Origin of the sequence: Arthrobacter sp. TS-15, from assembly GCF_006964045.1 — a bacterium.
Classification (GTDB): Bacteria; Actinomycetota; Actinomycetes; order Actinomycetales; family Micrococcaceae; genus Arthrobacter.
In genome coordinates this window covers 1-55,578 of record NZ_SDXQ01000015.1, presented here as the reverse complement: position 1 = coordinate 55,578, position 55,578 = coordinate 1, and the positions used below count along the sequence as shown (strand labels likewise).

General features: G+C 62.6%; 57 protein-coding genes (1 of these 57 only partly in view). 23 read left to right on the top strand and 34 right to left on the bottom strand.

Going from position 1 to position 55,578, the window contains the following annotated elements:
- Together EU811_RS06505 and EU811_RS06500 are read right to left on the bottom strand one after the other, a co-directional pair.
- Positions 1-362: the beginning of an SGNH/GDSL hydrolase family protein gene (locus EU811_RS06505; RefSeq protein WP_142937672.1), read on the bottom strand. 403 nt of this gene lie to the left of the window's left edge; the window shows 362 of its 765 coding nt (coding positions 1-362); it begins with the start codon at positions 360-362; the stop codon falls past the left edge of the window.
- A 53-nt stretch (positions 363-415) separates the two neighbouring features.
- Positions 416-895, bottom strand: a complete 480-nt coding sequence (locus EU811_RS06500; protein WP_017198795.1) for a MarR family winged helix-turn-helix transcriptional regulator — start codon at positions 893-895, stop codon at positions 416-418.
- A 67-nt stretch (positions 896-962) separates the two neighbouring features.
- Between EU811_RS06500 and EU811_RS06495 the strand changes: the two genes are divergently transcribed.
- A complete protein-coding gene (locus tag EU811_RS06495) occupies positions 963-1,250 on the top strand; it encodes a YciI family protein (protein WP_011776364.1) in 288 nt (95 codons plus the stop codon).
- 50 nt (positions 1,251-1,300) lie between these two features.
- Here EU811_RS06495 and EU811_RS06490 read toward each other — a convergent pair whose 3' ends face one another.
- The 6 genes from EU811_RS06490 to EU811_RS06465 all read right to left on the bottom strand — a co-directional run bounded on the left by EU811_RS06490 (position 1,301) and on the right by EU811_RS06465 (position 7,605).
- Positions 1,301-2,167, bottom strand: coding sequence for an SGNH/GDSL hydrolase family protein (locus tag EU811_RS06490; protein WP_142937671.1), 867 nt, complete (start codon positions 2,165-2,167; stop codon positions 1,301-1,303).
- Between the two features lie 271 nt (positions 2,168-2,438).
- A complete protein-coding gene (locus EU811_RS06485; protein ID WP_142937670.1) occupies positions 2,439-3,494 on the bottom strand; it encodes a siderophore-interacting protein in 1,056 nt (351 codons plus the stop codon).
- Positions 3,491-4,315 carry an ABC transporter ATP-binding protein gene (locus EU811_RS06480; RefSeq protein WP_142937669.1) on the bottom strand — a complete coding sequence of 275 codons (825 nt, stop codon included), beginning with the start codon at positions 4,313-4,315 and terminating at the stop codon, positions 3,491-3,493. Before EU811_RS06480 ends, EU811_RS06485 begins: the two co-directional genes overlap by 4 nt.
- A gap of 1 nt (position 4,316) precedes the next feature.
- Complete coding sequence (locus EU811_RS06475) at positions 4,317-5,300, bottom strand: FecCD family ABC transporter permease (protein WP_142937678.1); 984 nt, start codon at positions 5,298-5,300, stop codon at positions 4,317-4,319.
- A 98-nt stretch (positions 5,301-5,398) separates the two neighbouring features.
- Entirely contained in the window at positions 5,399-6,529 is a 1,131-nt protein-coding gene (locus tag EU811_RS06470; protein WP_142937668.1) for a FecCD family ABC transporter permease, read from the bottom strand.
- A 5-nt stretch (positions 6,530-6,534) separates the two neighbouring features.
- Positions 6,535-7,605 carry an iron-siderophore ABC transporter substrate-binding protein gene (locus EU811_RS06465; RefSeq protein ID WP_142937667.1) on the bottom strand — a complete coding sequence of 357 codons (1,071 nt, stop codon included), beginning with the start codon at positions 7,603-7,605 and terminating at the stop codon, positions 6,535-6,537.
- Positions 7,606-8,098: 493 nt separating this feature from the next.
- On the opposite strand from EU811_RS06465, the gene EU811_RS06460 reads away from it, so the two are divergent.
- Complete coding sequence (locus tag EU811_RS06460) at positions 8,099-8,593, top strand: FBP domain-containing protein (RefSeq protein WP_142937666.1); 495 nt, start codon at positions 8,099-8,101, stop codon at positions 8,591-8,593.
- 99 nt (positions 8,594-8,692) lie between these two features.
- Here EU811_RS06460 and EU811_RS06455 read toward each other — a convergent pair whose 3' ends face one another.
- The 3 genes from EU811_RS06455 to EU811_RS06445 are packed head-to-tail and all read right to left on the bottom strand — an operon-like array spanning position 8,693 to position 14,539.
- Positions 8,693-12,157: an ATP-binding protein gene (locus EU811_RS06455; RefSeq protein WP_142937665.1), complete on the bottom strand. Its 3,465-nt coding sequence runs from the start codon at positions 12,155-12,157 to the stop codon at positions 8,693-8,695.
- Positions 12,154-13,089: a DUF4194 domain-containing protein gene (locus EU811_RS06450; protein WP_142937664.1), complete on the bottom strand. Its 936-nt coding sequence runs from the start codon at positions 13,087-13,089 to the stop codon at positions 12,154-12,156. The genes EU811_RS06455 and EU811_RS06450 overlap by 4 nt, the downstream gene beginning before the upstream one ends.
- Positions 13,082-14,539 (bottom strand): DUF3375 family protein, encoded by a 1,458-nt coding sequence (locus EU811_RS06445; RefSeq protein WP_142937663.1) that lies wholly within the window; start codon positions 14,537-14,539, stop codon positions 13,082-13,084. Before EU811_RS06445 ends, EU811_RS06450 begins: the two co-directional genes overlap by 8 nt.
- A 291-nt stretch (positions 14,540-14,830) precedes the next feature.
- Between EU811_RS06445 and EU811_RS06440 the strand changes: the two genes are divergently transcribed.
- Complete coding sequence (locus EU811_RS06440) at positions 14,831-15,133, top strand: hypothetical protein (RefSeq protein WP_142937662.1); 303 nt, start codon at positions 14,831-14,833, stop codon at positions 15,131-15,133.
- A gap of 62 nt (positions 15,134-15,195) precedes the next feature.
- Positions 15,196-17,160: an acyl-CoA dehydrogenase family protein gene (locus EU811_RS06435; RefSeq protein ID WP_142937661.1), complete on the top strand. Its 1,965-nt coding sequence runs from the start codon at positions 15,196-15,198 to the stop codon at positions 17,158-17,160.
- A 120-nt stretch (positions 17,161-17,280) separates the two neighbouring features.
- Here the strand turns inward: EU811_RS06435 and EU811_RS06430 are convergent, their stop codons facing one another.
- Positions 17,281-17,685 carry a YchJ family protein gene (locus EU811_RS06430; RefSeq protein WP_187697088.1) on the bottom strand — a complete coding sequence of 135 codons (405 nt, stop codon included), beginning with the start codon at positions 17,683-17,685 and terminating at the stop codon, positions 17,281-17,283.
- Positions 17,686-17,872: 187 nt separating this feature from the next.
- On the opposite strand from EU811_RS06430, the gene EU811_RS06425 reads away from it, so the two are divergent.
- Complete coding sequence (locus EU811_RS06425) at positions 17,873-18,721, top strand: hypothetical protein (RefSeq protein ID WP_142937659.1); 849 nt, start codon at positions 17,873-17,875, stop codon at positions 18,719-18,721.
- A gap of 4 nt (positions 18,722-18,725) precedes the next feature.
- Here EU811_RS06425 and EU811_RS06420 read toward each other — a convergent pair whose 3' ends face one another.
- Entirely contained in the window at positions 18,726-19,217 is a 492-nt protein-coding gene (locus EU811_RS06420; RefSeq protein ID WP_142937658.1) for a flavin reductase family protein, read from the bottom strand.
- A gap of 247 nt (positions 19,218-19,464) precedes the next feature.
- Between EU811_RS06420 and EU811_RS06415 the strand changes: the two genes are divergently transcribed.
- Together EU811_RS06415 and EU811_RS06410 are read left to right on the top strand one after the other, a co-directional pair.
- Complete coding sequence (locus tag EU811_RS06415) at positions 19,465-20,499, top strand: aldo/keto reductase (protein ID WP_142937657.1); 1,035 nt, start codon at positions 19,465-19,467, stop codon at positions 20,497-20,499.
- Between the two features lie 164 nt (positions 20,500-20,663).
- Positions 20,664-21,767, top strand: coding sequence for a sulfite oxidase (locus EU811_RS06410; protein WP_142937656.1), 1,104 nt, complete (start codon positions 20,664-20,666; stop codon positions 21,765-21,767).
- A 21-nt stretch (positions 21,768-21,788) separates the two neighbouring features.
- Here EU811_RS06410 and EU811_RS06405 read toward each other — a convergent pair whose 3' ends face one another.
- Positions 21,789-23,180, bottom strand: a complete 1,392-nt coding sequence (locus tag EU811_RS06405) for an MATE family efflux transporter (RefSeq protein WP_142937655.1) — start codon at positions 23,178-23,180, stop codon at positions 21,789-21,791.
- Positions 23,181-23,500: 320 nt separating this feature from the next.
- Between EU811_RS06405 and EU811_RS06400 the strand changes: the two genes are divergently transcribed.
- Entirely contained in the window at positions 23,501-23,881 is a 381-nt protein-coding gene (locus EU811_RS06400) for an RNA-binding S4 domain-containing protein (protein WP_024818458.1), read from the top strand.
- Between the two features lie 145 nt (positions 23,882-24,026).
- Here the strand turns inward: EU811_RS06400 and EU811_RS23495 are convergent, their stop codons facing one another.
- On the bottom strand, positions 24,027-24,329 hold the full coding sequence (locus EU811_RS23495; RefSeq protein ID WP_160147625.1) for a hypothetical protein: 303 nt from the start codon (positions 24,327-24,329) through the stop codon (positions 24,027-24,029).
- On the opposite strand from EU811_RS23495, the gene EU811_RS24095 reads away from it, so the two are divergent.
- Together EU811_RS24095 and EU811_RS06390 are read left to right on the top strand one after the other, a co-directional pair.
- Positions 24,247-24,657 carry a DUF6318 family protein gene (locus tag EU811_RS24095; RefSeq protein ID WP_142937677.1) on the top strand — a complete coding sequence of 137 codons (411 nt, stop codon included), beginning with the start codon at positions 24,247-24,249 and terminating at the stop codon, positions 24,655-24,657. The genes EU811_RS23495 and EU811_RS24095 overlap by 83 nt on opposite strands.
- Positions 24,644-25,603: a PKD domain-containing protein gene (locus tag EU811_RS06390; RefSeq protein WP_238703324.1), complete on the top strand. Its 960-nt coding sequence runs from the start codon at positions 24,644-24,646 to the stop codon at positions 25,601-25,603. The genes EU811_RS24095 and EU811_RS06390 overlap by 14 nt, the downstream gene beginning before the upstream one ends.
- A gap of 189 nt (positions 25,604-25,792) precedes the next feature.
- Here the strand turns inward: EU811_RS06390 and EU811_RS06385 are convergent, their stop codons facing one another.
- The 3 genes from EU811_RS06385 to EU811_RS06375 form a co-directional block, all read right to left on the bottom strand.
- Positions 25,793-26,254 carry a DUF3817 domain-containing protein gene (locus tag EU811_RS06385; protein WP_208096990.1) on the bottom strand — a complete coding sequence of 154 codons (462 nt, stop codon included), beginning with the start codon at positions 26,252-26,254 and terminating at the stop codon, positions 25,793-25,795.
- Between the two features lie 86 nt (positions 26,255-26,340).
- Positions 26,341-26,949, bottom strand: coding sequence for a hypothetical protein (locus EU811_RS06380; protein ID WP_238703323.1), 609 nt, complete (start codon positions 26,947-26,949; stop codon positions 26,341-26,343).
- Between the two features lie 93 nt (positions 26,950-27,042).
- Entirely contained in the window at positions 27,043-27,549 is a 507-nt protein-coding gene (locus EU811_RS06375; RefSeq protein WP_142937652.1) for a hypothetical protein, read from the bottom strand.
- Positions 27,550-27,686: 137 nt separating this feature from the next.
- On the opposite strand from EU811_RS06375, the gene EU811_RS06370 reads away from it, so the two are divergent.
- The 5 genes from EU811_RS06370 (at position 27,687) to EU811_RS06350 (ending at position 33,320) form a co-directional block, all read left to right on the top strand.
- Positions 27,687-28,406: a FadR/GntR family transcriptional regulator gene (locus EU811_RS06370; RefSeq protein WP_142937651.1), complete on the top strand. Its 720-nt coding sequence runs from the start codon at positions 27,687-27,689 to the stop codon at positions 28,404-28,406.
- Positions 28,403-29,431 (top strand): asparaginase, encoded by a 1,029-nt coding sequence (locus EU811_RS06365; protein WP_446698040.1) that lies wholly within the window; start codon positions 28,403-28,405, stop codon positions 29,429-29,431. The genes EU811_RS06370 and EU811_RS06365 overlap by 4 nt, the downstream gene beginning before the upstream one ends.
- A gap of 13 nt (positions 29,432-29,444) precedes the next feature.
- Complete coding sequence (gene aspA, locus EU811_RS06360) at positions 29,445-30,860, top strand: aspartate ammonia-lyase (protein ID WP_142937650.1); 1,416 nt, start codon at positions 29,445-29,447, stop codon at positions 30,858-30,860.
- Between the two features lie 138 nt (positions 30,861-30,998).
- Entirely contained in the window at positions 30,999-32,507 is a 1,509-nt protein-coding gene (locus tag EU811_RS06355; RefSeq protein WP_142937649.1) for an amino acid permease, read from the top strand.
- Between the two features lie 141 nt (positions 32,508-32,648).
- Positions 32,649-33,320 (top strand): FadR/GntR family transcriptional regulator, encoded by a 672-nt coding sequence (locus EU811_RS06350; protein ID WP_142937648.1) that lies wholly within the window; start codon positions 32,649-32,651, stop codon positions 33,318-33,320.
- Here EU811_RS06350 and EU811_RS06345 read toward each other — a convergent pair.
- Genes EU811_RS06345 through EU811_RS06325 form a run of 5 tightly spaced genes read right to left on the bottom strand, consistent with a single transcriptional unit; the run spans position 33,317 to position 38,039 of the window.
- Entirely contained in the window at positions 33,317-34,186 is an 870-nt protein-coding gene (locus tag EU811_RS06345; protein WP_142937647.1) for an amidohydrolase family protein, read from the bottom strand. The genes EU811_RS06350 and EU811_RS06345 overlap by 4 nt on opposite strands.
- Positions 34,183-35,139 carry an aldo/keto reductase gene (locus tag EU811_RS06340; RefSeq protein WP_142937646.1) on the bottom strand — a complete coding sequence of 319 codons (957 nt, stop codon included), beginning with the start codon at positions 35,137-35,139 and terminating at the stop codon, positions 34,183-34,185. The genes EU811_RS06345 and EU811_RS06340 overlap by 4 nt, the downstream gene beginning before the upstream one ends.
- Positions 35,124-35,438, bottom strand: a complete 315-nt coding sequence (locus EU811_RS06335) for an L-rhamnose mutarotase (RefSeq protein ID WP_142937645.1) — start codon at positions 35,436-35,438, stop codon at positions 35,124-35,126. The genes EU811_RS06340 and EU811_RS06335 overlap by 16 nt, the downstream gene beginning before the upstream one ends.
- Positions 35,431-36,738 carry an alpha-L-fucosidase gene (locus EU811_RS06330; protein WP_142937644.1) on the bottom strand — a complete coding sequence of 436 codons (1,308 nt, stop codon included), beginning with the start codon at positions 36,736-36,738 and terminating at the stop codon, positions 35,431-35,433. The genes EU811_RS06335 and EU811_RS06330 overlap by 8 nt, the downstream gene beginning before the upstream one ends.
- On the bottom strand, positions 36,735-38,039 hold the full coding sequence (locus EU811_RS06325; RefSeq protein WP_142937643.1) for an L-fuconate dehydratase: 1,305 nt from the start codon (positions 38,037-38,039) through the stop codon (positions 36,735-36,737). Before EU811_RS06325 ends, EU811_RS06330 begins: the two co-directional genes overlap by 4 nt.
- A 142-nt stretch (positions 38,040-38,181) precedes the next feature.
- Here EU811_RS06325 and EU811_RS06320 point away from each other — a divergent pair, with 142 nt between their 5' ends.
- The 4 genes from EU811_RS06320 (at position 38,182) to EU811_RS06305 (ending at position 42,727) form a co-directional block, all read left to right on the top strand.
- Positions 38,182-39,090 carry a fumarylacetoacetate hydrolase family protein gene (locus tag EU811_RS06320; protein WP_142937642.1) on the top strand — a complete coding sequence of 303 codons (909 nt, stop codon included), beginning with the start codon at positions 38,182-38,184 and terminating at the stop codon, positions 39,088-39,090.
- Between the two features lie 4 nt (positions 39,091-39,094).
- Complete coding sequence (locus EU811_RS06315) at positions 39,095-39,862, top strand: SDR family NAD(P)-dependent oxidoreductase (RefSeq protein WP_142937641.1); 768 nt, start codon at positions 39,095-39,097, stop codon at positions 39,860-39,862.
- A 161-nt stretch (positions 39,863-40,023) separates the two neighbouring features.
- Entirely contained in the window at positions 40,024-41,349 is a 1,326-nt protein-coding gene (locus tag EU811_RS06310) for an ATP-binding protein (RefSeq protein ID WP_142937640.1), read from the top strand.
- 133 nt (positions 41,350-41,482) lie between these two features.
- A complete protein-coding gene (locus EU811_RS06305) occupies positions 41,483-42,727 on the top strand; it encodes a low temperature requirement protein A (protein ID WP_142937639.1) in 1,245 nt (414 codons plus the stop codon).
- Between the two features lie 87 nt (positions 42,728-42,814).
- Here EU811_RS06305 and EU811_RS06300 read toward each other — a convergent pair whose 3' ends face one another.
- Both EU811_RS06300 and EU811_RS06295 read right to left on the bottom strand, forming a co-directional pair.
- Positions 42,815-43,351 (bottom strand): HD domain-containing protein, encoded by a 537-nt coding sequence (locus EU811_RS06300; protein WP_142937638.1) that lies wholly within the window; start codon positions 43,349-43,351, stop codon positions 42,815-42,817.
- Positions 43,352-43,461: 110 nt separating this feature from the next.
- Positions 43,462-44,253 carry an SDR family NAD(P)-dependent oxidoreductase gene (locus EU811_RS06295; RefSeq protein WP_142937637.1) on the bottom strand — a complete coding sequence of 264 codons (792 nt, stop codon included), beginning with the start codon at positions 44,251-44,253 and terminating at the stop codon, positions 43,462-43,464.
- Between the two features lie 103 nt (positions 44,254-44,356).
- Here EU811_RS06295 and EU811_RS06290 point away from each other — a divergent pair, with 103 nt between their 5' ends.
- Positions 44,357-44,968 (top strand): TetR/AcrR family transcriptional regulator, encoded by a 612-nt coding sequence (locus EU811_RS06290; RefSeq protein WP_142937636.1) that lies wholly within the window; start codon positions 44,357-44,359, stop codon positions 44,966-44,968.
- A gap of 14 nt (positions 44,969-44,982) precedes the next feature.
- Here EU811_RS06290 and EU811_RS06285 read toward each other — a convergent pair whose 3' ends face one another.
- A complete protein-coding gene (locus EU811_RS06285; RefSeq protein ID WP_142937635.1) occupies positions 44,983-46,101 on the bottom strand; it encodes a serine hydrolase domain-containing protein in 1,119 nt (372 codons plus the stop codon).
- A 25-nt stretch (positions 46,102-46,126) separates the two neighbouring features.
- Positions 46,127-47,014, bottom strand: a complete 888-nt coding sequence (gluQRS, locus tag EU811_RS06280) for a tRNA glutamyl-Q(34) synthetase GluQRS (protein ID WP_142937634.1) — start codon at positions 47,012-47,014, stop codon at positions 46,127-46,129.
- 324 nt (positions 47,015-47,338) lie between these two features.
- On the opposite strand from gluQRS, the gene EU811_RS06275 reads away from it, so the two are divergent.
- Positions 47,339-47,797, top strand: coding sequence for an Lrp/AsnC family transcriptional regulator (locus EU811_RS06275; RefSeq protein ID WP_024818488.1), 459 nt, complete (start codon positions 47,339-47,341; stop codon positions 47,795-47,797).
- A 4-nt stretch (positions 47,798-47,801) separates the two neighbouring features.
- Here the strand turns inward: EU811_RS06275 and EU811_RS06270 are convergent, their stop codons facing one another.
- Positions 47,802-48,257 (bottom strand): Lrp/AsnC family transcriptional regulator, encoded by a 456-nt coding sequence (locus EU811_RS06270; RefSeq protein ID WP_011776419.1) that lies wholly within the window; start codon positions 48,255-48,257, stop codon positions 47,802-47,804.
- 103 nt (positions 48,258-48,360) lie between these two features.
- Here EU811_RS06270 and EU811_RS06265 point away from each other — a divergent pair, with 103 nt between their 5' ends.
- Positions 48,361-49,002, top strand: coding sequence for a LysE family translocator (locus EU811_RS06265; RefSeq protein WP_142937633.1), 642 nt, complete (start codon positions 48,361-48,363; stop codon positions 49,000-49,002).
- Between the two features lie 11 nt (positions 49,003-49,013).
- On the opposite strand, the gene EU811_RS06260 is transcribed toward EU811_RS06265, so the two are convergent.
- The 3 genes from EU811_RS06260 to EU811_RS06250 all read right to left on the bottom strand — a co-directional run bounded on the left by EU811_RS06260 (position 49,014) and on the right by EU811_RS06250 (position 50,926).
- Entirely contained in the window at positions 49,014-49,481 is a 468-nt protein-coding gene (locus EU811_RS06260; RefSeq protein WP_011776421.1) for an SRPBCC family protein, read from the bottom strand.
- Complete coding sequence (locus EU811_RS06255) at positions 49,478-49,819, bottom strand: ArsR/SmtB family transcription factor (protein WP_187697089.1); 342 nt, start codon at positions 49,817-49,819, stop codon at positions 49,478-49,480. The genes EU811_RS06260 and EU811_RS06255 overlap by 4 nt, the downstream gene beginning before the upstream one ends.
- Positions 49,820-49,954: 135 nt before the next feature.
- Positions 49,955-50,926: a hypothetical protein gene (locus tag EU811_RS06250; RefSeq protein WP_142937631.1), complete on the bottom strand. Its 972-nt coding sequence runs from the start codon at positions 50,924-50,926 to the stop codon at positions 49,955-49,957.
- 157 nt (positions 50,927-51,083) lie between these two features.
- Here EU811_RS06250 and EU811_RS06245 point away from each other — a divergent pair, with 157 nt between their 5' ends.
- The gene (locus EU811_RS06245) at positions 51,084-51,563 is read left to right on the top strand and encodes a DUF4383 domain-containing protein (protein WP_142937630.1); all 480 of its coding nucleotides are present in this window, start codon (positions 51,084-51,086) and stop codon (positions 51,561-51,563) included.
- A gap of 106 nt (positions 51,564-51,669) precedes the next feature.
- Here EU811_RS06245 and EU811_RS06240 read toward each other — a convergent pair whose 3' ends face one another.
- From EU811_RS06240 to EU811_RS06230, 3 genes are all read right to left on the bottom strand, one after another.
- The gene (locus EU811_RS06240) at positions 51,670-52,485 is read right to left on the bottom strand and encodes an IclR family transcriptional regulator (protein WP_142937629.1); all 816 of its coding nucleotides are present in this window, start codon (positions 52,483-52,485) and stop codon (positions 51,670-51,672) included.
- Positions 52,486-52,579: 94 nt separating this feature from the next.
- Positions 52,580-53,836, bottom strand: a complete 1,257-nt coding sequence (locus EU811_RS06235; protein WP_142937628.1) for an aminopeptidase P family protein — start codon at positions 53,834-53,836, stop codon at positions 52,580-52,582.
- A 28-nt stretch (positions 53,837-53,864) separates the two neighbouring features.
- Positions 53,865-55,217 carry an MFS transporter gene (locus EU811_RS06230; protein WP_142937627.1) on the bottom strand — a complete coding sequence of 451 codons (1,353 nt, stop codon included), beginning with the start codon at positions 55,215-55,217 and terminating at the stop codon, positions 53,865-53,867.
- Positions 55,218-55,578: the final 361 nt, after the last annotated feature.

Here is a 55,578-nt window from a genome sequence, read left to right as displayed (position 1 = left end):
AAGCCCGTGAAGAGGACCACGGTGGCGCCTGACGCGCTCAACTTGGCAATGCCGGCGTCGTACTCGTCCAAAAGTGAGTCAATATCGATCTTGGGCCGCAGGATGTCGTTAGCCCCCGCGTACAGCGTTACCAAGGTGGGGTTCATGGCTACGGCTGCGTCAACCTGCTCGGCCATGATCTGGCGCAGCTTCCGGCCGCGGATCGCCAGGTTGGCGTAGCCGAAGTCGGCGTTGCTGTGTGCCAGCTGCCCGGCGACGACGTCGGCCCAGCCGCGAACACCGTTGGGGCGGGTGGGATCGTCGTCTCCGACGCCCTCAGTAAACGAGTCCCCCAGGGCAACATAACGAGCAGAAAAATCCATGCCGTCAGTCTGCCACTTCGGCGCCCGAGGCCACAAAGCACCCGTTGAGGGGTTTACGAGTCACGGAGGATCCAGTGGTTGTTGTCCAAGCGGGCAACGATTTTCTCACCGATGCGGGCAAGATCCGCGACGTCGTCGGGGCTGAGCGAATCGAGCATCAGCGTCCGCACTGATTCAACATGCCCCGGGGCGAGGGACACGATGGTGGACATACCGGCGTCCGTCAGGTGGGCAACGGTCACACGGGCGTCGCCGGGGTGCGCCTGCCGTTCCACCCAGCCGCGTTTCTGCAGCTTGGTGACGACGTGCGAAAGCCGTGACAGGGAGGCACTGGTCCGCGCAGCGAGCTCACTCATAGGCAGGTACCGGCCCTCGGTCTCGGAGAGCATCGCGAGCACGTTGTAGTCGAACAAGGACAGTTTGCCTGCCGACTGAAGCTGGGTGTCCAACGCCGAGGGGAGCAAGGTGTTGATGCTCAGCAGGGCCAGCCAAGCACGGCGTTCGTCGGCATTCAGCCAGCGGGGTTGAGTCATGCCTCCATCTTATGAGAATTCGCTGATTCCTAGGTCGCCGCCCCTGCTCAGGCGATAGGCTGGCGGCATGTTTGTCGTCTCATTGACCTATAAAGTTCCCGACGAAATTGTCGACTTCCACCGCCCGGGCCACATGGCCTGGCTTAAGGACGCGTTCGACGGCGGCATCTTCCTTGCGTCCGGACGTCGCGTCCCTGCCACGGGAGGCGTGCTGCTGTCCAAAGTGGACCGGGCCACGTTGGATGCTTCGCTGGCCAAGGACCCGTTTTACAGCAACGGTGTGGCGGAGTTCGAGATCATTGAATTCACGGCGACCAGTGTGGCCGAGGGTTACGAGAATCTGCTGGACAGCTAGAGCTTTCCGCACGCTCTCTCACATCTCACCCTCCCCAGCCGCACGCTCTCTCACATCTCACCCTCCCCAGCCGGGCGCTCTCTCACATCCTGCGCCTTGCTTTCAACCAGCTTCCTAAGACCGCCCTTGCGGGGAACCTTGACGGGCTCCGGCCACCGGGCCTGTGTGGAATCACCCAAAGTCACGCCCCGCAGTTTCCGCCCGAACAACGGAACCACCCAATCGTTGACCCAGCGGCGTTGGGCTCGTTCCCACTCCCGGAGCGTCACCCGCGACGGTGGTTCCCATTCCTTTGGCCTGATCTTGTGGGGCACATTCAAGTGATTGAGGACCTGCGCGGCTAAGTACTTGTGCCCGGCTTTAGACATGTGCAGGCGGTCAGGAGCCCACATCCGTTTGTCCTTGAAGGCATCGAAGCACCAATAATCCACCAGCACCGCACCGTACTTGGCCGCAATTTCCCGGACCCGTTGGTTGTACAGGGTGTTTCGCTTCTTGAAAGGCTCCAGGACCGCCGAGACTTTAACATCGAAGCCAGTGAACAGGACCAGCGTCGCCCCGCTTTCGCTGAGGCGCGCGACCAGCATCTCGTAGTCATTGAGGAGAGCATCCATGTCTGTACCGAAATCGAGGATGTCGTTACCCCCTGCATAGACCGTAACGAGCGTCGGTTCCATGGCGAGGGCTGGCTCAAGTTGTTCATCGATGATGTGCCGGAGCCTCTTGCTGCGCACGGCCAAGTTGGCGTACTCCCAGCCGGGCTGGTCCTTGGCCAACTTCTCGGCCACCCTGTCTGCCCAGCCGCGCACCCCGTTGGGCAACACCGGGCTGAGGTCCCCCACGCCTTCGGTGAAGGAGTCCCCGATGGCGACATACCGCCGTCGAACGCTGTTCCCGTCCCCGAGTTCCTCCCGCACGGCAGCGACGCTACCCGCCCCCGGTTACACCAGAGCCAACCCCAAATGAACACAACGAACGGGATGTGAGAGAGCAACGCCCAAAAACCGTCGGGAAGTGAGAGAGCGTCGGAAGGTGGGGCGTTCACGGCCGCGGCGGCGGTTTTGGGTAGGAGCGCATCGCGGCCCATCGTGATGTAAAGGTCGCCCAGCGACCGCAACGTCACCTATGGGCCGTGTCTAAGCGACGGCAAAACCGCCGCTGCGGGCGGCCCGGCCCGCACCCAGGGGCTTAGCCCTCCGCCTTGCCTCGCCGCCAGTAGCCCATGAAGGCAACCTGCTTGCGGTCGATACCAACGTCCCGCACCAGGTAGCGGCGCATCTCCTTGATCACGAATGCTTCGCCGGCGATCCAGGCGTAGAAGGGCAGGGCGCCGGCCGGCAGCGTGGGGTTCTTGCTGGCTTCGATGGCTGCAGTGTCCATGCGCTGCGGGGTTTCCCAGAGGATTTCCTGATCCACGTTGACGTCTTCCGGCTCGGGACCGGCGGCGGTTTCGGTGCCTTTGATGCCCACCCAGCCGGGCACGGGAACGGCCTTGGCAACAGCCTCTTTGAGCAGTTCACCGTGCGGGCGGGAGCGGCCAATGGCAGCCCCGCGTGCCAGCCAGGTGATCTGGATGTCCGCGGCGGTGGAGATGTCCTGGAAATCAGCAGCCGAGGGTACTTCCAGGAATGCGTGCCCGGTCATGTCAGCCGGCAGGCTCTCAAGAATGGCGCTGATGGCGGGCACGGCAGTTTCATCGCCCGCAAGGAGAATCCGCTGCGCTAGGCCCGGCCGCCACTCGATGCCGCCGTAAGCTCCGGCGGTGGTGCACTGGGCGGCCCTGTTGTTGGGCCCAATGATGGTGAGGGCATCGCCGGGCTTCGCCGCAGCGGCCCAGTTAGCTGCCGGTCCACCATTACCGGCGTCGTCGAAGTGCATCACAAAGTCGATGTCTATTTCCGGGTACACGGCATCCAGGCGTTCGGAGCGCACGGTGTAGGTGCGCATGCTGCCGCGGACGGCCGGGTCCATGGCAAGCCACTCCTGGTACCAGCCGGCCTCCTCCATGGTGAAGGTGGGCAAGGGGATGATCCGGCCGGCGTCGTCGATGGAAGGAATCATCAGCTTCACGCGCAGGTCCAGGGTGTCACCGGCCACTCCAAAGTCCCGCAGGCAGTATCCGCCGAAAGTAATCCTGCGGAAGTTGGGGCTGAGCTCCTGCACCGCGGTCACAGTGACATCGAAGGCGAGGGTCATGGGTTCCACTGCGGCGCTTGCTTTGGCCTGGGTCGGTTGTGCACTCATGATGCGATCTCCAGTTCGTTGGTTGAAGCGGTACGTGCGTGGTGGCGTCCGATGGGGACGATCAGCGGTGTGCCTGAAATGGGGTCCGGGACCACCCGGGATTCCAAGCCGAAAACGTTGAACACAAGTTCCTCCGTGACCACTGCAGTGGCGGCGCCTTCGGCCACGATGCACCCGCCTTTCATGGCGATGACGTGGTCCGCGTAGCGTGCAGCAAGGTTGAGATCGTGCAGCACGATCGCCACGGTGGTGCCGCGGCTGCGGTTGAGGTCGGTGATCAGGTCCAGGACCTCAACCTGGTGCGCCAGGTCCAGGTAGGTGGTGGGCTCGTCCAGCAGCAGAACGTCGGTTTCCTGGGCCAGGGCCATGGCGATCCACACGCGCTGACGCTGCCCGCCGGAGAGTTCATCGATGTCCCGCTCAGCAAGCTCCAGCGTGTCCGTGGCGTCCAGCGCACGCTGCACCGCGGCGTCGTCGGACTCGCTCCAACTCCGGAAGAAGCCTTGGTGCGGGTACCGGCCCCGGCCCACCAGGTCGCGGACGGTAATGCCGTCCGGGGCGGTGGGGTGCTGGGGCAGCAGGCCGAGGGTCCGGGCAAGTTCCTTGGCGGGGCGGCTGTGGATATTCTTGCCGTCCAGCGTGACGGCACCACCGGCCGGCTTCAGCAGGCGCGAAAGGCCGCGGAGCAAAGTGGACTTTCCGCAGGCGTTGGCGCCCACGATCATGGTCACTTTACCCTCGGGGATTTCGGTGGACAGGCCCTCCACCACCTTACGCTGCTCGTATTGCAGCGTAAGGTCCTGGGCATTAAGGACGGCCATCTCAGGCCTCCTTTCGGTTCGACGTGACCAGCAGCCACAACAGGAAGGGGGCACCGAGGGCGCCGGTGACGACGCCGACCGGGAGGACGGTCCCGTCAAGGATGACGGGTGCAATGTTGGAGGCGAAGAAGTCGGCCAGGAGCACGATCAGCGCACCGGTGAGGGCCGACGCCGGGAGGCTGGGTTTGCGGACGATGCGCCGGGCGATGGGTCCGGCGAGGAAAGCGACGAAGGCGACCGGACCGGCGGCGGCAGTTGCGACGGCGGCAAGTCCGACGGCGGTTAGCACCAGTCCCAGCCGGGCGGCGTTAACCTTGATGCCAAGGCCCGCGGCGGTGTCATCCCCCAATTCGAGGATGCGCAAAGGCCCCGCGAGGGCAATAACGGCTGGTATCAGGACCAGCAGGGAGACCAACAGCACGCCTGCACGGTCCCACGTGGCCGAATTGAGGGAACCGTTGAGCCAGATCAGGGCATCCGCTGCGGTGCGGATATCGGCGCGGGTCATGAGGAAGTTGACCACTGCGTGCAGGGCAGCGGCGATGCCAACGCCCGCCAGGATGAGACGGTTGCCGGCAGCGTTGCCGCGGCTACCTCCGCCTGCACCGGAACCTGTTCCGCGGGAAATCATGTAAATAATGGCGGCAACACCCAAGGCACCGCCCAACGCGGCCCCGGAAACCACGGCACCCGAGGCACCAAATATCACGATCGCCGTCACTGCCGCAGCACTGGCACCGTAGCTGATGCCAATGATGTCCGGGCTCGCCAGGGGGTTCCGGAGCATGGTTTGGAACAGTGCACCGGCCAGGCCGAAGGCAACGCCGATCATGGTTCCAACGACTGCCCGGGGCAGTTTGTGCTCCATCACGATGAAGCTCGCCCCGGGGATTTTCTCGCCGCCGGTCAGGTGGTTGATGACGATAGTGAAGAAATCCGGGATTGTCACGGTGTAACTGCCCAGGAGCACGTACACGGCAAACATGGCCAGGACGGCGAAGCCTAACCAGAAAGTGGGGTTCAGTGTCCGCCGCCGAAGTGGCACAAAGTGAGGCGCCAACTGGGGGACCGTTTTGGTAGTGCTCACAGTCCTGCCCCCTTGCCGCGGCGGATGAGCCAGATGAACACCGGTGCTCCTACCAAGGCCGTCATGATTCCAGCGGGGACCTCGCCCGGAAGGAGGATCACGCGGCCAATAATGTCCGCGCTAATCAGCAGAATGGGAGCTGAGACCATGGAGAACGGCAGAATCCAGCGGTAGTCGGGGCCGGTCAGGAAACGGACAGCGTGCGGAATGACCAAGCCAAGGAAGCCAATGGGACCCGCCAACGCGGTGGCCGAGCCACACAGCAGGACGATCCCCAAGCCGGTGATCCCACGGGAGAGGCCGACGTTCTGGCCCAGCCCGCGGGCAATGTCGTCGCCCAGCGCCAAGCTGTTAAGGACGCGGCCGCCGGCCAGGATGATCACGGCGCCGGTTGCCAGGAACGGGAGTGCGGGCAGAAGCACGGACCAATCGCGGCCGCCGATGCTGCCCACTTGCCAGAAGCGGAAACGGTCAAACGTGTCCTGGCTCGATACCAGGATCACATTCAACAGGGAAAAAAGACCGGCGCTGAGGGCAGCGCCCGCAAGCGCGAGTTTGACCGGGGTGGCACCGTCCCGTCCGCGGGAAGCAATGGCGTACACCACGACGGCGGCCACTGCGGCCCCAATGAAGGCGAACCAGATGTATCCGGTCAGGGAGCCAACGCCAAAGACGTAAATCCCGATGACCACCGCCAGCGCCGCTCCGGCGTTGAGGCCAAGAATGCCTGGATCCGCCAACGGGTTGCGGGCCACGCCCTGCATAGCCGCGCCTGCCAGGCCCAGCGCGGCACCGGCCAGGAGACCCAGGACCGTGCGGGGGATCCGGGCGATGACCACGGCGTGGTTGCCGTCCGCCGCATTGAAGTTAGTGAGGGCTTCCCACACCGTGGAGAGGGGAACTCCGCGCGCGCCGATCGCCAAGGATGCGGCGGATACTGCTGCGAGTACGACGACGGCCACCAGCAGCCAAGCGGTGCGCGTGAGTGCAGTGCGCTTGTCCGCTGTCCCACGGGCGCCGGCTCCCCTGCCGGTTTCCGCGGGATCGGGGGTGATGCCTCCCGGGCCGGCCGACACCAAAGTGCCACCGCCCCGCCCCCGGAGTGTCGTCGTCGTACTCAGTTTCATTGCAGTTACTTGCCTGCTGCGTCTGCTGCTTTACCCAGCTGCGGGAGGAACGTGTCCAATGCCCACGGCAGGCTCAGCGGCGATGAAGCGGAGATGGAGAGCGTCAAGGTCTGGTCCGAATCAGCAACCAGGGCACCCTTCTTGATGGCAGGGATCTGGCCCAGCAGCGGGTCAGCCTTGATGGCGTCGGCAGTGGTCGCGTCCGGAACCCAGGTGACGAAAACGTCGGATTCGAGCTCATTGGCCTTTTCAGCAGACCACGGGATGAAGAATTCCGTGTTGCTCTTGGTGTTCTCAGTAACCACGGGGGCGAGCTTCATGCCGATTTCGGAGAGGAAGCGGGGGCGGTTGTCGATTGCGGTGTATACGTTGGCGCCGTCACCCTTGGCAGGCTCGAGGTTGCCGTAGATGAAGGTCTTGTCCTTAATCTGCGGGAACTTGGCGACCTTCTCCTTGACGGTGGATTCGGTGTCTTCCACCAGCTTCTTGGCTTCGGCTTCCTTGCCCAGTGCCTTGCCGATCAGGGTAGTGCTTTCCTGCCAAGGCGTGCCGTAGGCGAGCTCGGGCTGGGCCACCACGGGAGCGATTTCGCTGAGCTTCTTGTAGTCAGCTTCTTCCAGGCCGGAGTAGGCGGCCAGGATGACGTCCGGGTTGAGCTTGGCGATCTCGGTGAAGTTGATGCCATCTGCCTCGGAGAACTGGACCGGGGCCTTGTCCGTGCCGAAACCTGCACCGAGCTTCTCCAGTGCTGCGTCCTTCCACGGGGTGGAGCCCTTGTCGTTATTGCCCCACTCGTTCTTCGGAACACCAACCGGGACAACACCCAGGGCGATCGCGACGTCATCATTGACCCACGAAACGGTGACTACGCGCTTGGGCTGTTCCTTGATGGTGGTCTCGCCGAAGACGTTTTTGATGGTCACGGGGAAAGCTGAGGATGCTGCCTGCTCAGTTGCCGGAGTGGACGTTGCCGGACCAGTGGAGCAGCCGGTGAGGGTAAGAGCGACGGCGGCCAGAGCGGCCGTCGCGGTTCCTGCTGTCTTGAGCAGGGCGCGGCGTGGGAGAAGGGAAGCCACGGGACTCCTTAAGTAAGTGATGCGAACCTAAGTAAGGCTAGCCTAGCCTCTGGATAATTACGAAACGTTTGCGTCACGTAATCCGCTCAACTGGTTAAATGCGTCGCAGATCACACCCTCTCTCACATCCCGCGCCCTTCAGCCAGACCCTCTCTCACATCCCGTGTCCTTCAGCCAGACCCTCTCGCAGTGGACACCTGGCAGAAGGTTTGAAAGTATTGGCGGCAGCGGACTACCGCTTCTTATGGAATCGATCGAGGGGATGAGCGTGCGCACTGTTTCAGTTGCTGCAGCCACGGTTGGCGAGGTGGCCGCTTTGGCCTGCTTGGCACTCCCCCGCACGTCGGTATCTTCCTAGGCTCTTAGCCGGGCACCCATTTTCCGGGTCTTTTTGCTGCGCCCGCTTTCTCAGATGACCGACGACCCCTGCCATTTCCCGCGCGCCCACTAAGGCACGCTGACGTCGACCATTTCCGAAAGAAGAAGCTTTGCCATGCAGAAAATCACTGCCCAACAAATCCGTTCGTCGTTCATCAATGCCAGCCGCTCAGAGGCTGCCAAGCTGAATCTCCCCCGGAACTTCGAAACCCTCGACTGGGACAACCTGGAGTTCCTGGGTTGGCGCGACGAGAAAATGCCCCAGCGCGGATACCTTGTGCTTCCGCACCGGGGCAAGCTCACCGGGATCATGCTCCGCGCTCCTGAAGGCGGATCCGGAAAAAGGCGTGTAGTCCTCTGCGAACTGTGCCGGGACGTATTTTCGAAGGATGACGTTTATCTGTGGGTGGCCAAAAAAGCCGGACAATCCGGTAAGGACGGGAACACGGTGGGGACACTGATCTGCGCTGAGTTCGGTTGTAGCGCCAACGTGCGCAAGGAACCGCCCGTCAATGAGATCAACCCGGACCCTGCCGCCGTCGTCGTTCGACAAATCGCGGGACTGGAATCCAGAACCGAACAGTTCCTTGACCGCGTCCGCGCGAAGTAGCCGCGAATAATTCCCCAAGTAGGTAGCAGCAGGTGCCGTTTTGAGGCGTCAAAACGGCCTTAACTGCTACCTACTTGGGCCAGCCGGGGAGAGGTGACGTCACCGCAGGACGATATCCACCGGGTTCGCCTCGGAACGCCACGCTCCCGGTTCGCCGGGCCCGGCGATAACCGGAGCCGTGAGCACTCCCGAGCGGTTGGTTCGCTTGTCGCGGAGGATCTCGGTGACGGACCCAAGGTGCCTGGAGAGATCAATGACGTTTTCCGGCGCAGCCAGCAACAGCTGGAAACCGAACTCGTGGAGCGCCTTGATGCCCGCGCCTGCGAATTCCTCGGAAGCCAGCACGAACGCTTCGTCCATCATCACGGTGCCGTAGGTGGTGAAGCCCTGTTCGGCGATGCCCAACTGGTAGCTCAGCGCAGCAGCCATGATGAACGCCGTGAATCGCTGGCGCTCACCGCCGGACATGGAACCGGTATCGGCATGCATGAAGACTTCGGTCTTCTTCTTGCCGGCCTTGCCCGCGGCGGCTTTGGAAGCAACTTCCCTGTGCTCCTTGCACTGAATAAACAGGTGCCCGCGGACGTCCAGCACCTCAGCCCGCCAACGCCGATCCTCCGGCGTCTGCGATCCGAGCCGCTTGACCAGGGTCTCCAACGACTTATAGCGCGCGGTGAGCTCGGCGTCGTCGTCCGTTTCGGCCGGACCAGCGGCAGCTCCGCGCGAGGGCCTGGTGTGCTTCGCCTTCAGGGCGTTCTGGATCGCATCTTTGAACTGTTTGGCTGTGGCCGGGAGCGTCTGTTTGATGTCCAGTTCCAGGAAGCTGCCCTCATGGAAGTTCACCTGGGACAGGATGCCGTTGAGGGGCAGGATGCGGCTGGTGATGCTGCGGCGTTCCTCATCCAGCAAGTGCAGGAGCGTGCTGAACGACTCGTGCGTGCGCTGGTTGAAGAACAGCCGGAACTCGGCCTCCTGGGCGGGCAAGCCATCACTGACGATCGCGTGGTACCGGGATTCGAAGTCCCCGGCGGCGCCGATCGACGTGCCATGATCGGCGCTGATGGCACTTCCCCAGTCCCGCACGAACGCTTCGAACATGCGGGTCAACCGCTCGGCCGTTGCCTGCCCGCGCGATTCCGCCGCATGCAGTTCGTCCAGCAGCTTGTTGCGGACGCTGTTGGCCAGGTTGTCGAGTTCGTACAGTTCAGAGAGGTCGGTGACGCCCTGGAAGTACGGCTCCAAAGCAGTGACAGTAGAGGCCGACGGCGGTGCTTGCTCCAGCTTCAGCCTCGCGGCATCGAGCAGGCCGTCCGCCGTGGTCATCTTGTGATCCAGCGCCTTGTATTCGCTCTGCAGAACGGCAGCGGTACCTGTGGAGGACTGGTGCTTTTCCCTGACGGTTTCGATGCTGGCCCGCAGCGGTTCCAGGTCCGCTTGCGCGGCCAACGCATCTGTCAGCCGCTGTTCGATCCTGGCAAGCTCGTCCGCGGCCACGGCTGCGGAAACCTGTTCCCATGACCGTTCGTCTTCAGCGACGCGACGCAGGGCTTCGAGCTGCCGCGCCATACCCTGATGCGAATCCTCGCGGCTTTGGGCAAGTTCCGCGGCCTTCACAAGCTCGTTTTCCAGCTCGCCCACACGCGCTGCCACAAGTTCGAGCTTGGAAGCGTTGTCGAAACCGAGGACGTAATCCTGGCGACTCGTAAAACGGTCGTCCTTCTCCACGGTGTGCCGGTTGCGCTTGACCACGCCGCCCAGGCTCAGGCCCTTGTCCATCGAAGCAAGTTCGTCCGGATCCTCGACACACGGGTACGCGAAGTCCAGGGCGATCCGCTCCCGGATCCACTCTCCCGCGTCAGCATTGGCACCCGAGGTGAGAATGCTCAACTTAGTCAAGAGGTCGCCGTCGGACACTTCCTCAACAGCCAGCGCGCCACCGGCGAGCGGCTTGGACACATCAACAGCACGGAGGGCACCGCGGACGGTGTTGTCATTCAAATATCGGGTCACCGCCGCGAAATGCTCACCCGGTACCAGCAACGTGGTGGCCAGGTTACGAAGCGCGCGCTCGGCGGCGGGACGCCATTGATCCTGACCGTCGGCGAGATCGATCAGCTCGCCACCAAACGGCATCCGCTCTTCTGGGACCCCGGTTGCCGCTGCGATGGCTGCCCGGTTTTCAATGCTCGACGGCGGCAGCAGGGACTTGCGCGAGCGCAAGGAAATCAGCTCCTGCTGAGCTGCGGCAAGCTCACGCTTCTTAGTGGCGTGGCCGTCAAAAGCCTCGAAGCGAAGCTCCTTGAGTGCCTCCGAATCGTCCTTCAACTCGGCCGAGCGGGCGGCTGCCTGCTCATGCGCCTGATCCCACCCTTCGGCGGACCATTCAAGGTTCAGCCCGGCATCGGCCAGAGCCTTCTTCGCCGAGTCCTCAACTTGCTGACGCAGCTTCAGGCCAACCTTGGCGTTCTCCAACGACTGCTCAATCGCCGAAATGGCATTGCCGCCGCGGTTGTTGTAGTCCAGCTCAAGGTCGCGGAGTTCCTTGGCCAAAGCATCCCGCACCGTGCGCTCGGCAGCCAGTTCCTGGGCCTTGGACTGAGCCAACTCCTTGAACCGGGCCAACGTCTTGGCATGGACCGTCACTGCCAGTTGCTGCTTGTAGGCCTCGAACTCTTCGCCAGCCAACTCACGGAGACGGTTCGCGTCCAGCAATGCCTGCGCGTACTCCTTGTTCAACCCCGGAACCGGAGCCAACTGGTCCCGCTGCTGCCGGACGTCCTCCAACCGTTGCCGAATGGACATCAGGTTGCTGAATTCCTCCACCACATCATCGGCTGCAGCCAACGTTGCAGGAGCATCAAGCACCTGATCGCGGAAGAACGTATTCACGCTGCCGCCCAAGCCCTTGCCGGCCTGGATCACGCGAAGCAGCGGAAGGGCCTGGTCAGAGTTGATGCCCAGAAGCCTGCGGAAGCGCTCGGCGAAGGCCTTGTGCACATCGAAGACCTGCCCATCCGGGAAAATCGACTCCAACGCGCCCTTGGTGAACCGCTTCTGCGCAATGCCCTCGATTGCCTCGAGGTCCAGCGGTTTGCTGTCAATGACATAGAAGCGCCCGACACTGGACTCCGTGCCGTTTTTCGGAAGGTCGAACAGCGCCGACACCGTCACCTTCGTGCCGGCTGCGTTATCAAACGTCAGCGCGACGGCGGACCACGTGGCACCAGGGCGCTGGAAGGCACTCGCCGAGCTGTCGCCGACCGCCTTATCACCAACCTTGCCGCGCATGTAAGTGAATGTGGTCCTCTTATCCTCCACAGCGCCACCGGAACGCTGGGCGGCGGCCTCGTTCGAGCGCGGGCGGGCATCGAAAACACGGAGCATCGCATCAAAAAGAGTCGACTTGCCGACACCCGAATTACCCGTCAGAAGAGTGCCCTTGCGGTCCACATGCATGGTGTGGGCGCCATGGAAGGTGCCCCAGTTAACCACCTGTACCAACGCGAGGCGCATCTGGCCTGGGTTCGTGAGCTCGCCGAGAGGGAGCATGCTTGCGATGGTCACTTGGCTGCCTCTTCTGTTGACGGGTCACTGTCCGCGGCGGTACGCACCATCGCAGGCCCGTCACCATCCCCGTCGTCCAACTCGTCATCTGAAGGGCTGGTTGGGTTGGAATCGGGATCGAGATCCAGGAGGGGCTCCGTGCCGGATTCGTCGGCTGCTACTGCTATCAGGGCCTCGATTTGGGCTGGGATGTCGCCGATGTTTTCGAAGGGCAGCGCCAGTGGGAGGGCGTTGCTGATGGTGTAGGTGTCGTCCAGCGGGGTGGGGAGGATGAGTTGGCGGGCCAGGAGTTTGGTGATGGTCCGGGTGACCACGTCGGAGTCGCGGAGGGCGTCCTGTTGGCCAGACGGCGTGTAGTTGGCCACGAGGTCCGAGATCTCTTCGCGGGTGATGGTGGGGTCCGTTTGGGCTGTGACATGGCGGTCCAGCAGGAGACGCAGACGCAGCAACACAATGGTTTCCACGCGGCTCAGGGCACGCTGCTGGCGCAGGATGCTGGAGCGGGAGCTGGCGCCGATCACTTCCGGGTCAACGGGTCGGAGGACTGCGATTTTGCGGTCGTGATCGAGCTGCAGGGTGAGGAACAGCTCGGAGAGGCGGCTGCGGAGGATCAGCTGGTTGTCCAGCAGCGTGGTCCACAGTTTCTCGTCGCGGCCACCGTCAATGTACGGGCCCTTGAGCAGTTTCACCAGCGCATGCCGAACCTTCATGGGCAACACTCCGGTATCGCCGGGGAAGAGAGCAGCGCCATCCACAAAAGTGTCCCGCGGAGTGATCCGGAAGGGGTCCGAGTGGCTGATTTCCGGAACCGGCTCAGCCTCCGCAGCCAGCTCAGCCTCGACAACCTGCTCGGGCTCGACACCGACTTCAGCCACCGCTTCGGTGACCTGGTCCGCTGCGGTGACGTCCGTCGTCGTGATTTCTTCAGTCATCAGAATCCTCATTCAGCTTGACGACAGGCAGGTACGCCGTGCGGATGCTGCCGTCGATTTGTTCGAAGTCGATGTGTTCCCAGGTGGCCCTGTCGAAGGCAGCGCCCGTCTGAAGCGCCATGGACAACAGGGTGCGCACGGTGTTGATGTGACGTTCTTTGGCGGGCAGGTTTTCCCAGGCGTCGCCCAGGGTGGCGGCACCGGCCATGGCTGCCCGGACGACAGCAGGCTTGGCCTTTCCGGTGCGCGCCGACCGTACGCGGTCGGAGTCGCTGAAGGCGATGGGGTCGGCAAGGCGCGGGGGTGTTGCAAATTCGTCGGGGTCGAAAAGTTTGACCATGGCCAACGACTCGAACCCGGCGTTAAACAGCACGGGCCCGCGGACCAGACCGGGACGGTCTCGCTCGTACGGCATGGACCGGATGGCTTGCTCGGCTTCGGCAAGCACCTTGCGCAGGCTGACGGACTGCCTGACGTCGTCGCTCTGAATGTAGGTGTTCAGGCTTTCGGAGAGCTTGCCGTAGATTCGCTGGATCTGGCTGTGCTGATATCGCAACTCGGCCACCAGGTTTTTCAGCGTTTCGCGGTCCTCATGGGATAGGTCGTCCGCAAATTGACGGCTCAGCACCTCACCGATCGCCGAGCGGAACCGCAGTTGCTGCTGCGGGTCCTCCAAGAATGCGGTGAACGAGCGGAAGGTTCGTCCCTCAGGGCTTTGCCGCAAGCGCTTGTCGGCCTCCAAAACCTGGGCCATGGTGGCGCCCTTGCTCAGGGATTCCTCAATAATCTGGTTCCGGAGCTCACCCACCAGCTCTTCGATCCGGTCGCGCATTTTCTTGTAATCCGCCGGCAGGCTGGCTGCGAGGTCCAGGATGTTGCCGGCAGCTTCCACAGCTTCTTCGTCATCCAGAAGTCCATCGAACTCACCGGAGCTGATGTCCTCCACCAACTGCTGCCGCTCCTGGATTTCCTCTTCGAGGGCTTCCAAGCGCGCGCTCTGGTCCGGGTTGGTCTCGTTGGCGAGCTTCTCAACGTCGCCCAACAATGTGCCGAGCCGAGAACCGTTCAGCGTGGAACGCTCGCTGGAGAGGCTGTCCAGGAAAGCCAGCACACGGGCGGCCGGTTCGGTGACTTCGTAAACGATCTGACCTGATTGGCTACGCCGGGTCAGGAATTGTTTCCTAGTCCACTCGTCGCCGAAAAGCTTGCCGTTCTGTTGGCCGCCCAACGCCGGGTCCTGTCGGCGGAGCTGCTCAAGGAAAGCATCGACGTCGGCATGGAACTCTTCGAGCGGAAGCTGCGGCCGGGTGCGGGTAAAGGATGCCTGCAGCACGGCGATCACCCACGGCGCCGACCGCGTCAGGGCCCAGGCAGGCCCTTTGGTCAGCTGCTCGAGATCACGGAGCCGGGCGCCGATGGCGTCGGCGGAGGACATGGCTGAACGGGACAACTACTCTCCTTCAGCTGCTGCGAAACCTGGCTGGCAGCGAAAACTGCCCCGTACAAGGTTAACGCAGAGCGTCGCCGGGGCGACCGACCGCCGGAAGCACCGCTGTCGGGCCCGCCGAAAGCACCGCCGTCGCAACCATTCCGTAACCTACCGCCTGGTATGGTTTCGATCCCATATCAACGCCGCCGCGAGGCGTTTCCGCACTGGCCGGAAACCATGGACGCCCCTAGTGTCAGAGCATCGACGCAGCCACGCCGCGTCAACCCACGCACCGTCGCCCCGGGGGGAACCATGAATTTCGACTTCTCTGCGCTTGATACCGCCACGTACGTATTCATTGGAACACTGGTTTTCGCTGCAATTCTGGTGGCCTTCATTGCCGCCGCAGCACTGGCAACAATCATTCTTATCGGAGCAATGGGCATCGCCTGGTACGCCATTAAGGCCGTTCTGGGTGGTCTGGTCCATGGCATTAACTTTGCGTGGGACCGGGTGGTTCACCACGCCGGACAAGTGGAAATTCCGGCCGAATTCCAGCCGCAGGTTTCCCCTAGCACAGGTAGCTACTCGCGGGTAGCATTGAGGGACAGCTGAAGGGTTCGCACCCACGGCGGACCCTGGCTCCATCCGGCACCACCGGCTAGAGGAGTTATCCCATGACGTCCGCCACTGACAACAGTCTCGCCGCCGCAAGCGTCAACGCCACCGCAGAAGAAGCCCGCGCCGTCGCCGAAGCCGCGCGCGAAACAGAATGGAACCGGCCCAGCTTCGCCAAGGGCCTGTACCTGGGCAGCTTCGACCTGAGCCTGATACACCCCTGGCCGCAAGCAAAAACAGAAGACGTCCAGCGGGGCGAAGAATTCATGGCCCGCTTGGTGCCCTTCGCCAAAACAATGTCCGGCCGCACGATCGAGCGGGACGCAAAAATTCCCGACGAATACCTGAAAGAGCTCGCGGACCTAGGCGTTTTCGGCATGAAAGTACCGCGCGAATACGGCGGCCTGGGCCTGTCCCTGGTCTACTACGGCCGCGCCCTTGCCCTGCTGGGATCGGTCCATCCGAGCCTGGGCGCACTGATTTCAGCCCACCAATCCATCGGAGTTCCGGAACCGGTGAAGGAGTTCGGCACGCCCGAGCAGAAGCAGGAGTACCTGCCGCGTTGCGCCGCCGGCGCCATTACCGCGTTCCTCCTCACAGAGCCCGACGTCGGCAGCGACCCCGCGCGCATGGGCGCCACTGCCGTACTGTCCGACGACGGCGACTCTTACCTTTTGGACGGCGTGAAACTGTGGACCACCAACGGCGTGATCGCCGAACTGGTGGTGGTCATGGCAAGGGTTCCAGCCCATACCGATGCTGACGGGACGGAACACAAGGGCGGGATCTCCGCCTTTGTGGTGGAAATGGACTCCCCCGGCATCACCGTGGAAAACCGCAACACGTTCATGGGACTGCGCGGAATAGAGAATGGGGTGACCCGCTTCCACCAAGTCCGCGTCCCTGCAGCCAACCGGCTGGGGCGTGAAGGCCAAGGGCTCAAGATTGCCCTCACCACCCTCAACACGGGGCGGCTCTCCATTCCGGGCCTGTGTGTTGCCGCCGGAAAGTGGAGCCTGAAGATCTCCCGCGAATGGTCCAACGCGAGGACGCAGTGGGGCCGTCCGGTGGGCAAGCACGAGGCTGTGGGAAAGAAGATCGCGTTCATCGCCGCCACCACCTTCGCGCTGGAGGCTGTGTTCGAGCTTTCCGCTGAGATGGCCGACGCGGGTCAGAAGGACGTTCGCATCGAGGCCGCGCTGGCCAAGCTGTGGTCCACGGAACTGAGCTGCCGGATCGCCGACGAACTTGTCCAAATCCGTGGAGGCCGGGGCTTCGAAACGGCCGACTCCCTGGAAGCCCGGGGCGAACGTGCCGTAGCCGCTGAGCAACTTCTCCGCGACCTCCGCATCAACCGGATCTTCGAGGGCTCCAGCGAGATCATGAAACTCCTGATCGCCCGGGAAGCCGTGGATGCACACCTTGCCGCCGCGGGAGACCTCGCCTCAGCGGACGCGAGCCTGCAGGATAAGGCGCGGGCCGCAGTCGGGGCTTCCGGCTTTTACGCTAAGTGGCTCCCGAAACTGGTGGCTGGCGCCGGAATGGATCCGCGGTCCTATGCGGAATTTGGACGCCTTGGCAAGCAGCTGCGCTTTGTGGAGAGGTCCTCGCGGCGGCTGGCCCGCCAGACGTTCTACGGCATGGGGCGTTGGCAGGCGAAGCTGGAGCACAAGCAGGCGTTCCTGGGCAGGATCGTGGACATCGGCGCTGAGCTGTTCGCCATGGCTGCGTGCTGTTCGCGGGCGGAGATGCTGCTCCGGACCCATCCTGAACAGGGCGCTACCGCTTTTGAGCTGGCTGAGGCGTTCTGTGAGCAGGCGCGTGTGCGAGTGGACGAATACTTCGATCAGCTGTGGAGGAATACTGACGACGGCGATCACGACCTTTCGCGGAAGGTCCTCGCCGGCGACTACGCCTGGTTGGAGGCCGGCGTTCTGGATCAGTCCGAAGGCACCGGGCCCTGGATCGGCGATGCCTCCCCTGGCGCTTCAACCAAGGAGAACCTGCACCGGAACTACCGGTAGGGCGTTCCCGCCGCGTTCCTTCCCAGTTAGTGCGGGGGACACCGTGACTTTGACGGGTCAGGCCGCGGAACCACCGTGATCGGCGCACGGCAATATCGAGGCAACTGGGAAGGAACGCGACTAGCGCACGTCCCCATCCACATAGAACCAACGCTTGTCTTCCCGGACGAAGCGGCTTAGCTCGCGCTGGACCCCGCGTTCGCCGTCGAGCCTGTAGTGCGCAGCGAACTCCACTGTTCCCGTCGTGTCCAGGGGGCCACCGCCCGTGGCCGAGACAATGTCCAGCCTGCGCCATTCCATGTCCGGATCCAGGTCCATCGACGCGGGGCGGGTGGACGAGTGCCAGGTGCGCAGGAGGTAGCCGGGATCCAGCACGACGAAAGCCGAATAGCGGGATCGCATGAGTTGCTCAGCCGTTGGCGCATCCGCCGCGCTGCGATGAAAGCGCCCACAACATTCCTCGTATTGTTCGCCGGAGAGGCACGGGCAGGCACCATTACGGAGACGGGTCAAATCAGGGGTCATGGAGCGCCAATCTGAAGCCAAAAATGAGAGCTGGGCAACATATTTTCCCACGCCGTATAACAGCTTCGAAACAACCCCGCCAGAGGGTGGGGCGGGGCGTGATTCCGTCGGTGCTGGACCTTAGGCTATATATGCAAGCTGGGTGGGCATTGGGCGCATCACAAAACGACGGCCAGGGGAGGCTAACGTGGAGGATCCGACAACACTCGCCATCAACCTGACGTATTTGGGGACACTCGGACTGGCGGTCCTGATGTTCCTGGGTCTGATGTTGATCGTCATCATCACCCTGGTGATCGCCGGAATTGGACGGCTACTGTCCATCATCCTTTTGGCCATGGTGGGGATCTTTCCCAAGAAGGCCAACACTCCCATAGTTCACCTCCCCCAGCACCCTGAACGCTTACCTGATCCCGCTGAGGCACACCACCATTTTGTGCCTCCCGCTGCGCCGGAGCCCGCTTTCGCGTCGGCCGGGGTTGGAGCTGCTTCCGCGCCCGGAGCCGGGGCCCCACCCGCAGCGCCCAAGCGAGACCTCCTGGGCGGTGCCCGACGACGCCTCTCGGTTGCGTCTTCTGCGCTCAAGGAAGGCGCGTGGAAGGCAAAAGTAGACCCCCGCAACCTGCCCAAGCCGGCTGAAGTTAAATCAGTGGTGGAACACCAGACCGCCCACCACCCGATTGTTGTTGCAGCCGCCAAGGAACCACCCGTCCTCGCGAAGGACTGGGCAGACGCAGTGGCAGAAGCAGACGAGCGGGCCGCCGCACGCGCCAAAGCGCAACAGCCACCGGCCATCAAGGTCACCGTCCGCGACCTTGACGAGCCGACGCCGTCGTCCAACGGCAAAACCCCGCCTCCCAAGCGTCCCGACTTTCCACCCAAGAAGCCGGAGCAGGGTCCCGCACAGAGCCGCGACACCAAGAGCCCGGCCTCAGGCAATGGGGCAAAGAAGCCGGGCCCGGACACTTCCAAGAATGGAAAGTCTCCGAGCCCGATCCGAAAAGGTTCGCTCAGCGGCGCCAGCCGCAACTCCTAGATGCCTAGGCTGCCAACTGCCTAAACGCAGCACCGTGGTAGATCAATGGTTTGGATTCGAGATTGATGGTGGTGGCCTTGACCTCCAGAACGACGATCTCGTGATCCCCCGCGGGCGTCTCAGACACAATTTCGCATTCGAAACCCAGCACCGCGCCGTCGATCAGAACTGCACCTGAGTCGCTCACGCTGGTGTCCAATCCGGCAAAACGGTCGCGCGTCTTGGAAGCCAGCTGGAGGGCGGCCGCTTCCTGGCCCTCGGCGAGCACCGAAACGCCAAGCCGCTGCGCTTGACGGAGCTTCGGCCAAGTGGTGGAGGAGTTCTGCACGGCGAACATCACCAATGGCGGCTCCAGCGATACACCCACCGTGAAGGACGATGCAACCAAGGCTTCCGGCGTGAAGTCCACCATGGCGCTGAACGCCGCAACTCCGGACGGGAACTGCGCGAATGCTGCCTTGATGGCCGCCGTTTCTTCCACTGTGGTCTGTGTCATTCCGGTGTCCCCTATCGTGCGATGCCTGAGTTCCCTTCCCATGATTCACCTGCTTCCGGTAACGGCAATATTTGTTGATTCGAAAGACATTTGTGTTGCCGCGTGTCAAGAAATGTCGCGAAGTAAGGCCTCCTCCATTACCTCGCAAGAAGAAAAACGAAGAACTTCTACCATTTGCGTTTATGCCTCCGGTAGCCGTGTGTAGCCTCGATTGAACATCCGCACCGTTCCACCACAGGAAGCCGACATGAGCCTCAACGAGCTACGAACGCTTGGACGCACTGGCGCCCTGATCAGCCCCCTCACGCTGGGCACCCTGAATTTCGGCACCGGCGCCGCACCCACGGGTCCGGCCGAGAGCATCCGCATCATCAAGGCCGCCCTCGACGCCGGTATCACCAGCGTTGACACCGCCGACATCTACTCACAGGGCGAGGCCGAGACCGTGGTTGGCCAGGCCATCCACAGCCGGCGCGACGACGTTTTCCTGGCCACGAAGTTCCACGGCCAGATGGGCGCCAACCCAGCGCATGCCGGCAACTCACGCCGTTGGATCGTCCGGGCTGTTGAGGACAGCTTGCGGCGGCTGAACACGGACAGGATCGACCTCTACCAAGCGCACCGTCCGGACTACAACACCGATCTCCTTGAGACCATCACCGCGCTCAACGACCTCATCCGCCAGGGCAAGATCCTCTATTACGGCACGTCCGTGTTCAGCCCCGCCCAACTTGTTGAGGCCCAGTGGATCGCGAACACCAACCACCTGACCCCGCCCGTGGTGGACCAGGTTCCATACTCCCTTCTGGTGCGCGCCAACGAACGGGACGTTTTCCCCATCACCCAGCAGTACGGCGTCGGGGTTTTGAGTTACGGACCGCTCGACGGCGGGTGGCTGGCTGGCGGTTACCGCGTTGGCGGGGGCCAGCCGGAGAGTTCACGCTTCTCCGCCCTTCCCGGCAGATTCGACGTGAACGCACCGTTCAACCAAGGCAAGCTGCACGCCGCCGACGCTTTGGCGCAGCTCGCAGCCCGCCACGGCCTGACCCTCATCCAGCTTGGCGTTGCGTTCGCCATGAACCACCCTGCCGTGACCAGCGTGATTATCGGCCCCCGCACCGAAGAGCACCTGACCGACTACTTGAAAGCAGCAGACGTGGTGCTGAGCAAGTCCGTCCTGGACGAGATCGACGACATCGTGGCCCCGGCCGTGAACTTCCTGGAGCGGGACGCCGGCACTGTTGCGCCCCACCTTGAGTACCCGGAACTACGACGCCGGTAGCCCCCTTCTGTTGTGAGGCCCGCTTTGCACGCTCCCGGCACACGTTAGCGCGCAAAGCAGGCCTCACAACAGGCTATTGACGCGGGTTCGGCCCCGGCGTGATCCTTGACCTAAGTGCTGCGGCACTCCGCAGCGTTTAGCTTCCAGTAGAACGCCGCCGCCCCATGTCCAAACACCACGTCAAACAAAAAGCAACGAAAGCCGCCAACCCCGGGCAGCCAACCGAAGGCCCCCTGACCCACGAAGAACTTCAGCTGTCCGGGCGGAACCACTCCATGCCCCTTGAGGCCCTGCACGACGACATCACGCCGGCCGGGCTGCACTACCTGCTGATTCACTTCGATATACCCCACGTTTCCGCCGATACATGGCGGTTGCGGCTCAGCGGCGCGGTTGATCGGAGCCTCGAGCTGAGCCTTGACGACATCAAAGCCCGGCCCGCCGTCACCATGCCCGTCACCCTTGAATGCGCAGGAAACGGGCGGTCGCTTCTGCAGCCGCGTCCCGTCAGCCAACCCTGGGTTCTCGGTGCGGTGGGCACGGCAGAGTGGACCGGAACCCCGTTGGCACCCTTGCTGGAGGAAGCAGGCCTGGCGAGTGACGCCGTCGAACTTGTCTTTACCGGTGCCGACAACGGCATTCAGGGCGGCGTCGAAGAGCCATACGCGCGCAGCCTTTCGGTGGCGGAAGCCATGCATCCCGAAGTCATGCTGGTCTATGCCATGAACGGCAACCCGCTGCCCAAACAGCACGGCTTCCCCTTACGGCTCCTAGTGCCAGGTTGGTATGGCATGGCCAGCGTGAAGTGGTTGACGTCCATCGAAGCTGTCACGTCGCGGTTCATGGGATTCCAGCAGGCCGTCGCGTACCACTACCTCCAAGGTCCAGACGGGCCCGGCATACCCGTGTCCCATATTCGCGTCCGCTCCCTGATGATTCCGCCCGGCATTCCGGACTTCTACACCCGGCGACGAGTGGTGAATGCAGGTCCCGTGATGCTGCACGGGCGCGCGTGGTCAGGGCACGGCGACGTTGAACGTGTTGAAGTGGGGATCGACGGCGAGTGGATGCCCGCGCATGTGGATCCGCCGCTGGGTGATTTCGCGTGGCGGCGGTGGTCCATGGTGTGGGTGGCGAGCCCCGGTGAGCATGTGTTGCGGTGCCGGGCGATGGATACGTCCGGCGCCCTGCAGCCCACTGAACAGGTGTGGAACTACCAGGGCATCGGGAACAACATGGCGCAGGTGGTTGAGGTGACGGTGCGGTAGTTTGGTGGTCAGACGCGCCGCTCAGAACCTCCCGATTATCCGATAGCCGAGCTGCCTTGTCCGCATGCTGTACCGCAGGGCAAGAAGAAGCGACGCCACGGCTGCGGAGGCAACGGCGACCATCGCCGATTCCCACACCAGGATCCCGATGATGGCAATCGGGATGGTTACCAGATACGTAACCACGGTTGATGGTAGGGAGAGCCACGATGCCCGCTGTTCCACCGTCAAGATCTCCCCGCACAAATTCTCCACGACATAGGCGGGCACTGCGAGGAGATAGCCAGCAGTCAGCATCCACACCAATCCGACGTCAACCTCATCGCCGCCAAAGACCCTGGCAAAGACGGGAACGGCCGCTGCCACACCGGCCGCCGCGATGAAACTGGGCCAGACAACATACTTACCCGAACGTTGCACCACAGCGTGGGCGTCCGGCTGGCTTCGGCCCCGGGAGTACCCAACAAAAACGCCAACAGCGCTGAGGGTCGCTTGCGGAACCCGGCAGTAGAGGGTCCAGATCCTCGTGGCCACCGCTGCCGCAGCGACGGTGGCCACATCCAAACGGCTGATGAGCATGAAGGGCACCACGGCAGCGGCGTAGTTGTTCATTTGCCGCAACCCGACTCCAAGGCTTGTTACAAACATCTCGCGGGTCAGCAGGATGATCCGGGGTTGATCAGTCGCGGCAGCCTTTTCACCTCGGCCTCGGGAGAAATGCCGTGCGAGGACAATAACGCCGCAGGCAGCAGTGAGAACCTGGGCGATCACCGTAGCGATGGCTACAGCAATCACCGGGTTGGCTGCCATCACCTTCAGCGGGCCGTAAACCAAGGCTGCATTGAACGCCGCATTCAACACGAACACGGTGACAATGAGGGCAATGGAAGCGCGTTGTCTCCCCACGATGCGGAGGGTGACCGAGACGGCGGCCAGAGCCAACGTGAAGGGAATGCCCATCATGCGTACGGTCAAGTAATCGGTGGCTATGGCAGCCACAGCAGGCTCGGAGCCTACAACGGCAAAGATCAGGGGAACAACCCGGGTGACCACCATCCCGGCTGCAGTCCAGACGGCAGCAACGATCAACAGCGCGGCAAATAATTTGGGCAATAACCTGCTGGCATCATTCCGCCCTTCGGCGCGAGCCAATTTCACAGCAAAAACATCGATGATTCCCGCGAAGAAGGCCATGAAGAGCGCCGTCACGAGATCGCCCAAACCTATGCCGGCCACCATGAGGGCACCGAAAGGGGCCACGAAGGCCAGGTCAATAGCTCCATTTCCGGCGCTCAGGAGATCGACTGCAAACATGGTCCCGGCCAGGGAGGCAAACGTCCGAGGAGATAGGACCGTGTGGGTAGCAGCGCTCGACGCCGCCGGGTCCTCCGTTGAACTGATTCGTTGTGACATCACGCTATTCCCGCGCGAGCAGGTCCTTTGCAGATTGAACTCGGGCACTGGGTCTCATCAGTACGAATCACAAGCTAACACACATTATTCGCCCATTGACGATTCCCGGGGGGTTCCTAAATTTACTTTGATCGGAGTTCTTAGTGCATTGGAAATTGCGCCAGAATGACGCTTCGTGGGATTACGGCAGGAATACAGGTAATGCAGAATTGCTGCAAGTCACATTCATTGGGTCCGTTCCACACCGGCTCGCTCGGGCCCCTTTGACGCCTCGACACTGGGTCTGCCGTGCACACACCCCGGTTATCGGCGACAATTCAATGATGAGCATCCCGTCCTCGTCCCCGGCCAACGTCCGAGTCGATGCTTGGCTGTGGGCGATCCGCGCCTACAAGACCCGTTCCGCTGCCACGGCTGCCTGCCGCGCAGGGCACATCCGCGTCAACGGGAACCCGGTCAAGGCATCGCAGAGCGTGATCATTGGAGACACCATCCGCGTCCGGGAGTCGGGCTGGGAACGCATCCTTGAGGTACGGCGACTTATCGCCAAACGCGTCGGCGCCGAAGCCGCTTCCCACTGCTTCACCGACCACACTCCCCCGCGTCCCGTAGCCCCCAAGCTCGGCCTCCCCCAGCGCGACCGCGGCGCCGGCCGTCCCACCAAGAAGGACCGACGGGACATGGAGAAACTGCGAGGCTAGGCGGGCCCTCAGGGACGTTATCCACAGGCCGCGTTTTCTGACATGAATGGATGCCCGTCCCCGGCCTAGACTGACCGGCACACCGCTAAACAGCTGCTGGGGAGCCTGTCATGTCACGCCTTTCGTTTGCCACTTTTCCTTTTACTCACGTCCGAACGTGGGTCGCGGGACTCGCCACTGTTGTGCTTTTGAGCGGTTGCCAGGGCGGCGCCGCACCAGGTGCCTCACCCTCAGAGAGCATCTCGACGACGGCGTCGCCCAGCTTGAGCGTTTCGGCTCCGGCGGCTTCGGCTAGTGCAGCTTCGCCTGCCGTGTACAAACCTGCCGACGCCACGGGAAAGGCGCAGAACGTGCCCGTTCCCGTGATGCCAGAGCTGGCGAAGGAGAACTCGAAGGCCGGGCTGGAGGCGTTCATCAGGTACTGGTACGCCATCAAGAACCACGCCAATCAAACAGGCGAAACCGGGGTTCTCGGCACGCTGAGCACTCCGGGATGTCAGGTGTGTCGCCATATGCAAGAGGCAGCAACTGACAGCTACCGAGATGGGCGTTGGACGGTTGGTGGAAAGCTACATTTAGCCACCGTCGAGATGGATTGGCGGCCCGACGACACTCCCCATTTGGCACGGGCCCAAGTGATACAGGACGCGATTAGCTACTACAACGCAGACGGAACCGAGGGGCGCCCTGCGGATGCGGCGACAAACGACGCGTTTGTAATCCTTGCTGAGTTCCATACCGCATGGAAGGTCGTGGACACGGGTGTCATTCGTTAATCGAACGCGCACCTTCATGGTGGCCTTTGGATTGGCAGCCTCTCTTGTGGCGGCCATGACCCAAGCGGGAATGGCCGCAAACCACAACGAATGGACCAGTCTGAACGATTCGAATGGCAGCGTTGACCTGGGAGCTAACTGGTCTTTCGACCCCGGAACCGGGAAGACGGCGCCTACATTAGGCGGCACTTCCGTCCCTGAAGACCCGTATCAATACAAGGCGGACTTCCGCTGCCGCGTTGGCGGTCCCGGCTCCCGCGAAATGGGCTGCCTAACTCTTGAATGCCCGCCTACTACACCCGACGGCGAGAAGGGCTCGCCTGTAATTTGGTTGAAAGCACCGAAGGGCATCACCAATCCGACGTTCACAGATTGGCAGCCCGTCGACGGTAAACCAGCATGTTTGTATGACGCCGAGCCGGAAAATGTCATGGAAGATATCGCCGCCCGGATCCTCAACGACTTCCGCCAACTCCCCATCAACCCCGGAACCCTCGAAGCCCAACCCTTCCCCCACACCCTCAAAGGCGGGCCCACCAACTTCTACACCACCACCAACGAACAAACCTTCGACCTCACCATCCTCGGCCAAACAGTCCACCTCACCGCCACACCCACCACCTACAGCTACACCTTCGGCGACGGCACCACCCTCGGACCCACACCAGCCGCCGGCTACTCCATCCCCGAAACCGAATGGCTCAGCACCGAAACCCGCACCAGCCACATCTATGCAGAAACCGGCAACTACCAAGCAGCAGTCACCACCAGCTTCACCGGCACCTACTCCGTCAACAACGGCCCACCCCTACCCATCAACGGCACCCTGGACATCACCACACCCGCCAAAACCATCCACGTCTGGAAAACAGAAAAAGCACTCGTCGCCGACACCTGCCAGGAAAACCCCAACTCCTGGGGCTGCCCCGGGGCAGCGTCCAGGTAAACAGACGACGCCGCGTACCGCCACCACCCACTTTGATCGCCTAATCCTGGCGACACACCACTGGGTCGGCGCGTCGAGACCACCCACGATTCAAAGTGGGTGGTTGCGGCCCATGACGTCAGGGATCCTTCGCCTTAAGTGAAGAAAAGCATCAGTTCCGAAGAACCGATGCTTTTCGTCTGCCGAACCTTAGGAGAACCAGGTACCTGGAGGGCCCATAAACAATAGGAAGCTAAAGACGGCCCCCACGGCGACGAGAGTAACAACTACGGCGAGAATCGGGTTCCGGAGAACCCAGGCCTGGGCTTTCTCAAATCCGCCTCGGGGTGCCTCGCCGCCAGCGGCCAAGCGCCAGCCGCCGTCGAGAAGGCCGCGACGATCCAGCGACTTCTCCGTTGGGATGGTGGCGTAGGGGATAACGGCTGAACCGATCGCGAGCAGACCCGTTCGGGTAGACCACTTTTGGTTGATCCACGTAAATGCCGCCGTCGCAGCGTAGCAAAGGAAAACGAAACCGTGGATGCCTCCGGCAATGCTCACCCCAACCTCAGTGGTGCGCGTGACGTACTTAAGGAACAGCCCGATCAACAGCAACGTCCATGTCACGGCCTCGGCAAAAGCAACGGTACGGAACAAGGTGCGGGGCTGCATTGAAGTCCTCAGGTCGGAAACGGGAGACACGCCCTATTTTACCGGCTGTAGAACTGCCCCCACGTCACGGCATGGGCCTCGCAGCGTTACGGCAAAGGCAGCGCCTTCCGATTCCGGATCTGCGAGTCGCCCAACTCAATAGCCACGGGAGCTATCTCCACCTCCGGCTCGTGGCGTGAGCGGGCTTTGCCAACAGCGATGTGGGGCAACCACCGCGGCGACTTGTAACCAAGGGCGGGCGAGCTGAGGATGAAGTCGTCGATGTTGTCCAGGCCCAGGTCGTCGAAAAGTACGTGTAGCCCTTGCACCAAAAGTGCCTGATAGTCGTGCACTTCTTGAGGCACTTCGACTTCGAGCCCCATCAGACGGCCCCCGCCCAAAGGGATCAGTTTGTCCGACTTCCCCAGAAAGCCCTGCAATACCGGCAACTCCGTCAACCAACTGGCGATCTCCGGAAGCGTCTTCTCTGGAGCTGACAACCCTTTGGTCCAGGCAGCAATGTCGCGGCCCAGTTCATCCAGGATGCCAACATGGAGCAACGTCATGTGCAGGCCCTGCGGTTTGCGGAGGGCCTCAACGAACCGGTTCAGCCCGTCATAGTCCGACGCTCCTGCGCCCACCCGAAGGACAGGCACCTCAACTGTGATGCGAGGTCCATCCGGTTTGCCTGCAGCGGGATGATGACTGCCCGTCATGGTTGCCATTATGCGCCGTAAGGCCTGCGAGCGGGAGGCCGACGGCGGAACCCGGCCGCCGCCGTCGTGGTGCTGTTGGCGGGTGGCAGGGTTTCACTTCTTGGGGCGAGCCTGAACCAGGTTGGCGAACGGCAGGCGCCCATGAGCGGCCACGAAGCCTGCGTGGAAGGCGGCCTCGGCTGCATTGACCTCGGAAGCCGGGAGTTCCTTCCACGCGATGATCAGGTCCAAGGCGTCGCGGAGTTGCCAGATGAGCCGTGCGTCCCAAACGACGGTTGGCCGTCCACGGCCGTAGTCCAGAAACTCTTGGATCTGCTTGCGGAGCCCGCGATTACCTTGGCTCCCGGCGCTGGCTTTGCCGATGTAGAGCACAGAAGCGTCGGGCACCCATTCGGCTTCCAGTTCGTCACGCTTGAGATTGGGGTCTTTCTTCTTGAACGTGCCTGCAGTGCTCTTACCGAGGAATAAGGGCTCGAAGTCCGCGGGGCGGAGGATCACGAAAATGCCCGGGCCCTGCGGAATCCTCATAAGATCGAGTTCGTCGATCGGCCGGAAGCCGGTGAACCCGTTCTCGGTGAGGGACTTTTTGGTGAAGATCATGGTTCATTGTGCGGGACCGCGCAGCGTCCGGCCCAAAGAGCGGGCAAGAGCGCGCACGGAGCAGCCCGTGACACCCAAAGCGTGAAGCGACTCTTTCAGCGTTGACACGCCCTTGTGACCCGTGCCATATTCAGAGCGTGAACCTGTCAGACAGCCGGACAGCCGGACAGCAAGGACCTCAGGGTGGGCATACGCCCATCTCACGCATCTCCGCAGCCGAGGCGGTCTTTGCGGCACTCCGCCGCGCCATTGAGGGCGGTCAGTTCGATATCGGCACCAAGCTGAGTTCCGAGGCAACGTTGGCAGGCCAGTACGGCGTGAGCCGCTCAGTCATCAGGGAAGCTTTGAGGTCCTGCAATACCTTGGGCCTCACGGTGACCAAGACCGGCAAGGGCACGTTCATTGTGGCCAACAAGGTTGCTAACGACCTTACCTTGGGTCAGTACAGTGCGCGGGATCTTAACGAAGCACGTCCTCACATCGAGATCCCGGCAGCGGGACTGGCGGCTCAAAGAAGGACCGAGGAAGAACTGGAACACCTCAAGGAAATCGTCCAGGAGATGCTCACCGAGAACGATCCCGAAGCGTGGGTGAACCTGGACGCCAGCTTCCATTCAGCCGTTGCCCGCGCCAGCGGGAACCGTGTGTTTGCCAGCGTCGTCTCGGACATTCGTGAAGCCCTGGCGCACCAGTCCGAAACCTTGAACCTCGTCGCAGACCGGCAACACCGCTCGGACGAGGAACACGTCGCAGTACTCAACGCAATCGAAGCCGGCGACTCCGAAGCCGCGAGCAACGCGATGGCCGCTCACCTGCAGGCCGTCAGCGTGGCACTGGACACGATCCTCAGCAAATGACACATCCGAAGGACACTATGCCCGCCCCTGCAGCACCGGCCCACCAGGCCGCGGCACTGAACATAAAGCCGCCCCACCACGTCCCGCTCGTAGAGGTAACACGTGACGGCTTGGTGGAGAGCATCCACTACGGCTCGTTGATCGCCCTCACAGCGGGCGGCAGCACCGCCGTCGAGGCTGGCGAGCCGGCCGCCCCCATGTACCCGCGTTCCAGCCTGAAGCCATTACAGGCTGTTGCCTTGCTCAAGGCCGGGTTGGACATCCCCCAGAACCTCTTGGCCCTTACGGCGGCCAGCCACTCCGGCGCGCAGATGCACCGCGACGGCGCCGTTGAGATCCTGAAGCTGCACGGCCTCACCGAGGCGGCCTTGGGTAACAGCAAGGACCTCCCCTTCGGTGTCCCTGAACGTGAAGAGTGGCTCCGCGCCGGCAACGGCCCCACCCAGCTCGCGCAGAACTGCTCCGGCAAGCACGCCTCCATGACCGCCGTCTGCGTCATCAACGGCTGGCCTGTGGAGGGCTACTTGCACCCCGGGCACCCCTTGCAGGTCCTGGTCCGCGACACCATCACAGAGCTCACTGGCGAAGAAGCCGCTGCGGTCAGCACGGACGGCTGTGGCACCCCGCTCTTCGCGCATTCGCTGCACGGCATGGCGCGCGCTTACGGCCGCCTCGCCGCTGCCGATGAAAGCACAGACGAGGGCAAGGTTGCCCACGCCATGCGCCGATTCCCGGAAATGGTGGCTGGTGAGAGCCGTGACGTTACAGCCCTTATGCGGGCCGTTCCCGGCTTGCTCGCGAAGGACGGCTTTGAAGGCCTCCAGTTGGTTGGCCTGCCGGACGGCACCGGCGTCGCGGTGAAGATTTCCGACGGCGGCGATCGCGCCCGCATGCCCGTCACCGTCGAGGTTCTTCGCCGGTTGGGCGTCGACGGCGGCAGCCTGGACACGCTTCAAAGCCCCCCTGTGCTGGGCGGCGGCCTTCCGGTCGGCGAGCTCCGCGCAGCCCAAATTTTCAGCAACTAAACCAAGGACAGCTATGACCACCGTCGATCAGGCGATCCCCCTCCGTTCCGAACACGACCTTTTGGGCGACCGCAATGTCCCCGCGGATGCCTACTGGGGCGTGCACACCCTCCGCGCTATCGAGAACTTCCCCATCACCGGGCAACCCCTCTCCACCAACAAGCACCTGGTTAGGGGCCTGGCGGCCGTAAAGCAGGCAGCCGCACGCACCAACCATGAGCTTGGCCTGCTGGATGCCGAGAAGGCAGGCGCCATCGAGCAGGCATGCCAGGACATCCTGGACGGCATGCTGCACGAGCAGTTCATGGTGGACGTGATCCAGGGCGGCGCGGGAACCAGTTCCAACATGAACGCCAATGAGGTCATCGCCAACCGGGCCTTGGAGATCCTGGGCCACCCCAAGGGCGAGTACTCCAAGCTTCACCCCAATGACCACGTGAACCTGAGCCAGTCCACCAACGACGTTTACCCGACGGCCGTGAACCTCGCCACGATCTTCTCCGTCAAGGAACTCCTGGAGGCCCTCGAGGAACTCGAGTTGGCCTTCGCCGAGAAGGGCCGGGAGTTCCGGACTGTGGTGAAGATGGGTCGCACGCAGTTGCAGGACGCGGTTCCCATGACGCTTGGCCAGGAGTTCGGCGGGTACGCCGTGACCATCGGCGAGGACCGGGCGCGCCTGGACGAATCCCACATGCTGATCCACGAGATCAACCTCGGTGCCACGGCAATCGGCACGGGGTTGAATGCCCCGGCCGGTTACGCGGATGCCGCGTGCCGCCATCTGGCGGACATCACTGGCCTTCCCCTCATTACTGCTGCTGACCTCATTGAGGCCACGCAGGACGTGGGCGCGTTCGTCCACCTGTCCGGCGTGCTGAAGCGCGTGGCAGTGAAACTCTCCAAGATTTGTAACGACCTCCGCTTGCTGTCTTCCGGACCGCGTGCGGGTTTGGGCGAGATCAACCTTCCGGCCGTGCAGTCCGGTTCGTCGATCATGCCCGGCAAGATCAATCCGGTGATCCCGGAAGTGGTCAGCCAGGTGGCGTATGAGGTCATCGGCAACGATGTCACAGTCACCATGGCCGCGGAGGCCGGCCAGCTTCAGCTGAACGCCTTCGAACCGATCATTGTGCACAGCCTGCACAAGAGCATCTCCCACCTGGAAGCAGCGTGCCGCACCCTTACGGCGCGCTGCGTCCGGGGCATCACTGCAAACACCGAACGGCTACGGCTTACCGTGGAGCAGTCGATCGGTCTCGTCACGGCATTGAACCCCCATATCGGCTACGCCTCCGCCACCGCTATCGCCCAGGAAGCGTTGGCAACGGGCAAGGGCGTTGCAGAACTCGTGTTGGAGCACGGTCTCCTGACCGCTGCCCAGCTGGAGGAACTGCTGAGCCCCGAGCGTCTGGCAAATCTCAGCAAATAGGCCGAAACTGGCCTGTAAGCGCTCCGACCAGCCGTCCCGCCCCATGAGGCATACCCCCACGAGGCTTTGTTCTGCGTGCCCGCATCCCTCTCCGGGCGCGCCCAGGACACCCCCAACAGGACACCCCTAAGGATTCCAATGACCAACCCCATCACGGACCACACGGTCCCGGCCCAAGCGCACGCCAGCGAGAAAGCCCTCCACCAGGAGGACTCCGGCTACCACAAGGACCTCAAGCCCCGCCAGATCCAGATGATCGCGATCGGCGGCGCGATCGGCACCGGGCTGTTCCTGGGTGCCGGCGGCCGACTCAACGCAGCTGGCCCTTCCCTTGTCATCGCGTACGCAATCTGTGGTTTCTTCGCTTTCCTGATCCTCCGCGCACTCGGTGAACTGGTTCTGCACCGCCCGTCGTCGGGTTCCTTCGTTTCCTACGCCCGTGAGTTCTACGGCGAGAAGGCCGCCTTCGTTTCAGGGTGGTTCTACTGGATCAACTGGGCCACCACCACCATCGTGGACATCACCGCCGCGGCGCTGTACATGAACTTCTTCGGAAAATACGTCGCCTGGATTGGCGCTGTTCCGCAATGGGCCTGGGCGCTGATTGCCTTGGTGGTAGTCCTTTGCCTCAACCTGGTGTCCGTGAAGGTCTTCGGCGAAATGGAGTTCTGGTTCGCGCTGATCAAGGTGGCAGCACTGGTGGCCTTCCTCCTGGTGGGCACCTACTTCGTCATCTTCGGCACACCCGTGGAAGGCCAGGAAGTCGGCTTCAGCCTCATCGCAGACAACGGCGGCGTCTTCCCCAACGGCGTCCTTCCCATGATCATCCTCATGCAGGGCGTGCTGTTCGCCTACGCATCGATTGAGCTCATCGGCACTGCAGCCGGCGAAACTGCCAACCCGGAAAAGATCATGCCCAAGGCCATCAACTCCGTGGTCATCCGCATCGCCCTCTTCTACGTTGGTTCCGTCATCCTCCTGGCCCTGTTGCTCCCGTTCACCGCTTACGAGAAGGGTGTCAGCCCCTTCGTGACGTTCTTCGGCTCCATTGGTGTTGAGGGCGTGGACGTCATCATGAACCTCGTGGTGCTCACCGCAGCCCTGTCCTCACTGAACGCCGGGCTTTACTCCACGGGCCGCATCCTCCGCTCCATGTCCGTGGCCGGTTCGGCCCCGAAGTTCGCCCAGCGCATGAATAAGGCTGGCGTCCCGTACGGTGGCATCGCCATCACGGCCGGCGTTTCCCTGCTCGGCGTTCCTCTGAACTACCTGGTCCCGTCCGATGCTTTCGAGATCGTCCTCAACGTCGCATCCGTGGGCATCATCGTCACGTGGGCCACCATCGTCCTGTGCCAGATGCAGCTCAAACGATGGGCCGACAAGGGGTGGCTCAAGCGCCCGTCCTTCCGGATGTTTGGTGCCCCCTACACCGGCTGGTTGTCCTTGATCTTCCTGGCAGCTGTGCTGATCATGGTCTTCATCGAGTCCCCATTGACCATGCTGGTCACCGCGATTGCCTGCGGACTCATGGTCTGGGGCTGGTTCCTGTGCCGCAAGCAAATTCATGAGCTTGCTGCCACCCGTGACGGCTACACGGGCAGCGCCCCCGTCATCGCCAACCGCCCTCTTCCCGGCGGCGACAAGTAACAGGCAACTACCGCTAGTTCACGACGGCGGCACCCGGGTTCCGTACCAATCGGAACCCAGGTGCCGCCGTCGTACGTTAACGCACCCGACTGAGAAGGGGGCGGACACAGACATCCGATCATTCGTGGCTACTATTGGTCCATGGCTGTCACAGACGAGGCGATCAGCAAGATCAAAGACATGCTGATCCGCGGCGAACTCAAGGCCGGCGACCGACTCCCGCCGGAAAAAGAACTGAGCGAACGGCTCGGCCTTTCAAGGAGTTCATTGCGTGAGGCTGTGAAGGCCCTGGAGCTGATCCGTGTGCTGGATGTTCGCCGCGGCGATGGCACCTACGTGACAAGCCTCGACGCGAAGCTGCTCAACGAGGCCGTAGGGTTCGTCGTTGACCTGCACCAGGACCGGTCCATCCTGGAACTCTTTGAGGTCCGACGAATCCTGGAGCCCGCAACCGCACACCTGGCGGCCGCTAAAATCACGCCGGCCGAGCTGCAAGCCCTGCGAAGCACCATGGACGGCATCGACGAGAACACGGACGTTGAGGAACTCGTCGCGCATGACCTGCAATTTCACAGCATCATTACCGAGGCCGCGGGAAACGACTACCTCGGGAGCCTCTTGGAAGCACTGTCCAGCAGCACCGTGCGGGCCCGGATCTGGCGTGGACTGACGCAGGAAAAAGCTGTGGCGCACACCTTGGCGGAGCACCACGCAATTGCTGACGCCTTGGAACGCGGCGACGCTGAACTGGTGCGAGCCCTGGTCACCGTGCATATCAGCGGCGTAGAGAACTGGTTGCGGCAGGCGCTCTAATTGTCCGGCAAAGGGGTGACCGCCAAGCCGTAGGTCCGCACGGCCGTCTCCTCCAGCACAAGGTCCTGCTCCGAGGGACTCAAGGAAGACACCAGTTCCAGCAAGACATCCAGCGTCCGGCCGTACGGTGCACCCACAGTACTCACGGGCCAGTCACCGCCGATCATCAAACGCGCCGGCCCGAATGCCTCCAACGCTGTTTCAAAAAGCGGCCGCAGCGCAGCCGCGGTGTAGTCGACTCCGGGCAAATGTAAGCCGGAAAGTTTGGCCACTGTGTTCGGCTCCCGTCCCAGCGCCAGGAAGTCTGCGCGCCATAGGTCCATGAGCGAAGGATCAGCCAGCGGCGGCTTACCCAAATGATCCAGCACAACGGTCAGTTCCGGCATCTCGCGGGCGAGCCGAACTGCAGAACCAAGATGCCTGGGGAACGCATCCGGGATGTCCAGGGTGAGCCCGCGCTGAGCCACCAACGCCAGGGAATCCCGAACAGTGGGTAGATCCAGAAAGTCGCTTCGCGGATCATCGTGGAGCAGGTGCCGCACTCCCTTGAAGACCGGGTGAGCAGAGAACCGGTGCAACTGCCCTGCAGCTTCGGCGGGCGCATCCAACCTGATCCAGCCAACCACTCCGAACACCCAGGGATTCCGTGCTGCGACGTCCAACATGCTCTCGGTGTCGGCAATCGTGTCGTCGGCCTGCACCAGCACTGCTCCCCTGACGCCTGCAGCATCCAACGCCTCGCGCGCCTCATCTTCGTCGAAACTGCGGAAGAGATCACCATGCTGCGGACCAAGCCACGAATAGTGCCGCAGACCGCCGGTGACGAAAGTGTCCAGGGTCCACACATGGAGGTGCGAATCAATCACCGCCCAACACCCTCCAAAGCCTCCCACAGCCCTTCCGGCACGGGCACCTCCATACGGGCCGAGTTCGCGGCCACCTGCTCAGGAGAAGTCGCTCCTGCTGTCACGTTCACCACTGCCGGATGCCGCAACGGGAACTGAAGTGCCGCCGTCGGGAGTTCCACGCCGAAATCGCGGCAGACGGCCGCGAGCGCACGCGCCCGTTCCAGCACATCCGGTGGTGCCTGACTGTAGTTGTAGTGGGCGTCCTCGGGGACTTCGGGCCGGGCCAGGAGGCCCGAGTTGTAGGCACCAACGCTGACGACGCCGGTGCTGCGCTCGGCACAGCGTTCAAGTAGCGGGACGCCGGGCTGCTCAAGCAGGGTGTACCTACCGGCGAGCATCACAAGGTCCAGGTCCGCGGCTTCGACGCACTCCAACGCCGCTTCGGCAGAGTTGATGCCCACTCCGATCGCCCGAACTACACCCTCGGAGCGGAGTTTCTCCAGGGCCGGGAGCGCGTGGGTGATTCCGGCCTGGAGATCGTGGACGTCGGGATCGTGCAGGTATGCGATGTCCACGTGGTCCAGGCCGAGCCGCTCTAAGGAGTCTTCGATGCTGCGGCGGACGCCCTTTTCGGAGAAGTCCCACACACGCTGGGTGGTGGCGGGGACGTCGAAGCCTTCGGGGTCCTGGCCCCCACGTGTGTTGGGTTCCAGGAGCCGGCCTACCTTGGTGGAGATGACAAATTCGTTGCGGGGCATGTCCCTGAGAACAGCACCCAGTCTCTGCTCGGAAAGGCCCAGTCCGTAGTGGGGTGCGGTGTCGAAGTATCGGATGCCGGCGTCCCAGGCTGCCAGGACGGTTGCGAGCGCCTCTCCGTCGGGGATGGCCCGGTAGAGGTTACCGATGCCCGCCCCGCCGAAGCCAAGCTTGCCGAGCTTGCCGTGGTCCTGTGAGTTCATGGCAGTTCCCATACTTTCTGGATACCCGCATCCTCCCCTGAGTAATCGTCCTGGACCTCCAAAAGTTCAGCCATTCGCGCTTGCCACGGCACGTTGGCCGGATGGTGGGCGAGGGCATGCCGCATCGCTTGGTAGTCGTCCACGTCCACCACATGGAAGAGGTCGAGCCCGCTGCGCCAGATACGCCAGTTCCGCACACCGGCTTCCTTGAGCGCTGTCACCAGCTCAGGGGGAATGTGCGAGTGGGCGTCAGCGTACGCCTCTTCCAACCCTGGTTTGAGCCGTGTGTGGAGGGCTATGCTCTCAACCATTCACGGCCTCCGGCTCCGCAGCCGACGGTTTCAGGAAGAGTTCCACCACAGGTACGGCGACGTCCGGCCGCTGCACTGGCAGCTTGATGGTCAATGTCCCTGGCGGTTGGCCTCCCTGGGTCATGTTCATGGCCTGCTGTCCGGGGTTTACTTCTTTGAGGAACACCTCGGACGCGTCGTTCAGCAACTGCGCGTACTCGACCTTCCCGGCAAGGTCCGGGAGGTGGACGTACTCGAACGGCCAAGCGAACAGGTGGACGTAAAGCCTGTCACCGCGCTGCGTGTATCGCGTATCTGCCGGGGCCGTGAACTGCGAGGCCCCCGCCCCGTAGATGGCGCGCGAGTGCAGCTTCATCCAGCCGCCAATGCCTTCCAAGGATGCCAGGGCCCGAGGATCGAGGTTTCCCCTTCCGGTAGGGCCGACGTTGAGCAGCAAGTTGCCGCCCTTGGAAACACCGTCTACCAGCATGCGGATGAGCAGGTCCACGGATTTGTAGTTCAGGTTGTCCCTGTCGTAGCCCCAGCTTCCGTTCAGTGTCTGGCATGCCTCCCAGGTGACCGGTTCGCCGTCGAGCATCATGGGGCCGGCGGGCTGGTACTGTTCCGGCGTGACGAAGTCTCCCGGGATTTCCAGCCGGTCGTTGACAATAATGCCGGGTTGCAGCTCCCGCACCATGGCGAGCAACGCCTCAGAATCCCAATCCTTTCGCCCCTTGCCGCCCCAGAATTCCTCTTCATGTCCACCTGTGTAGGAGAAGTCGAAGAACAGGTAATCGATGGTTCCGTAGTTGCTCAGGAGTTCACGCACCTGACCGTGCAGGTACTCGCGGTAGCGGGCCATGTCGCGCCCGGCGTTCAAGCTTTCGACGTCGGCAGCGTTGCGTTGCGGGTGTACCCCGTCAACGGTGAAGTCGGGGTGGTGCCAGTCAACGAGCGAGTGGTAGAAGCCGACCTTCAGCCCCTCAGCCTTGAGTGCTTCCACATACGGTGTGATCAGGTCGCGGCCGGCCGGCGTGTTGGTGGCTTTGTAATCAGTCAAGGCTGAGTCCCACAGGCAGAAGCCGTCATGGTGCTTGGTGGTGAGGACCACGTACTTCATCCCCGCATTCCGGGCGGCGCGGGCCCATTCCCTGGGATCGTAGAGGTCCGGGTCGAAGCGTTGGAAATACTTTGAGTACTCCTCCACTGTGATTTCTTCCTGGTTCATCACCCACTCGTGCCGGGCAGGCAGGGCGTAGATGCCCCAGTGCACGAACATCCCAAAGCGTGCCTCTTCAAACCAAGGTGCGTGCTGAATCAACGGGATTCCTTCCAGATGGGGCCGTTCGGAAAACTGTAAGCGGCCAGTGTTTCACGGAGCATTTCGTTTCCGGCCCCGGGGTTCGACGGCGGCCAGTAGGCGCCGTCGTGGACCACCACGGGAGTGATGAAGTGTTCATGGAGGTGGTCCACGAACTCGATGGTCCTGTTCTCCCTGGTACCGGAGACAGCTACGAAGTCGAACATGGACAGGTGCTGCACGGCTTCGCAAAGGCCAACCCCGCCGGCGTGCGGACTTACCGGCACACCGAACTTGGCAGCAAGAAGTAGTATCGCGATGTTCTCGTTCACGCCCGCTACCCTGGCGGCGTCAATCTGCAGGACCTGAAGTGACCCTGCCTGAAGCATCTGTTTGAACACCACACGGTTCTGGACATGTTCACCGGTGGCAACGGGGATGGGCGCAACTCCACGGGAGATTGCAGCGTGGCCCAGGATGTCGTCCGGGCTGGTGGGCTCCTCAATCCAGGCGATGTCGTAGGGAGCGAGGTGGGCCATCCAGTCGATGGCTTCCTGCACGTCCCAACGCTGGTTGGCGTCCACGGCGATCTTGATGTCGGGGCCCACAGCAGCGCGCGCAGTCCTCACGCGGCGGATGTCGTCCTCCAAGGAGGCGCCCACCTTCAACTTGATCTGGGCGAATCCGTCAGCCACGGCTTCCTTGGCCAGCCGCGTCAGTTTCTCGTCGCTGTAACCCAGCCAACCCGGCGTCGTGGTGTACGCGGGGTAACCCTCAGCGCGAAGTGCCGCTTTGCGGGCTTCGCGTCCGGGTTCGGCGGCGCGAAGTATGCTCAGCGCCTCGTCCGGAGTGAGCGCGTCCGTGAGGTACCGGAAGTCCACGAGCGCTACGAGTTCTTCGGGCGTCATACCTGCGAGCAACTCCCACAGTGGCAGACCTGCACGTTTGGCTTTCAGGTCCCACAGAGCATTGACCACCGCACCGATAGCCATGTGCATAACGCCCTTCTCCGGCCCCAGCCACCTGAGTTGGGAATCATGGGCCAACAGTTTCCAGGTGGCGCCCATGTCAGCGAGCAGCTCTTCAACGGACCGGCCGAGGATGTGCCCGCGGAGGGCATCAAGCGCCGCCGTTTCAACCTCGTTCCCGCGCCCAATCGTGAACACAAACCCGTGGCCCTCGTGCCCATCCCCGGCATCCGTGCGGATGATGAGGTACGCCGCTGAATAGTCCGGGTCCGGATTCATGGCATCGGAACCATCAAGTTCCAAGGACGTTGGGAAGCGGACATCGAACGTATCCACTGCGGTGATGGTGCTCATACGGCTCCTGAGGTGCGTTGCTCTATCTTTACCCGACACTAAACATCGGATGTATACCTTGTCAATGGGTCACATTTCCGTATTATGGGTAACAACACCACACTAGAGTTCGGATGTTAGTCCCGAACGCACGGAGGAAGCCATGACCTTGAAATTCGCCAGGCTGGGTACGGCCGGAAACGAACAACCGGCCGTCATCGCCCAGGACGCCGCCGGTGTTGAAAAGTACTTCAGCCTTACGGCCCTGACCCAAGACATCGACGGCGGTTTCCTCGCCTCGGACGGCATCGAACGCACCCGCGAAGCCCTGAACAATGGGGAACTTCCCCAGATCTCAGCGGAGGGCCTGCGCATCGGTGCACCCATTGCCCGCCCGGGCGCCGTCGTCGCCATCGGCCTCAATTACACCGCGCATGCTGCCGAATCCGGTGCTACGCCGCCCGAGGTTCCCGTAGTTTTCCTCAAGCCCACCAACACCATCGCCGGGCCGTTCGACGCCGCCCCCATCCCGCCGTCGTCGGAAAAGTACGACTGGGAAGTGGAACTGGCAATCGTGATCGGCAAGGAAGCGTCATACCTTTCCTCCCTATCCGACGCCGAAGCATGCATCGCCGGCTACGCCGTGGCCAACGACCTCTCGGAGCGCGACTACCAAATCCCCGGCGCCGCAGGACAGTGGACCAAAGGCAAATCCCTTCCCGGCTCCACTCCCCTGGGCCCGTGGCTGGTTCCAGCCTCGGACATCGATGCCGGCAACCTCCGCCTGCAGACCCTGGTCAACGGTGAGGCCCGCCAGGATTCCAGCACCTCGGACATGATCTTCCACCCCGCAGCGATCGTGCACCACCTCAGCCAGTACATGGTCCTGGAGCCGGGCGACGTGATCATCACGGGCACGCCGGAGGGTGTGGCACTGTCCGGCCGTTTCCCCTTCATCCAGCCCGGCGACGCGGTGGAACTGGAAATTGAAGGACTCGGACGCCAGCGCCAGGAGTATTTCCGTGCGCAGGCCGGCGCGCAGTCCGGCGCGACCACCCACATCTACGCCTAAGGCCATGGCAACCTCGGTGGGCAACGACTTCGAAGGCCTCACAGCACTCGTTACCGGCGGCGCCTCGGGCATCGGGGCAGCCATCGCGGACCGCCTGGCGGCAGGGGGCGCGCAGGTGGCGGTCCTGGACCTGGCCCCCGAAACCAGCCCGCACTTTGGAGTGCAGTGCAACGTCGCCGACGACGGCTCGGTGCGTGCCGCCGTCGAGCGCGTTGTACAGCAGTTCGGCCGCCTGGACATCGTGATCAACAACGCCGGCATCGGCGCGCAAGGTGACATTGCCGCGAATGACGACGACGAGTGGTTGCGTGTCCTAAACGTCAACGTGGTGGGAATCGCGCGCGTCAGCAGGGCAGCCCTGCCGTATCTGCGCGAATCCCCGGCGGCGGCGATCGTGAACACCTGTTCCATCGCAGCGACGGCCGGACTCCCGCAGCGAGCCCTGTACTCGGCGTCGAAGGGCGCCGTCTTGTCGCTGACGCTCGCCATGGCCGCGGATCACGTCCGGGAGGGCATCCGCGTGAACTGTGTGAACCCCGGCACCGTAGACACCCCGTGGGTTGGCCGGTTGCTCGATTCAGCCGCTGACCCCGCCGGCGAGCGCGCCGCCCTCAACGCCCGCCAACCGCACGGCCGGATGGTGGACCCTGCTGAGGTGGCCGGTGCCGTCGCTTACCTGGCGAGCCCGCTGTCCGGTTCGACGTCGGGGACCTCACTGGCGGTCGACGGCGGCATGCAGGGCCTGCGGCTGCGGCCGGTTCAGTCATCTTAGGTGGGTGGTACGACGCCGGAGCGAACGCGCGCGCCGACAGGCCGCCGTCGCGCGTTGCTTCGTAACGCAACGGGCCCGCAACCTCCGGCAGCGGTGATTCGCCTATGCTCAACTCCAAGAGATCAACGGCGACTCACTTAGCAGACTCAGGAGATACAGCCATGAGCAACTGGCGCATCAGGGACTTCCACTCGTCCGATTTGGACGGCATCCTGCACCTCTGGGAGTCACTCAAAGCCGACGGCGTGGAACCCGTATACGCACTGTCCGAGGTTCTGGCGTCCTGCGAAAAGGACCATGCCGTGGTGGCGGTGCAGGGTGAGCAGGTGGTGGGAGCCGCCGTCGGACGCGCGGCCCACGACCAAGGCTGGATCGTTTTCCTGGCAACGCTGACGGAGTTCCGCGGACGCGGGATCGGCACCTCACTGCTCTCCGCCGTCGAGAACCGCATGGCCCCGCACGGGCTCAACAAACTCTCCGCGCTGATGCCGGAAACGGAAACGCGGGTGGAAGCATTCCTGGGCCGCGGCTTTGTGGTGAAGAAGAACCTGCGCTACTTCGAGCGGACCATCCCCGTGCAGCGGCAGGAACTCGGGGCATTGGGGCTCTTGGGCGGGCGCATCCTTGCCCGGGATCTCTGGGAGAATGTGGCCGGCATGCGCCGAGAGAAGGAACTCCTGGAACGCCGACTGGTTCTGCCATTGGCTGAGGCTGATCTGGCCGATGAATACGGCGTTGTTCCGCCCCGGGCCGTGGTACTTTTCGGTCCTCCAGGCACCGGCAAAACCACGTTCGCAAAAGCCATTGCGTCCCGGCTTGAGTGGCCGTTTGTGGAGGTGTTCCCGTCCCGCCTCGCCTCCGATCCCAAGGGCCTGGCCGGTGCTCTGCGCGAGACGTTCCTGGAAATTGCCGAACTGGAACACGCCGTGGTGTTCATCGACGAAGTGGAGGAGATCGCGTCGCAGCGCGCCGGCGATCCGCCGTCGCCATTGCAGGGCGTCACCAACGAACTCCTCAAAATCATCCCGGCTTTCCGCGAACAACCCGGCCGGCTGCTGGTGTGCGCTACCAACTTCATCCGCGCCCTGGACACCGCGTTCCTGCGCCACGGCCGGTTCGATTACGTCATTCCCATCGGGCTCCCGGACGTCCATGCCCGCGAGGCCATGTGGCAGCGGTTCATCCCCGCAGCCGTGGTGGACTCAGTCGATATTGCCCAGCTGGTGGACCGAACCGAAGGCTTCTCACCGGCGGACATCGAGTTCGCTGCGCGCAGCGCCTCCCAGCGGGCTTTGGAAAAAGCAGTGTACGACGACGATGCTGCCTCGGGCGGTTCAGCCGGCCTTGCGTCCGGGGCCGGGTCCACCGGGCGCAAGGGACCCGAGACGCAGGACTACCTCGACGCGATTGCGGATACCCGGACCACCGTGAGCCCCGAGGTGCATCAGGACTTCCTGGAAGACATCGACGTGCTGGGGCGGGTGTAGGTTTCTGCCGGCGAGATCGCCGGAACGCTGCCGGGCCGCCGGAATGGTGTGAGATCGCCGGGTCTATCCGGCGATCTGGACGCATTCCAGCGATCTCGGCGAGGGGCCCATGGGTGGCGGTAATCTTTGAGCCATGTCCTCGAATCCCCTTCGCCATGCGCTCTCCCGCATGGGCGGCCGCGATCCCCACGAAAAACACCGCACCGCCACCCCGCTTGAGCTGTTCTTCGACCTGACCTTTGTTATTGCCTTCGGTGTTGCCGGCAGCCAGTTCGCGCACGCGGTGGCCGAAGCGCATTTCGGGGCGGGCCTTTTGGGCTTTAGCTTCGCTATGTTCGCGGTGATCTGGGCTTGGATCAACTTCACGTGGTTCGCCAGCGCCTACGACACCGATGACTGGGTGTTCAGGGTGGTCACCATGATCCAGATGGTTGGCGTCCTCATCCTGGCCATGGGCATTGAGCCGATGTTCCACTCGATTGTGGAAGGGGATCATGTCAACAACGTGGCCATCCTCATCGGTTACATCATCATGCGCGTAGCTTTGATCTTCCAGTGGCTGCGCGCTGCCCGCCAAGACCCGGAACGCCGCGAGACATGCCTCCGTTACGCGAAGTATCTGGCAATCGTGCAAGTTGGCTGGGTCATCGCCTTGGTGATTGAGACGGATGTGCTCACCACGTTCCTCCTGGCGGCCCCTTTGTTTGTCCTGGAGATGGCGACACCGTACTTCGCAGAACGCAAGATCCGTACGCCCTGGCATGCTCACCACATTGCTGAAAGATACGGCCTGCTTGCCATCATCGCCCTGGGTGAATGTTTGATTGGCGCCATTGAAACCCTGCGGGCAATCGTTGCCACACACAGTTGGTCCATGGACGCCGCCTTGGTGGGCTTGAGTGGAACCGGGCTGGCCTTCGCCATGTGGTGGATCTACTTCATCCTGCCATCAGGCCCTGCACTTCACGTCCAGCGGCATCGCTCATGGGTGTTTGGCTATGGGCACATGCCGGTCTTCGCAGCCATTGCGGCTACAGGCGCGGGACTCCACGTCGCTGCGTACTTCATCGATCACGAGACACACATCCCGGCGGCTGCTGCCGTGGCCTCCATCGCCATCCCGGTGATCCTCTTCAAGGCCTCACTCACCACCCTTTACTGCATCATGCTGGGTCCGGATCGCGACCTCATCTGGAGTTCCGCGCTGGTGGTCCTGGGTCTGGCGTCCAGTATTGCCCTGGCCGCGGCCGGTGCATCCGTCCCCATCTGCATGCTGGCAATGATGCTGGTGCTGGGCCTGTCCATTGCGTACGACGAACGGCGCGGGCACAAAGGCAGGGCGGCAGCACTCCGTCGGCTCGAATCCGCCGCTGGCTAGGGCATTTCAGTGCGTTGCGAGGCCCGCTCTGCACGCAATATCGCCTCGAAACCATGCAGAGTAGGCCCCACAACGGGTGGATTGGGGTTACTCGGGGACGATCTCGTCCAGTTCCTTCAGCAAGTACGGGTTGATTCGCTCCAGAATCATCCGGACCTCTTCGCGTGGAACGGCCGCGTACAGCACAGGGCGGGCGTCGGCGTAACGCGTTACCGGCGGCTTATCCGGCCACTTTTCGGCAAGTGCTTTGACCCTCTCGGGCAGGGAGTTGTGGGCGTTGTCCGCGATCTTCACCAACGTTGCGTCGTGGTCCTCCGCTACGAAACGGATACCGGCGTCGTAATCATCCGGGTCCTCGTGGAAGCGGCGGGTGACACGTTCGATGATGTCTACCGCACGCTCGGACACCCCCATTTCGAGCAGGGCCTGCCGGGTGATAGGGGTATCTTCGGCGATGTCATGAAGGTATCCGGCGATCTGGATATCTTCATCGAAGTCGGCGAGCGCGTCGCCCACGGCCAGAACGTGCTCCCGATACGGCCGTTTGAGCTTGTCCTTCTGCCGGTTGTGAGCCACCTCGGCCAAAACCTGGGCTGTCTCTACGGTAAAGCGTGGTTCGGTCATGCTGGCCTCCGGCTTGAAGAGGGACCGACGGGGATCGGTCCTTCCCTTCAGGCTATCCGCTGTTCGGGCCCCGAAACACCGAGCTACCCGGTCTACCGGCTCTGCCCGCTCTACCAGTCTTGAACTGCGCGGGCTGCAATGGCAACGGTGATGGCCCTGGGCAAACGCTGAGCGAAACCTGCCGCAACGCGGTTAGCCAAGCCCGAAACCACGCTGCCGGGCGTGTCCTTGCGATCGAGGGCCTTGAGCGCAGTTCCCACAACTTGGGCCGAGGTCTGCATCTTGCCAACCGCCGCCGACTCGCCGCCCAGCACGTCGAAGAACTCGGTGCGCGTCGCTCCGGGGCAAAGGGCCAGAACGTTGAGTCCGGAGCTCTTGGTTTCGTGGGCAACGGCTTCGGTGAAGCTCAGGACGAAGGCCTTGGTGGCGCCGTAAACGGCCATGCCGGGAATGGGCTGGAAAGCGGCCGTGCTTGCAACATTCAACAGGGCACCCTTCCCCGAGGCGAGCAGTCCGGGCAGGAGGGCACGGGTAATGTCCACGAGGGCGGCCACATTCAAGGAGATCTCGGACGCAATGGTGTCCGGGTCCTCCTCCACCAACGGACCATGGGTACCGAAACCCGCGTTGTTGATCAACGTGTCCACGGTGATTCCGCGGCCGGACAGTTCGCCGAGGAGCTCGCGTCCAACTCCTGCCCGGCCGAGGTCCATGGGGAGCACAGTGACGGTGATACCGTGCCGGGAGCGCAGGTCCTGGGCCAACTCCTCAAGACGGTCTGCGCGCCTGGCCACTAGGACGAGGTTGGAACCCCGGGCAGCAAATTGCCCGGCGAATTCGGCGCCGAGTCCGGAGCTGGCACCGGTGATGAGTGCGGTGGTACCTGCGTAGGTCATGGTCATGGCTGAATCCCGTCGGTTGAGTCGAAGACTAATGTAGTCGCTGTCTACATGGTAGGCAGTGTCTACATTGTTGTCAATGACTACATTGGCCTAGACTTGACCCATGACTGACCAGCCCTACCACCACGGCAAACTCCGGGAAGCACTTTTGGAGCGTGCCATGGAAACCATCGAAGAAGCTGGCGTGGACGGACTCTCCCTGCGGCAGCTGGCCCGCGACGTGAACGTCAGCCACGGAGCCCCGGCCAAACACTTCCGCGACAAGCAGGCCCTGATCGACGCCGTGGCCATGGCCGGCTTTGAGTCGATGAACCGCCGCATTCGGGATGCCGCCCAGTCCTATGAAAACCTCCGGGGACGTTTCGTCAGCGTTGGGAAGGCGTACGTCGACTTCGCCGTTGAGCACCCCGCACTGCTGACGGTGATGTACTCCACCAAGCACCACCCCGATTCCAGCGATGAACTTCGAAGCACCGGCGCCCAAGGCATACACCTCGCCCAGGCCATGATCGCTGAAGCGCAGGAGGCCGGCGTCCTGGCTCCCGGCAACCCCGAGACACTGGCTATGGTGTGCTTCGTCAGCCTCCATGGCACAGCCCTTCTCGCGGCTGGCGGGCAGTTGGACGGAAATTCAGTGGAAGACGTGGTCATTGCCACCACGGACACTTTATGGGCAGGAATGACGGCCGGAGTCCCGGCCGCGCAAGTCAACTAAGCCTCGCAAGTCCACTAAGCCGCGATCCCGGCAATCACTTCCCGCACCGCCGAGCTCAGGAGGAAGTTGCGGCAGCCCACTCCCCCGGGCTCGGCCGTCTGCGGCACGTACCCAAAGCCGAGTTCATACACAGGGTCCGCGAACCCCAGAGATGCGCTGGCGCCGTCGTGCCCGAACGCACGGTAGCTGCCGAACGGCATCCGCGTATGGGATTTCATGAAAACGGTGCCGAAGCAGCCCGTCTCGCCAAACACGCGGTCGATCCCGAAGACCTGCTCAGCGGAAACGCTCCGGATGGTCTCCTCTGTCAGGAGAGGTGGGGTGGCGGCTTCGCCTTCCAGCCCGGTCAGCGCCGCAGCATAGATCCTCGCCATGCCTTCCGCGCTGGCCACGCCGGCCGCTGAGCTGAGCCCCGCGGCCCTGACTTCACGGATGTTGGGCAGGTCCAGGATGTCACCGACTGCCGAGTTGGCAGCCAGGCCGAAGTGACTGGCCGGGTCCACCCATGGCCACGACGGGTCGGCCGCCCAACGGAAAGGTGCAAAGCGGGCTTCCTGGGACTCCGGGAGGCCAAGGTAGAAATGCGCGCCCGTGACTGCGCGGATGCGCTGCTCGAAAACCTGCTGCAGCGTGGAACCGGTGATGCGCCGGCACAGCTCTTCCATGAAGATGCCAATGGTCAGCGCGTGATATCCGAATGCCGCGCCGGGCTTCCACAGGGGCGGCAGCTGTGCGAGCTTAGCGGCTGCGAGCTCTGAGTTGTTGACCTCGTGGAGGGTCAGGCCACCTTCCAGTCCAAGGAGCCCGGCCTGATGCGAAAGTAGCTGCGCCACCGTCACTGAGGACTTGCCCTCAGCGCCGAACTCGGGCCAGTACTTGACCACTTCGGCTTCAAGATCCAACTGGCCGTCCTGGACGAGCAACGCGATGACCAGGCCGGCCATGCCTTTGGAACACGAGAAGACGCCCGTGACGGAATCAGGGCGGATGTGCGGGCCGCCGCTGAGGTCCAGCACCTTGACGCCGCGATGGTACGCCGCCACTTGCGCAGAATAGTCAGGATCCTGCTCGAGAAAACGGCCAAAGAGCTCGGCGACGGGTTCGAAACCTGGGGCGATCAGCTGTGACTGCATTCAGACAGCCTACGCGGCGGCCGATTCAGGCCTGGGGAGTTTTCCACACCCAAGGCGTTTTTGGCACATTTTGCGGGGTGAAGTGCTGGAGCGCATCCTGGACGCTTCCGGCAGGCAAATCCAGGGACCCAAGGATCAGGTCACGCACGCGTTGGGCGGGAATTCCGACGGCGGCGAGGTCGCCCAGCGTCACGGCACCGTCGCGCTTTGCCAGCCTGACGCCGTCGTGATTCACCACCAGCGGAACGTGGGCGTATTCAGGGACCTGCAGCCCCAGCAGCGTCGCCAGGTAGGCCTGCCGCGGGGTGGACGGGAGGAGGTCATCGCCGCGCACCACCTGGTCAATTCCTTGGGCAGCATCGTCAACAACTACCGCGAGGTTGTAGGCGGTGACGCCGTCGTTCCGGCGAAGCACAAAGTCATCCACCACTCCCAGGTAGGTGCCGTGCAACTGGTCCTCAACAGCCCACTCTGTAACGTCGGACCGCAGGCGGATGGATGCCGGGCGCGTCGATCGCCGGATCTCGCGCTCAGCCGTCGAAAGCCGCCGGCACGTCCCGGGGTAGGCGCCTTGCGGGGCATGCGGCGCTGACGGCGCTTCCTGGATCTCGCGCCGCGTGCAGAAACACTCATAGGTCCGGCCTTCGGCAGTCAGCCGCTCGATTGCGTGGTCATACAGTTCCGCGCGCTCGGTCTGGCGCACGACGGCGGCGTCCCACCTGACGCCGACGGCCTGCAGGTCGCGGAGCTGCTCAGCCTCGGCACCGGAGCGGGCGCGGTCCAGATCCTCGACGCGCAGCAGGAAATCCCGGCCGCTGGACTTGGCGAATAGCCAGGCGAGAATTGCGGTGCGAAGGTTGCCGACGTGCAGTTCGCCGGAGGGGCTCGGGGCGAAGCGGCCAGCGGAAGTCATGATCCAAGCCAACCACAAGAGCCCCTCAGCTACCGCAACGATCCGGTAGCTCAGGGGCTCTTGCTGTGACGCCCGGGTGAAGGGGCGGGTGCAGAATGACAATGCTGTGAACAAGAGTCAATCAGCGGCTGCTTCCTTGCGGGAAACCTGTGCAGGGCTCCGGGTGGTGTTCCGGGGTCCTGGTGCCTGCGGGTTTTGGCGGTAGCCTCGTCCTGCTTCGTTGTCATCATTTGAGCAGAAGACATACAGTTGGTGCAACGGACATCAGAACGATTAGTCGATCTGACCAGTCTTACGTGAAAACTTAGTCAGGGAGTGGTCACTTTGCAGGAACTCGACGCCACGGACCGCCGGATCCTCGCCGCTTTGGATGAAGATCCCCGCGTGCCCATCATGGTGTTGGCCCAGAAGTTGCACCTCGCTCGCGGAACAGTTCAGTCACGCCTGGAGCGAATGACGGCGTCCGGCGCCCTCCGCCCCAACAGCAGCCGCGTCCTGCCCTCGGCTCTAGGCCGTGGCGTGGCAGCCGCCGTGAGTGCAGAACTCGATCAAAGTCACCTGAATGAGGCCATCGCTGCCCTGCGGGAAATACCCGAAGTCCTTGAATGCCACGCCCCCGCTGGAGATACCGACCTCATCATCAGAGTGGTGGCCAAGAGTCCGGACGATCTTTACCGGGTATCCGAAGAGATTCGCCTGTGCCCCGGGATAGTGCGCACATCAACCAGCATGTTCCTCCGGGAAGTGATCCCCTACCGGACCACTGGCTTGCTCGCGGAGTAGGGCCTTAGACCGGGGGTCCGATGTTGGTTTTCAGGTTCTTCATCACCAGCGTTGAGGTCAGCCGTTCAACCGCGGGAAGGGCCGCCAGTTCGTCGTCGTAGAACCGCTGATACGCGGGGAGGTCCGCGGCAATGACCTTCAGCAGATAGTCAGGCGACCCGAAGAGCCGCTGCGCCTCCACGATGTTGGGACTGGCGGTGACGCGCTCTTCAAACTCCGCCATGATGGTGCGTTCCACCTGCTTGAGGGTCACAAAAACAATCGCTTCGAAACCCAGGCCCACTGCGGCAGGGTCGATGTCTGCGCGGTAGCCGCGGATCACCCCCGAGGATTCCAAATCGCGGAGCCGCCGGTGACAGGGAGCCACCGTCAAACCCACCTTCGAAGCAAGGGCTGTGGCAGTCATCCGGCCGTCGTCTTGGAGGTGGCGCAAAATACTTCTATCGATCCCGTCAATCACGCAATAATCTTACCGGGAACGGCGGTTGGCGGGCTAAAAAGAGGAACACTTATGGCCGGTTTTTCCCTAGAGTTTTCCTACCACCTAGCCCTGGAGAGAAAACGTGAACCCGCAGCTGTTTATGGCCTTCATGATCGTCGCCGTCAGCTTGGCGTGCACGCCCGGCGTCGACTGGGCTTACTCGATTTCGGCCGGACTCAAGCAACGCAGCTTCGTCCCCGCCGTCGCCGGCCTGTGCAGCGGGTATGTGATCCATACCTTGCTGATGGCGGCTGGGCTGGCGGCCCTGCTTGCTGGAGTTCCGGGACTACTGGGGTGGCTGACCATCGCAGGAGCCGCGTACCTGCTGTGGCTCGGCGTGGCTACCATCCGCTCGTGGCGAGGCGCGAGCTTCAGTGCGGAAGGCGGCGTCGTGCAGTCTGGAAACCAGCTCCGCACCTTCCTTCAGGGCATGGGCACCAGCGGTATAAATCCCAAAGGCCTGCTCTTCTTCGTGGCGCTGGTGCCACAGTTCGTCAGCCCCGAGGCGGCACTGCCGGTTCCGGTCCAGTCCGGCTTGCTGGGCCTGACTTTCGTGATCCTGGCCGGGATGGTGTACACCGCCGTCGCATTGACCTCCAGGAAGCTGCTGGCTTCCCGGCCCGGAGCCGCCCGCGTTGTGACCCTGATCAGCGGAATTATCATGATCGGGCTGGGGACAGTGCTGCTATCCGAGCAACTCCTTCCGCTTCTGCAGCAGATATAGCCGGCACGCCGCTAGGCCGCAAGCAGCTCATCCAGGCGCTCGTATCCTTCGATCACGCCGTAGTCCATTCCGGTAGCCAAAGCCATGTCCCTTGCTTCAACCGAGGGGTAGACCTCGTGCGCGGACATCCGCGTCCTGCCATCGATATCTTCGAAAGTGGTGGTGCTGATGACCACTTGGTTGGGCGCGCCCTCGAACTCGACGGTCTGGATGATCAAAGCGTCGGGTTCGACCGTGTGGAAAACGCCGCGGAATCCGGCCATTCCGTTATCGTCGCCGCTCTCGTAGCGCCAGCTGCCGCCAGTGGTGGCGTTGTACTCGGTAATTTTCGTTTGAGTACTGCGCGGGCCCAGCCACTTAGCCAAGAGATCCGGGTCAACGTGGGCTTTGAAGACCGCACTGACCGGGGCATCGAATTCACGGACCGTGTCAACGAACGGGACGCCAGGGTCAGCGGTGATTGTTGTTGGATTGCTCATTTCAGTTCCTCTTTCTTCTTTGCTGGTTTGTTTTCTTGTTGTTGGTGAGAGTCACCGGCACCCAGCAGCTCGTCCAGCTGCCGGAAGCGCGACTCGGCGATCAGCCGGTACTGGTCAATCCATGCGGTCAGCCGCTCCAAGGCGGCAGCATCCAAGTGGACAGGCCTGCGCTGGGCGTCGCGTGAGCGGGTTACCAATCCTGCGTGCTCCAGGACTTGTATATGTTTGGAAACCGCCTGCTTGGTGATGGCGAACGGTTCAGCGAGCTCGTTGACGGTGGCGTCTCCCCGGGACAGGCGTGCCACCATGGCCCGCCTCACCGGATCCGCCAAAGCCATGAAGGCCCTGTCCAGAGCTTCTTCCTCCACTGCCGCATCAACCTCTCATCATCAACTCTTTGATCAACTGAATAATTGATCAACCGTTTGATTGATTAAGAGATTACGCCTTTCCCAGGGAAGGCACAATGGTTGTTATTCGCCGCCCAGCTGCCTGAAGTCGTTCTCCCATAGACGCCGCATCTCGGCATCCTTCCGGATCACTTCCAAAGTCTCCAGCTCCGCAGGCGGGGCCGGCCGTTTGGACCACGGAGTCAACGTCCGCCGGCCCTGGTCAAGAGCGAGCAGGGCCCTGTCAGTCAACGCATCATTCTTCAGCGCCAAATTGGTCTTACGACGCCGGAGCACTTCTTTGAGGGCCACCTGAGCCGACTCGAAGTCACCCCTGGCCCGTTGCGACCGCGCCCGGATCAGCAAAAGCGCCGCCGAGAGGTCGTCCGTGTTCAGCAAACCCTCAGTCCACAGGACCACATCACGGTGCCGTTCCAACGAGTACGCCGCTGTGCAGCGCGCCAACGCCGAAGGCAACGACGGCGGCAACGTCACCACTGCTTCCAACGCCGCCTCGGTCATCCCCATTTCCCGAAGGCAATGGGACAGCGCCAAAAACACGGACTCCTCACTGAACAGGACCGGAACCTCAATCCGTTCGGCCACCTCAACCTTGGTGACCACCTGCCCAAGGTACATTGCCGAGAACTGGCTGGCGTCGTCGTCGATCCTTGTTGTTAAACCGCGTTGCAGAAGCTCGGACGCCCTCAAAAACCCGCCATGTTTGTACGCGAGCAACCCAGCCATCACATGGCACAGGCCCGCCCACCCGGGATACATGCGGCCGAAGGCCAGAAGCCGATCCGGCTCCGTGGAGGTGAAAACGGCCTCGTGCATGGCCTTCGCCGTCTTGGAGGACAACATCCTCAGCCGCGGTACGTTGCCGACTACCGTCAACCGTGCATGATCGCGGCCGCTCAGGACACCGGAGAGCACATCATTCACGCCGTCAGCGAGCCCCCGCACAGAGGTGCGGACGTAGCCCTCGCGGAAAGGAGTGAGATCGCGGGTGTCGTGGAAAATCGTGTGCACGCGTCCGTTGGGAGCTTGGCTCATAATTCCATGCTAACCGCCGCTGAACTGGGCACATCCCCTGCTATCGGAGGCATTTCAGGAGTATTATGGCGGCGTCGGCAAGGTTTTTGCCACAGCCCTTGCCGCAGGTCGGCTCTCCATGAGAAGAGCCGGGTAACAGCGTGAAAGGGAGGACTTGATGACCACCGCTTCGCACCCCGCCGAACACCACCACATGATGGGGTTGACGCTACGCAACACCGCCATGGGCGTTGGCATTGTATTTCTGCTGGTTGGCGTCCTGGGCTTTATCCCGGGAATTACCACCAATTTCGGCGCCATGACCTTTGCGGGACATGAATCCGGCGCCATGCTGCTTGGAGTCTTCCAAGTGTCCGTACTCCACAACATCGTTCATCTGCTGTTTGGCGTGGCCGGCTTGGCCATGGCAAGGAACGCACGCATGGCCCGCCTGTTCCTCTTGGGCGGCGGCGCCGTGTACATCGTTCTTTGGATCTATGGCCTGGTCATCAACCAGGAAACAGGCGCCAACTTTGTCCCGTTCAACACCGCTGACAACTGGCTGCACCTGATCCTCGGCGTTGCCATGATCGGTCTGGGAGCCTGGCTCGGTAGGGACGCCATGGACGAAACAACCACAGCGCGACGGAAGATGTAGCCCCTTCCGCACGTCTTGCAGAATAACGACGGCGGCAGTCCCCTTAAGCGGGACGGCCGCCGTTTTTTCGCACCCACCGCTTGAGGGCCCGACGGCGGTACCCGGCTTAGCGCGGAGCACGTCCACCCAACCGCGTGGTCACCTTGGCCGCTGCTGCGGCGCAGGCTTCGCCGAGACTGTTGAGGGTGTCCTGCGAAACACGGAACTTCGGGGCTGGGATCAGGACGGAGGCCACCATGTTGCCGCGGTGGTCGTACACGGGTGAGGCCACGCCCACTTCTTCGATGGATGTCTCACCGAAGTTCACTGCCCAGCCACGCTCCATCGATTCCTTCAGGCGAAGCAAGTAGGCCTCAACCGCGTCCTCGTCCACGCCGGTCAGCGTGATCGATCCGCTGCGCAGCAACTGGCGCACCCGGTCCTCGTTCTCCGAAGCAAGGAAGACCTGCACCGATGAACTCAGGGCCTCGTTGTAGCGGGCACCCAACGGAGCGAGATGCTTGACCTGGTGACGGCTGGGGATCTGCTCCACACACATGGACTCGTTGCCGTTCCACACCATCAACGCGCTGGTCTCACCCGTCCGCTCAGTAAGTTCGCGCAGCACAGGGTAGGCAACGCGACGCTCTTCGAGTTCCGCCAGGAGGGGGCCCGCCATGGCGATCATGCCCAGCCCCAAGCGGAACCTGCGCGAATCGACGTCGCGCTCTACAAGATTCTCCTGTTCCAGCGTCGCGAGGATCCGGGAGACGGTGCTCTTGTGCAGGCCAATGCGGCCGGCGATTTCGGTGACTCCCAGGAGCGGCTCGTCAGCAGTGAAGCTCCTCAAGACGGCGATGGCGTTGACGATCACCGAGGTGTTTTTGCTGTCACCAGTGCTGTTGCTGTTCTCAAGAGTGTCGCTGGATTCGGTGGGAGTCATGGGTTCACTATATTTCGCTGGAGATATTTCGACGGCGGACGGCCCCACCCGGATTCGGCCGGTGGACACCACGCTGTGTCCACCGGCCGGGTCACTAGGCTCCGATGATGTTGTACTCGGGGCCGAACGGGAACTTAGTGATGTTCTCCGCGCCGTCTTCGCCCACCACCAGGATGTCGTGCTCGCGGTAGCCGCCAGCACCCTGCTGGCCGTCCAGCACCGTGATCATCGGCTCCATGGACACCACCATGCCCGGCTCCAGGACGGTGTCAATGTCCTCGCGGAGTTCAAGGCCTGCCTCGCGTCCGTAGTAGTGGCTCAACACACCGAAGGAGTGTCCGTAGCCAAAGGTCCGGTTGGCCAACAAGCCGTGGCTGACGTAGATCTCGTTGAGCTCGGCGGCGATGTCCTTGCACACAGCACCGGGCTTGATGAGCTCCAGACCACGCTTGTGGACCTCCACGTTGATGTTCCACAGTTCCAGAGAGCGGGCGTCCGGTTCGCCGTAGAACAGGGTGCGCTCCAGGGCCGTGTAGTAGCCGCTGGTCATGGGGAAACAGTTCAGGGACAGGATGTCGTGTTCCTGGATCTTGCGGGTGGTGGCCCAGTTATGTGCACCATCTGTGTTGATGCCGGACTGGAACCACACCCAGGTGTCGCGGATTTCAGAGTCCGGGAAGGTCCGGGCAATCTCGTGAACCATGGCCTCGGTACCGATCAGAGCCACCTCGTACTCGGTGATCCCGGCCGTGATGGCGTTGCGGATGGCCTCGCCGCCCAGGTCACCGATCCGGGCGCCGTGCTTGATGACCGCGATTTCCTCGTCCGACTTGATCATGCGCTGACGCATTGCTGCCTGGGCTACGTCAACCAGCGCTGCTCCGGAGAAAGCGGCCTGGATCTTATTGCGGTTGTCCAGCGGCAGCGAGTCATCTTCGACGCCGATGCGGCGCGGGTTGATGCCGCGGGTGCGCAGGACTTCCTGGATGGCGTGGATGTAGTTGTCACGGCGCCAGTCCGTGTACACCAGGTTCTCGCCGTAGCTGCGGCGCCAAGGCATCCCGGCGTCGATATTTGCCGTGATGGTGACCGTGTCATCCTTGGTGACCACCATGCCGTAGGAGCGGCCGAAGTAGGTGAAGAGGAAGTCGGAGTAGTACTTGATGGAGTGGTAGCTGGTGAGGATGACGGCGTCGAGGTCTTTCTCGGCCATGATGCGGCGGAGGCCGGAGAGGCGACGCTCGAACTCGGCGTCGGAGAAGGTCAGCGATACTTTTTCGCCGTTGTTGAGGACCTTGGTGCGCTCGAGCTTGGCCACATCGTTGACGGCCTCGTTCTGGGTGATGGTCATGGTTGTTCCTTTCAATGGGTGGGTTGTACTAGTCCTGCAGCAGAGGCTTTTTGGAAGTCTCGGTGGCGAACAGGACTGCGATGAGGGAAACCAGAGCGGCAGCCACGAGGTACCAACCGGGAGCCAGTTGGTTGTGGGTCATGCCGATAAGAAGGGTGGCCATGAACGGCGCGGTGCCGCCGAACAGGGCATTGGAGAGATTGAAGCTGACGGCGAATCCGGTGTACCGGACCTTCGTAGGAAAGAGCTCGGCCAGGAAGCTCGGCAAGGTTCCGTCGTTGAGGGTCAGCATTCCGCCCAGGAGTATCTGCACCAGCACGATCACCAGGAAATTGCGGGTATCCAGGAGCATGAAAGCCGGCACCGTCAGCAGCATGAAAAGCACTGATGCCGTGATGAGCATCCGCTTGCGGCCGAACCTGTCCGACGCCATGCCGGTCAGGAAGATGAAGCCGATGTAGCTGGCCAAGGCGATGGTGGTGGCAAGGAATGATTCCGTTGCCCCAAAGCCCAGTTCCTCCGACAAGTACGTGGGCATGTAGCTGAGGATCACGTAGAAGCCCACAGCGTTCAGCAACACTGCTCCCGTGGCAATGATGAGTTGCTTCCGGTACGTCCTGAACATGGCGAAGGCAGGGGCTTTGACCGCATTGTCCTTGGCGGCGAGTTCACGGAAAGCCGGCGTGTCCTCGAGCTTGGTCCGGATATACCGGCCGATCAATCCCATGGGCGCAGCCAACAGGAACGGCAATCGCCAACCCCATTCGTTGAGCTGCTCCGCGGTCAGGACTGAACTCAGCAGGGCGGCCAGCAAGGACCCCAGCAGCAGACCCGCTGCGGTACTGGCAGGCACGACGGCGGCATACAGTCCGCGCCGATTCGCCGGCGCATACTCCACCAGGAAGGCAGACGCCCCGGCGTACTCGCCGGCTGCGGAGAAGCCTTGGACGACTCTTACCAGGAGGAGCAGGATGGGCGCCATCACGCCGATCGTGGCGTAGCCGGGGATGAGTGCGATGCAGAACGTCGCCACGGACATCAGGACGATTGACAGGCTCAGCGCTTGCTTGCGGCCCAGCTTGTCCCCGATGTGGCCCCAGATGAAACCACCCAAGGGCCGGACGAAGAAGCTGATGGCAAACACGCCGAAGGTTGCGAGCAGGGCCGTCTGGCGGTCTGACTCGGGGAAGAAAACAGTAGAGATGACGCCGGCCAGGTATCCGTACACGGCGTAGTCGAACCACTCAACAAAGTTCCCGATGAAGCTTGCGGTGACCACTCGCCGTCGAGTGTCCTTGCTGACTTCCGGTTGGGAACCTGGTGCGTGGGAGATGTGGGAGGGGCTGCCTGGAGCGGCTGCCACAGATGATTCATTGCTCATGTGTCCACCAAAATTGATTTGGGTTGCATTCAGCGCAACGCTGTTGCACCAGAATATGTGTGAGCGGCGCCACGGTCAAGGGTTAGTTGTGACGGATAAGCATCAGCTCACTCTGGCCGACCGGACTAAACAGCTGAGTGGCGTGGACTGATGCATGAAAGGCGGCTGTTGCATCGAACCCAACACAGTTGCTCCTAACGACGCTCTCTCACATCCCACCCCCAAAACCCGATCGTTCTCTCACATCCCACCCCCCAAACTCGATCGCTCTCTCATTAGGGCGAAGAGTGCGGTCGTCAAGTTTTTGCGACAGGTCTCGTTGTTGCTTTTGGTTAGGCGGCCAGGGGTTGCTGGGCGCGGG

Bases quoted from the DNA above. Each gene is read 5' to 3' on its own strand.
- EU811_RS06295 (WP_142937637.1), bottom strand. From the start codon at position 44,253: ATGACCATGACCTACGCAGGTACCACCGCACTCATCACCGGTGCCAGC.
- EU811_RS06430 (WP_187697088.1), bottom strand. From the start codon at position 17,685: ATGACCCCTGATTTGACCCGTCTCCGTAATGGTGCCTGCCCGTGCCTC.
- EU811_RS06300 (WP_142937638.1), bottom strand. From the start codon at position 43,351: ATGACCGAACCACGCTTTACCGTAGAGACAGCCCAGGTTTTGGCCGAG.
- EU811_RS06470 (WP_142937668.1), bottom strand. From the start codon at position 6,529: ATGAAACTGAGTACGACGACGACACTCCGGGGGCGGGGCGGTGGCACT.
- EU811_RS06460 (WP_142937666.1), top strand. From the start codon at position 8,099: ATGCAGAAAATCACTGCCCAACAAATCCGTTCGTCGTTCATCAATGCC.
- EU811_RS06230 (WP_142937627.1), bottom strand. From the start codon at position 55,217: ATGAGCAATGAATCATCTGTGGCAGCCGCTCCAGGCAGCCCCTCCCAC.
- EU811_RS06235 (WP_142937628.1), bottom strand. From the start codon at position 53,836: ATGACCATCACCCAGAACGAGGCCGTCAACGATGTGGCCAAGCTCGAG.
- EU811_RS06435 (WP_142937661.1), top strand. From the start codon at position 15,196: ATGACGTCCGCCACTGACAACAGTCTCGCCGCCGCAAGCGTCAACGCC.
- EU811_RS06260 (WP_011776421.1), bottom strand. From the start codon at position 49,481: ATGAGCAATCCAACAACAATCACCGCTGACCCTGGCGTCCCGTTCGTT.
- EU811_RS06285 (WP_142937635.1), bottom strand. From the start codon at position 46,101: ATGCAGTCACAGCTGATCGCCCCAGGTTTCGAACCCGTCGCCGAGCTC.
- gluQRS (WP_142937634.1), bottom strand. From the start codon at position 47,014: ATGACTTCCGCTGGCCGCTTCGCCCCGAGCCCCTCCGGCGAACTGCAC.
- EU811_RS06350 (WP_142937648.1), top strand. From the start codon at position 32,649: ATGGCTGTCACAGACGAGGCGATCAGCAAGATCAAAGACATGCTGATC.
- EU811_RS06325 (WP_142937643.1), bottom strand. From the start codon at position 38,039: ATGAGCACCATCACCGCAGTGGATACGTTCGATGTCCGCTTCCCAACG.
- EU811_RS06500 (WP_017198795.1), bottom strand. From the start codon at position 895: ATGACTCAACCCCGCTGGCTGAATGCCGACGAACGCCGTGCTTGGCTG.
- EU811_RS06410 (WP_142937656.1), top strand. From the start codon at position 20,664: ATGTCCAAACACCACGTCAAACAAAAAGCAACGAAAGCCGCCAACCCC.
- EU811_RS06305 (WP_142937639.1), top strand. From the start codon at position 41,483: ATGTCCTCGAATCCCCTTCGCCATGCGCTCTCCCGCATGGGCGGCCGC.
- EU811_RS06415 (WP_142937657.1), top strand. From the start codon at position 19,465: ATGAGCCTCAACGAGCTACGAACGCTTGGACGCACTGGCGCCCTGATC.
- EU811_RS24095 (WP_142937677.1), top strand. From the start codon at position 24,247: ATGCCAGAGCTGGCGAAGGAGAACTCGAAGGCCGGGCTGGAGGCGTTC.
- EU811_RS06355 (WP_142937649.1), top strand. From the start codon at position 30,999: ATGACCAACCCCATCACGGACCACACGGTCCCGGCCCAAGCGCACGCC.
- EU811_RS06485 (WP_142937670.1), bottom strand. From the start codon at position 3,494: ATGAGTGCACAACCGACCCAGGCCAAAGCAAGCGCCGCAGTGGAACCC.
- EU811_RS06320 (WP_142937642.1), top strand. From the start codon at position 38,182: ATGACCTTGAAATTCGCCAGGCTGGGTACGGCCGGAAACGAACAACCG.
- EU811_RS06340 (WP_142937646.1), bottom strand. From the start codon at position 35,139: ATGGGAACTGCCATGAACTCACAGGACCACGGCAAGCTCGGCAAGCTT.
- EU811_RS06385 (WP_208096990.1), bottom strand. From the start codon at position 26,254: ATGCAGCCCCGCACCTTGTTCCGTACCGTTGCTTTTGCCGAGGCCGTG.
- EU811_RS06440 (WP_142937662.1), top strand. From the start codon at position 14,831: ATGAATTTCGACTTCTCTGCGCTTGATACCGCCACGTACGTATTCATT.
- aspA (WP_142937650.1), top strand. From the start codon at position 29,445: ATGACCACCGTCGATCAGGCGATCCCCCTCCGTTCCGAACACGACCTT.
- EU811_RS06405 (WP_142937655.1), bottom strand. From the start codon at position 23,180: ATGTCACAACGAATCAGTTCAACGGAGGACCCGGCGGCGTCGAGCGCT.
- EU811_RS06420 (WP_142937658.1), bottom strand. From the start codon at position 19,217: ATGACACAGACCACAGTGGAAGAAACGGCGGCCATCAAGGCAGCATTC.
- EU811_RS06310 (WP_142937640.1), top strand. From the start codon at position 40,024: ATGAGCAACTGGCGCATCAGGGACTTCCACTCGTCCGATTTGGACGGC.
- EU811_RS06335 (WP_142937645.1), bottom strand. From the start codon at position 35,438: ATGGTTGAGAGCATAGCCCTCCACACACGGCTCAAACCAGGGTTGGAA.
- EU811_RS06255 (WP_187697089.1), bottom strand. From the start codon at position 49,819: ATGGCTTTGGCGGATCCGGTGAGGCGGGCCATGGTGGCACGCCTGTCC.
- EU811_RS06450 (WP_142937664.1), bottom strand. From the start codon at position 13,089: ATGACTGAAGAAATCACGACGACGGACGTCACCGCAGCGGACCAGGTC.
- EU811_RS06250 (WP_142937631.1), bottom strand. From the start codon at position 50,926: ATGAGCCAAGCTCCCAACGGACGCGTGCACACGATTTTCCACGACACC.
- EU811_RS06375 (WP_142937652.1), bottom strand. From the start codon at position 27,549: ATGATCTTCACCAAAAAGTCCCTCACCGAGAACGGGTTCACCGGCTTC.
- EU811_RS06495 (WP_011776364.1), top strand. From the start codon at position 963: ATGTTTGTCGTCTCATTGACCTATAAAGTTCCCGACGAAATTGTCGAC.
- EU811_RS06365 (WP_446698040.1), top strand. From the start codon at position 28,403: ATGACACATCCGAAGGACACTATGCCCGCCCCTGCAGCACCGGCCCAC.
- EU811_RS06315 (WP_142937641.1), top strand. From the start codon at position 39,095: ATGGCAACCTCGGTGGGCAACGACTTCGAAGGCCTCACAGCACTCGTT.
- EU811_RS06240 (WP_142937629.1), bottom strand. From the start codon at position 52,485: ATGACTCCCACCGAATCCAGCGACACTCTTGAGAACAGCAACAGCACT.
- EU811_RS06400 (WP_024818458.1), top strand. From the start codon at position 23,501: ATGATGAGCATCCCGTCCTCGTCCCCGGCCAACGTCCGAGTCGATGCT.
- EU811_RS06480 (WP_142937669.1), bottom strand. From the start codon at position 4,315: ATGGCCGTCCTTAATGCCCAGGACCTTACGCTGCAATACGAGCAGCGT.
- EU811_RS06245 (WP_142937630.1), top strand. From the start codon at position 51,084: ATGACCACCGCTTCGCACCCCGCCGAACACCACCACATGATGGGGTTG.
- EU811_RS06475 (WP_142937678.1), bottom strand. From the start codon at position 5,300: ATGTTTGCCGTGTACGTGCTCCTGGGCAGTTACACCGTGACAATCCCG.
- EU811_RS06380 (WP_238703323.1), bottom strand. From the start codon at position 26,949: ATGACGGGCAGTCATCATCCCGCTGCAGGCAAACCGGATGGACCTCGC.
- EU811_RS06290 (WP_142937636.1), top strand. From the start codon at position 44,357: ATGACTGACCAGCCCTACCACCACGGCAAACTCCGGGAAGCACTTTTG.